58 protein-coding genes and 1 riboswitch (2 of these 59 running past the window's edge) are annotated in these 54986 nt (G+C 65.6%); of the genes, 38 read left to right on the top strand and 20 right to left on the bottom strand.

Features of this window, described 5'->3' with window-relative positions; genetic code table 11:
* Window positions 1-31, top strand: partial view of a metal-sensitive transcriptional regulator gene (locus XH93_RS07610; protein WP_139859315.1) — the 3' portion only. Its footprint begins 245 nt before the window's first position; the window shows 31 of its 276 coding nt (coding positions 246-276); its start codon lies off the left edge, out of view; the stop codon is at window positions 29-31.
* A 294-nt stretch (window positions 32-325) separates the two neighbouring features.
* On the opposite strand, the gene ychF is transcribed toward XH93_RS07610, so the two are convergent.
* The 4 genes from ychF to XH93_RS07590 form a co-directional block, all read right to left on the bottom strand.
* Window positions 326-1423, bottom strand: coding sequence for a redox-regulated ATPase YchF (gene ychF, locus XH93_RS07605; protein WP_194473028.1), 1098 nt, complete (start codon window positions 1421-1423; stop codon window positions 326-328).
* A 122-nt stretch (window positions 1424-1545) separates the two neighbouring features.
* Window positions 1546-2157 carry an aminoacyl-tRNA hydrolase gene (gene pth, locus XH93_RS07600; RefSeq protein WP_194473027.1) on the bottom strand — a complete coding sequence of 204 codons (612 nt, stop codon included), beginning with the start codon at window positions 2155-2157 and terminating at the stop codon, window positions 1546-1548.
* 55 nt (window positions 2158-2212) lie between these two features.
* Entirely contained in the window at window positions 2213-2938 is a 726-nt protein-coding gene (locus XH93_RS07595) for a 50S ribosomal protein L25/general stress protein Ctc (protein ID WP_194473026.1), read from the bottom strand.
* A gap of 270 nt (window positions 2939-3208) precedes the next feature.
* On the bottom strand, window positions 3209-3478 hold the full coding sequence (locus tag XH93_RS07590) for an accessory factor UbiK family protein (protein WP_139480907.1): 270 nt from the start codon (window positions 3476-3478) through the stop codon (window positions 3209-3211).
* 178 nt (window positions 3479-3656) lie between these two features.
* On the opposite strand from XH93_RS07590, the gene XH93_RS07585 reads away from it, so the two are divergent.
* The 8 genes from XH93_RS07585 (at window position 3657) to XH93_RS07550 (ending at window position 10599) form a co-directional block, all read left to right on the top strand.
* Window positions 3657-4388, top strand: coding sequence for a dienelactone hydrolase family protein (locus tag XH93_RS07585; RefSeq protein ID WP_194473025.1), 732 nt, complete (start codon window positions 3657-3659; stop codon window positions 4386-4388).
* Between the two features lie 59 nt (window positions 4389-4447).
* Window positions 4448-4888 (top strand): GNAT family N-acetyltransferase, encoded by a 441-nt coding sequence (locus XH93_RS07580; RefSeq protein WP_246799504.1) that lies wholly within the window; start codon window positions 4448-4450, stop codon window positions 4886-4888.
* A 5-nt stretch (window positions 4889-4893) separates the two neighbouring features.
* The gene (gene lgt / locus XH93_RS07575) at window positions 4894-5760 is read left to right on the top strand and encodes a prolipoprotein diacylglyceryl transferase (protein WP_139859222.1); all 867 of its coding nucleotides are present in this window, start codon (window positions 4894-4896) and stop codon (window positions 5758-5760) included.
* 56 nt (window positions 5761-5816) lie between these two features.
* Window positions 5817-6872, top strand: a complete 1056-nt coding sequence (locus XH93_RS07570) for a class I SAM-dependent methyltransferase (RefSeq protein WP_194475025.1) — start codon at window positions 5817-5819, stop codon at window positions 6870-6872.
* A gap of 2 nt (window positions 6873-6874) precedes the next feature.
* A complete protein-coding gene (gene pgeF, locus XH93_RS07565; RefSeq protein WP_194473023.1) occupies window positions 6875-7642 on the top strand; it encodes a peptidoglycan editing factor PgeF in 768 nt (255 codons plus the stop codon).
* 265 nt (window positions 7643-7907) lie between these two features.
* Complete coding sequence (locus XH93_RS07560) at window positions 7908-8522, top strand: hypothetical protein (RefSeq protein ID WP_194473022.1); 615 nt, start codon at window positions 7908-7910, stop codon at window positions 8520-8522.
* Window positions 8523-8701: 179 nt separating this feature from the next.
* Complete coding sequence (locus XH93_RS07555; protein ID WP_172626691.1) at window positions 8702-9655, top strand: ribose-phosphate pyrophosphokinase; 954 nt, start codon at window positions 8702-8704, stop codon at window positions 9653-9655.
* 416 nt (window positions 9656-10071) lie between these two features.
* Window positions 10072-10599, top strand: a complete 528-nt coding sequence (locus XH93_RS07550) for a ParB N-terminal domain-containing protein (RefSeq protein WP_194473021.1) — start codon at window positions 10072-10074, stop codon at window positions 10597-10599.
* Between the two features lie 24 nt (window positions 10600-10623).
* On the opposite strand, the gene XH93_RS07545 is transcribed toward XH93_RS07550, so the two are convergent.
* Entirely contained in the window at window positions 10624-11430 is an 807-nt protein-coding gene (locus XH93_RS07545; protein WP_194473020.1) for an SDR family NAD(P)-dependent oxidoreductase, read from the bottom strand.
* 100 nt (window positions 11431-11530) lie between these two features.
* On the bottom strand, window positions 11531-12112 hold the full coding sequence (locus XH93_RS07540; protein ID WP_194473019.1) for a 6,7-dimethyl-8-ribityllumazine synthase: 582 nt from the start codon (window positions 12110-12112) through the stop codon (window positions 11531-11533).
* Window positions 12113-12190: 78 nt separating this feature from the next.
* Window positions 12191-12344: riboswitch (FMN riboswitch) on the bottom strand.
* Between the two features lie 445 nt (window positions 12345-12789).
* Between XH93_RS07540 and XH93_RS07535 the strand changes: the two genes are divergently transcribed.
* Both XH93_RS07535 and proC read left to right on the top strand, forming a co-directional pair.
* Window positions 12790-13290 (top strand): YbjN domain-containing protein, encoded by a 501-nt coding sequence (locus tag XH93_RS07535; protein ID WP_139859236.1) that lies wholly within the window; start codon window positions 12790-12792, stop codon window positions 13288-13290.
* 264 nt (window positions 13291-13554) lie between these two features.
* Window positions 13555-14319: a pyrroline-5-carboxylate reductase gene (gene proC / locus XH93_RS07530; RefSeq protein WP_246799682.1), complete on the top strand. Its 765-nt coding sequence runs from the start codon at window positions 13555-13557 to the stop codon at window positions 14317-14319.
* 228 nt (window positions 14320-14547) lie between these two features.
* Here proC and XH93_RS07525 read toward each other — a convergent pair whose 3' ends face one another.
* The 5 genes from XH93_RS07525 to XH93_RS07505 form a co-directional block, all read right to left on the bottom strand.
* Entirely contained in the window at window positions 14548-14958 is a 411-nt protein-coding gene (locus XH93_RS07525; protein WP_194473017.1) for a thioesterase family protein, read from the bottom strand.
* Between the two features lie 113 nt (window positions 14959-15071).
* Window positions 15072-15275, bottom strand: coding sequence for a tautomerase family protein (locus XH93_RS07520; RefSeq protein WP_024581090.1), 204 nt, complete (start codon window positions 15273-15275; stop codon window positions 15072-15074).
* A 109-nt stretch (window positions 15276-15384) separates the two neighbouring features.
* Window positions 15385-16899 carry a histidine--tRNA ligase gene (gene hisS / locus XH93_RS07515; protein WP_194473016.1) on the bottom strand — a complete coding sequence of 505 codons (1515 nt, stop codon included), beginning with the start codon at window positions 16897-16899 and terminating at the stop codon, window positions 15385-15387.
* 153 nt (window positions 16900-17052) lie between these two features.
* On the bottom strand, window positions 17053-17556 hold the full coding sequence (locus XH93_RS07510; protein WP_194473015.1) for a YegJ family protein: 504 nt from the start codon (window positions 17554-17556) through the stop codon (window positions 17053-17055).
* A 302-nt stretch (window positions 17557-17858) separates the two neighbouring features.
* A complete protein-coding gene (locus tag XH93_RS07505; RefSeq protein WP_139859244.1) occupies window positions 17859-18938 on the bottom strand; it encodes a branched-chain amino acid aminotransferase in 1080 nt (359 codons plus the stop codon).
* Window positions 18939-19271: 333 nt separating this feature from the next.
* On the opposite strand from XH93_RS07505, the gene XH93_RS07500 reads away from it, so the two are divergent.
* From XH93_RS07500 to XH93_RS07490, 3 genes are read left to right on the top strand one after another with little or no spacing between them, the layout of a single operon-like run.
* Entirely contained in the window at window positions 19272-19823 is a 552-nt protein-coding gene (locus tag XH93_RS07500; RefSeq protein ID WP_139480936.1) for a MarR family winged helix-turn-helix transcriptional regulator, read from the top strand.
* Window positions 19824-19843: 20 nt separating this feature from the next.
* On the top strand, window positions 19844-20548 hold the full coding sequence (locus XH93_RS07495; protein WP_139480986.1) for a response regulator: 705 nt from the start codon (window positions 19844-19846) through the stop codon (window positions 20546-20548).
* Between the two features lie 21 nt (window positions 20549-20569).
* The gene (locus XH93_RS07490) at window positions 20570-21955 is read left to right on the top strand and encodes an ATP-binding protein (protein ID WP_139480939.1); all 1386 of its coding nucleotides are present in this window, start codon (window positions 20570-20572) and stop codon (window positions 21953-21955) included.
* A 528-nt stretch (window positions 21956-22483) separates the two neighbouring features.
* Here XH93_RS07490 and XH93_RS07485 read toward each other — a convergent pair.
* Together XH93_RS07485 and XH93_RS07480 are read right to left on the bottom strand one after the other, a co-directional pair.
* Entirely contained in the window at window positions 22484-23020 is a 537-nt protein-coding gene (locus XH93_RS07485; RefSeq protein WP_194473014.1) for a DUF3617 family protein, read from the bottom strand.
* Between the two features lie 57 nt (window positions 23021-23077).
* Window positions 23078-23377, bottom strand: a complete 300-nt coding sequence (locus XH93_RS07480) for a hypothetical protein (protein WP_139859250.1) — start codon at window positions 23375-23377, stop codon at window positions 23078-23080.
* Between the two features lie 165 nt (window positions 23378-23542).
* On the opposite strand from XH93_RS07480, the gene XH93_RS07475 reads away from it, so the two are divergent.
* The 4 genes from XH93_RS07475 to XH93_RS07460 all read left to right on the top strand — a co-directional run bounded on the left by XH93_RS07475 (window position 23543) and on the right by XH93_RS07460 (window position 26295).
* On the top strand, window positions 23543-24007 hold the full coding sequence (locus tag XH93_RS07475) for a hypothetical protein (RefSeq protein ID WP_139480943.1): 465 nt from the start codon (window positions 23543-23545) through the stop codon (window positions 24005-24007).
* Between the two features lie 126 nt (window positions 24008-24133).
* Window positions 24134-24820, top strand: coding sequence for a ribonuclease T2 (locus tag XH93_RS07470; RefSeq protein WP_194473013.1), 687 nt, complete (start codon window positions 24134-24136; stop codon window positions 24818-24820).
* A 143-nt stretch (window positions 24821-24963) separates the two neighbouring features.
* Window positions 24964-25824 carry a 23S rRNA (adenine(2030)-N(6))-methyltransferase RlmJ gene (locus XH93_RS07465; protein WP_194473012.1) on the top strand — a complete coding sequence of 287 codons (861 nt, stop codon included), beginning with the start codon at window positions 24964-24966 and terminating at the stop codon, window positions 25822-25824.
* Window positions 25825-26079: 255 nt separating this feature from the next.
* Entirely contained in the window at window positions 26080-26295 is a 216-nt protein-coding gene (locus XH93_RS07460; protein ID WP_066502379.1) for a cold-shock protein, read from the top strand.
* 229 nt (window positions 26296-26524) lie between these two features.
* Here the strand turns inward: XH93_RS07460 and XH93_RS07455 are convergent, their stop codons facing one another.
* Window positions 26525-27145 (bottom strand): outer membrane protein, encoded by a 621-nt coding sequence (locus XH93_RS07455; RefSeq protein WP_194473011.1) that lies wholly within the window; start codon window positions 27143-27145, stop codon window positions 26525-26527.
* Window positions 27146-27409: 264 nt separating this feature from the next.
* Here XH93_RS07455 and uvrC point away from each other — a divergent pair, with 264 nt between their 5' ends.
* The 7 genes from uvrC (at window position 27410) to XH93_RS07420 (ending at window position 34437) form a co-directional block, all read left to right on the top strand.
* A complete protein-coding gene (gene uvrC / locus XH93_RS07450) occupies window positions 27410-29491 on the top strand; it encodes an excinuclease ABC subunit UvrC (RefSeq protein ID WP_194473010.1) in 2082 nt (693 codons plus the stop codon).
* A gap of 194 nt (window positions 29492-29685) precedes the next feature.
* Complete coding sequence (gene pgsA, locus XH93_RS07445) at window positions 29686-30300, top strand: CDP-diacylglycerol--glycerol-3-phosphate 3-phosphatidyltransferase (protein ID WP_139480947.1); 615 nt, start codon at window positions 29686-29688, stop codon at window positions 30298-30300.
* A complete protein-coding gene (gene moaD, locus XH93_RS07440) occupies window positions 30297-30548 on the top strand; it encodes a molybdopterin converting factor subunit 1 (protein WP_194473009.1) in 252 nt (83 codons plus the stop codon). Before pgsA ends, moaD begins: the two co-directional genes overlap by 4 nt.
* Before the next feature lie 7 nt (window positions 30549-30555).
* Window positions 30556-31023 (top strand): molybdenum cofactor biosynthesis protein MoaE, encoded by a 468-nt coding sequence (locus XH93_RS07435; protein ID WP_194473008.1) that lies wholly within the window; start codon window positions 30556-30558, stop codon window positions 31021-31023.
* Entirely contained in the window at window positions 31023-31994 is a 972-nt protein-coding gene (gene prmB, locus XH93_RS07430) for a 50S ribosomal protein L3 N(5)-glutamine methyltransferase (protein WP_194473007.1), read from the top strand. The genes XH93_RS07435 and prmB overlap by 1 nt, the downstream gene beginning before the upstream one ends.
* Before the next feature lie 157 nt (window positions 31995-32151).
* Entirely contained in the window at window positions 32152-33567 is a 1416-nt protein-coding gene (locus XH93_RS07425; protein WP_194473006.1) for an EAL domain-containing protein, read from the top strand.
* A gap of 15 nt (window positions 33568-33582) precedes the next feature.
* Window positions 33583-34437 carry a TIGR01459 family HAD-type hydrolase gene (locus tag XH93_RS07420; RefSeq protein WP_194473005.1) on the top strand — a complete coding sequence of 285 codons (855 nt, stop codon included), beginning with the start codon at window positions 33583-33585 and terminating at the stop codon, window positions 34435-34437.
* An 889-nt stretch (window positions 34438-35326) separates the two neighbouring features.
* Here the strand turns inward: XH93_RS07420 and XH93_RS07415 are convergent.
* Window positions 35327-35722, bottom strand: a complete 396-nt coding sequence (locus XH93_RS07415; protein WP_016844467.1) for a response regulator — start codon at window positions 35720-35722, stop codon at window positions 35327-35329.
* 215 nt (window positions 35723-35937) lie between these two features.
* Between XH93_RS07415 and XH93_RS07410 the strand changes: the two genes are divergently transcribed.
* Together XH93_RS07410 and XH93_RS07405 are read left to right on the top strand one after the other, a co-directional pair.
* Window positions 35938-36909: a bifunctional riboflavin kinase/FAD synthetase gene (locus XH93_RS07410; RefSeq protein ID WP_194475023.1), complete on the top strand. Its 972-nt coding sequence runs from the start codon at window positions 35938-35940 to the stop codon at window positions 36907-36909.
* 17 nt (window positions 36910-36926) lie between these two features.
* Window positions 36927-37454, top strand: a complete 528-nt coding sequence (locus tag XH93_RS07405; RefSeq protein ID WP_194475024.1) for a sugar O-acetyltransferase — start codon at window positions 36927-36929, stop codon at window positions 37452-37454.
* An 809-nt stretch (window positions 37455-38263) separates the two neighbouring features.
* Here the strand turns inward: XH93_RS07405 and XH93_RS07400 are convergent.
* On the bottom strand, window positions 38264-38494 hold the full coding sequence (locus tag XH93_RS07400; protein ID WP_194473004.1) for a hypothetical protein: 231 nt from the start codon (window positions 38492-38494) through the stop codon (window positions 38264-38266).
* Between the two features lie 504 nt (window positions 38495-38998).
* Between XH93_RS07400 and ileS the strand changes: the two genes are divergently transcribed.
* The 6 genes from ileS (at window position 38999) to arfB (ending at window position 47052) form a co-directional block, all read left to right on the top strand.
* Window positions 38999-42013, top strand: coding sequence for an isoleucine--tRNA ligase (gene ileS, locus XH93_RS07395; RefSeq protein ID WP_194473003.1), 3015 nt, complete (start codon window positions 38999-39001; stop codon window positions 42011-42013).
* The gene (gene lspA, locus XH93_RS07390) at window positions 42010-42507 is read left to right on the top strand and encodes a signal peptidase II (protein WP_246799503.1); all 498 of its coding nucleotides are present in this window, start codon (window positions 42010-42012) and stop codon (window positions 42505-42507) included. The genes ileS and lspA overlap by 4 nt, the downstream gene beginning before the upstream one ends.
* 100 nt (window positions 42508-42607) lie before the next feature.
* The gene (locus tag XH93_RS07385; RefSeq protein WP_194473001.1) at window positions 42608-43330 is read left to right on the top strand and encodes a hypothetical protein; all 723 of its coding nucleotides are present in this window, start codon (window positions 42608-42610) and stop codon (window positions 43328-43330) included.
* Between the two features lie 218 nt (window positions 43331-43548).
* Window positions 43549-44937, top strand: coding sequence for a pitrilysin family protein (locus XH93_RS07380; protein ID WP_139480958.1), 1389 nt, complete (start codon window positions 43549-43551; stop codon window positions 44935-44937).
* Window positions 44938-44975: 38 nt separating this feature from the next.
* Window positions 44976-46313 (top strand): pitrilysin family protein, encoded by a 1338-nt coding sequence (locus tag XH93_RS07375; RefSeq protein WP_194475022.1) that lies wholly within the window; start codon window positions 44976-44978, stop codon window positions 46311-46313.
* 319 nt (window positions 46314-46632) lie between these two features.
* On the top strand, window positions 46633-47052 hold the full coding sequence (arfB, locus tag XH93_RS07370; protein ID WP_194473000.1) for an alternative ribosome rescue aminoacyl-tRNA hydrolase ArfB: 420 nt from the start codon (window positions 46633-46635) through the stop codon (window positions 47050-47052).
* A 49-nt stretch (window positions 47053-47101) separates the two neighbouring features.
* Here arfB and XH93_RS07365 read toward each other — a convergent pair whose 3' ends face one another.
* Complete coding sequence (locus XH93_RS07365; RefSeq protein ID WP_194472999.1) at window positions 47102-47401, bottom strand: hypothetical protein; 300 nt, start codon at window positions 47399-47401, stop codon at window positions 47102-47104.
* Window positions 47402-47897: 496 nt separating this feature from the next.
* Here XH93_RS07365 and XH93_RS07360 point away from each other — a divergent pair, with 496 nt between their 5' ends.
* From XH93_RS07360 to XH93_RS07345, 4 genes are all read left to right on the top strand, one after another.
* Window positions 47898-48218 (top strand): cytochrome c family protein, encoded by a 321-nt coding sequence (locus XH93_RS07360; RefSeq protein ID WP_371815098.1) that lies wholly within the window; start codon window positions 47898-47900, stop codon window positions 48216-48218.
* Window positions 48219-48614, top strand: a complete 396-nt coding sequence (locus tag XH93_RS07355; protein ID WP_194472998.1) for a VOC family protein — start codon at window positions 48219-48221, stop codon at window positions 48612-48614.
* Between the two features lie 91 nt (window positions 48615-48705).
* Complete coding sequence (locus XH93_RS07350) at window positions 48706-49254, top strand: gluconate 2-dehydrogenase subunit 3 family protein (protein WP_194472997.1); 549 nt, start codon at window positions 48706-48708, stop codon at window positions 49252-49254.
* A 24-nt stretch (window positions 49255-49278) separates the two neighbouring features.
* Window positions 49279-50847 carry a GMC family oxidoreductase gene (locus tag XH93_RS07345; RefSeq protein WP_194472996.1) on the top strand — a complete coding sequence of 523 codons (1569 nt, stop codon included), beginning with the start codon at window positions 49279-49281 and terminating at the stop codon, window positions 50845-50847.
* A gap of 165 nt (window positions 50848-51012) precedes the next feature.
* Here XH93_RS07345 and XH93_RS07340 read toward each other — a convergent pair whose 3' ends face one another.
* Window positions 51013-51336 carry a ribbon-helix-helix domain-containing protein gene (locus XH93_RS07340; RefSeq protein WP_194472995.1) on the bottom strand — a complete coding sequence of 108 codons (324 nt, stop codon included), beginning with the start codon at window positions 51334-51336 and terminating at the stop codon, window positions 51013-51015.
* 225 nt (window positions 51337-51561) lie between these two features.
* Between XH93_RS07340 and mutL the strand changes: the two genes are divergently transcribed.
* Entirely contained in the window at window positions 51562-53382 is a 1821-nt protein-coding gene (mutL, locus tag XH93_RS07335; RefSeq protein WP_194472994.1) for a DNA mismatch repair endonuclease MutL, read from the top strand.
* Between the two features lie 330 nt (window positions 53383-53712).
* On the opposite strand, the gene rsmD is transcribed toward mutL, so the two are convergent.
* Both rsmD and XH93_RS07325 read right to left on the bottom strand, forming a co-directional pair.
* Window positions 53713-54267: a 16S rRNA (guanine(966)-N(2))-methyltransferase RsmD gene (gene rsmD, locus XH93_RS07330; protein ID WP_194472993.1), complete on the bottom strand. Its 555-nt coding sequence runs from the start codon at window positions 54265-54267 to the stop codon at window positions 53713-53715.
* A gap of 6 nt (window positions 54268-54273) precedes the next feature.
* Window positions 54274-54986, bottom strand: partial view of a pseudouridine synthase gene (locus tag XH93_RS07325; RefSeq protein ID WP_194472992.1) — the 3' portion only. It continues 1363 nt past the right edge of the window; only the last 713 of its 2076 coding nucleotides appear in the window; its start codon lies beyond the right edge, outside the window; its stop codon occupies window positions 54274-54276.

Here is a 54986-nt window from a genome sequence, read left to right as displayed (position 1 = left end):
GATGGACGTGATCGGCCGCGCGGACAGGTGAAGGCGAGAAGGTGAAAGCAGCAGCGGAAGTTCACCTCTCCCCTTGTGGGAGAGGTCGGATCGCATCGCAGATGCGATCGGTGAGGGGTATCTCTCCGCATACTCCCACGTCCTGAGTCCGCGGAGGCATACCCCTCATCCGGCGCTTCGCGCCACCTTCTCCCACAAGGGGAGAAGCCCGTAGCCCGGATGGAGCGCAGCGCAATCCGGGGAAGCCTCACCGCGGCAAGACTTTCCCGGATTTCGCTTCGCTGCATCCGGGCTACGAATATGAGTTAGCCGAAACAGCCTGCAATTACGTATTGAAGCGGAAATGCATCACGTCGCCGTCGGCGACGACGTAGTCCTTGCCTTCGAGCCGCAGCTTGCCGGCATCGCGCGCGCCGGCTTCGCCGTTGCCGGCGATGTAGTCGTCATAGGCGATGGTCTCGGCGCGAATAAAGCCCTTCTCGAAATCGGTGTGGATCACGCCGGCCGCGGCGGGCGCCTTGGTGCCGCGATCGATAGTCCAGGCGCGGGCCTCCTTCGGGCCGACGGTGAAATAGGTGATGAGGTCGAGCAGCTGGTAGCCGGCGCGGATCAGGCGATCGAGCCCGGCCTCTTCGAGACCCAGCGTCTCCAGGAAGTCGGCGCGCTCGGCACGCGACAGCGTCGCGATCTCGGATTCGATCTTGGCCGAAATCACCACCGCGACCGCGCCCTCCTGTTTGGCGCGCTCGAACACGGCGTTCGAGAAATTGTTGCCGTCCTTGGCCGAGGCCTCCTCGACGTTGCAGACATAGAGCACGGGCTTGGAGGTCAACAGCCCGAGCATGCGGAACGCGCGCTCCTCTTCCGGCTTGCGCTCCAGCCCGCGGGCCGGCTTGCCGTCGCGCAGCAGCACCAGCGCCCGGTTGACCAGCTCGAGCTGCTCCCTGGCTTCCTTGTCGTTGCCCTTGGCCTTCTTGGTGAGGTTGTCGACGCGCTTTTCCAGGCTGTCGAGGTCGGCGAGCATCAGCTCGGTCTCGATGGTCTCGATGTCGGCGATCGGCGCGATCTTGCCTTCGACATGGGTGATGTCGGAGTCCTCGAAGCAGCGCACCACATGGGCGATGGCGTCGGTCTCGCGGATGTTGGCGAGGAACTGGTTGCCGAGGCCTTCGCCCTGCGAGGCGCCGCGGACCAGGCCCGCGATATCGACGAAGGTCAGCCGGGTCGGGATGATCTGCCCCGACTTCGCGACCGCGGCGAGCTTCTCCAGCCGCGGATCCGGCACCGCCACCTCGCCGACATTCGGCTCGATGGTGCAGAACGGATAGTTCGCCGCCTGCGCCGCCGCCGTCTCGGTCAGCGCATTGAATAGCGTCGACTTGCCGACGTTAGGCAGCCCGACGATCCCGCATTTGAATCCCATGTCATCCTCAACATTGTCTGCTTCGTCATGGCCGGGCTTGTCCCGGCCATCCACGTCTTGCGATGCATGCGGCACCAAAGACGTGGATGCCCGGCACAAGGCCGGGCATGACGACAAGGGGATCAGGCCGGCTCGCCGCCGTTCTCACCCTTGTCGAAAAATCCCTTGGCCTGCATCGTCAGATGCACCTTGTTGGCGAACGATGCGTCGTGCCCCTTCGCCAGCAGGCCGGCATTGTCGGCGATGGCCTCGCACAGGGCCTCCACCCACGCCCGGTCGCTCTTGGCGAAGTCCGACAGCACATGGCTGTGCACGAGCTCCTTGACGCCGGGATGACCGATCCCGAGCCTCACCCTTCGATACTCATTGCCGATATGCGCCGAGATCGAGCGCAGCCCGTTATGGCCGGCGATGCCGCCGCCGATCTTGACGCGCACCTTGCCCGGCGGCAGTTCGAGCTCGTCCTGGAACACGGTGATGTCGGCGGGCGCGAGCTTGAAGAAGTTCGCCGCCTCCTGCACCGCGCGGCCGGATTCGTTCATGTAGGTGGTCGGCTTCAGCAGCACGACCTTCTCATGGTCGAGCACGCCTTCGGAGGTCTCGCCCTGAAAGCGACGGCGCCATGGTGCGAAACCATGACGCCGCGCAATCTCGTCAACCGCCAGAAACCCGATATTGTGGCGGTTGCTGGCGTATCTGGCGCCGGGATTACCGAGACCGACAAAGAGGCGCATGGCGCGGCATCCCGTGCCGGCGCGTGATCAAGCGATCGCGCGCCGACCTGCCCCCTTACTTCTTCTTGTCGCCGCCGGCAGGCGCCTTGGCCGCCGCGGCCGGAGCCGCAGCACCCGCAGCCGGAGCCGCCGCAGCAGCCGGAGCCGCAGCACCCGCGGCCGGCGCAGCCGCGCCGCCAGCAGCCGCCGCAGCCGCGGCCCTCTGCTCTTCGGCGTAGCCGGACGGCGGCACGATGGTGACCAGCGTGGCGTCCTCACGGGTCAGCGACTTCACGCCCGTGGGCAGCTTGACGTCGGACAGATGCAGCGAATAGCTGATCTCGAGCGCGCCGACGTCGGCCTCGATGTATTGTGGAATGTTGTCGACGGAGCACTCGAGATCGAGTGTGTGAGTCACGATGTTGACGGTGCCGCCACGCTTGACGCCCGGGGCGGTTTCCGCGTTCACGATGTGCAGCGGAACGCTGACGCGGATGGTGGCGCCTTCGCCGAGCCGCATGAAGTCGACGTGGAGCGGGAAATCCTTCACCGGATCGAGGTGGAAGTCGCGCGGAATCACGCGGTGCTTCTTGCCCTCGAGATCGATCTCATAAATCGTGGTCAGGAACCGGCCGGCCAGGATGCGCTGGCGCAGTTCGCGGTCGTCGACCGAGATGGTCACCGGGGGCTGGTTGTTGCCGTAGATCACTCCGGGAACTCTCCCGGCGCGACGCTCTGCCCGGGCGGCCCCCTTGCCGCTCTTCGGACGCGCGGTCGCCTTCAATTCCTTGACGGTCGCCATAGCGTTAAGTCCTTGTATTTGAAAAGTTAAAGGCCGCAAAGCGGCCCATGCTCAAGTCCACAGCAAGCCTCCAGGGGTGCGGGGGCCGCGGACGTGGCGGGCTTTTAGCCCCAAAGGGGCGAAATGACAAGGAAATGAAGGAAATTTTCTTGCTCACCCTCCCCTGGAGGGGGCCGCGTAGCCCGGATGAGCGAAGCGATATCCGGGACCAGTGCCTCCGCGGGACCAATCCCGGATGTCGCTTCGCTCATCCGGGCTACGGGGACTGCGTCAGCCCGGCGTTCCCGGGGCGATGCCGAGCTTGGCCTCCAGCGCCGAGATCCGCGCCTTCAGCGTCTCGTTCTCCTCGCGCGCCAGGCGGGCCATGTCCTTGACCGCGTCGAACTCCTCGCGCTTGACCACGTCGAGCTCGCGCAGGATGCGTTCGGCCTGGTTGCGCATAACCTGATCGACCTCGCGCTTGACGCCCTGGGCGGCGCCCGCGGCGTCGTTCATCAGACGGCCGATCTCGTCGAAAAACCGGTTGCTGGTCTGGGTCATCTGGCAGGCTCTCCGCATTCACTAGGGGCGCGCAAGGACAATGGCGATCCGCGCCGACAGGTTCAAGTGCGGCGCGAATGGCAGGCCCCACCCGGCTCGCCTTGTCATAACAGCCTTTCCTTGCAATCGTATTGAACCCACAACAGAAATCGCACCTCTCAACGCGAGCAGAAACGCCATGATCGAGCACACCGTCGAGATCGAGACCAAGGACGGCAAGACCACCACCTTCATCACCCATCCCGAGCGCGGCGGCCCGTTTCCCGTCGTCATCTTCTACATGGATGCGCCGGCGATCCGCGAGGAGCTGCGCGACATGGCGCGGCGGCTCGGCACCTCGGGCTACTACGTGATGCTGCCCAACATGTACTACCGCGCCGGCGTGATGGAGCTCGGCCCGATCAATCCCGATCCGGAATCGCCGGAGCGCAAGCGGATGTTCGCGCTGATGAGCTCGCTCAACATCCCGCTGGTGATGGAAGACACCAAGGGCCTGCTCGCCTATGCCGAGACCCAGAAGGCAGCGAACACCAAAATCATCGGCACCGTCGGCTACTGCATGAGCGGCCGCTATGCAGTGAACGCGGCGACGCATTTCCCCGATCGGGTCAAGGCCGCCGCCTCGGTCTACGGCACCCATCTGGCGACCGACCAGCCCGACAGCCCGCATCTCGCCGCAGCCAAGACCAAGGCCGAGCTCTATTTCGCCTGCGCCGAGACCGACATCTACGCGCCGGCCGAGATCATCGAGAAGGTCAAGGACGGCATGAAGGGATCGAGCAACGAGGTCGAGGTCTATCCCGGCACGCATCACGGTTTTGCCTTCCCCAAGCGCCCGGTCTACGACCGCGACGCCGCCGAACGGCACTGGGAGCGGCTGCTGGCGCTCTATCGCCGCAACCTGGTCTAAGCACAGAGATGACGGAGCGCGCGCGCATCCGGGACTACCGGACGTCCGACGCCGGCGCAGTGAACCGGCTCGCGCTCGCCGCCTTCGACCAATTCCGCGAGCAGTACAGCGACTGGCCGGCGATGCGCGCCGGCCTGGCAAAAACCTCCGAGCTCAGTTCCAGCGGCGAGATCATCGTCGCCGAGATCGGCGACCGGGTGGCGGGCGCGGTCGCCTACTTCGGTCCCGGCATTAAAAAAGCCGCGTTCTTCGACCAGGAGTGGCCGATCATCCGCATGCTGGTCGTCGACCCCGTCGACAGGGGCAAGGGACTCGGGCATGCGTTGACCTCGGAATGCATTGCGCGAGCACAGCGCGACCTAAGTCCGGTGATCGCGCTGCACACGAGCCCCATCATGACGGTCGCACTGCCGATGTATCTGAAGATGGGTTTTGGCAAGCGCCACGATGCTCCGCCGATCCATGGCGTGCCCTACGCCGTCTATACGAAAGCGCTCTGATCCCGATGCCGTTCCTGCTGATCGACTTTCCGGTGTTCAACCCCGTCGCGGTCTCGCTCGGGCCGATCGTGATCCGCTGGTATGCGCTGGCCTACATCGTCGGCATCGTGCTCGGCTGGATCTACGCCCGCTCGCTGATCAAGAAGGAGCGGCTGTGGGGCGGACCAGCGCCGATCACGCTGCCGCAGCTCGACGACTTCATCCTCTGGGTCACCATCGGCATCATCGTCGGCGGCCGCACCGGCTATGTGCTGTTCTACAATCTGCCGTTCTTCATCGAGCACCCGGCGGAAATCCTCGAATTGTGGAAGGGCGGCATGTCGTTCCACGGCGGCTTCCTAGGCTGCGTCGCCGCCGTGATGTGGTTTGCCCGCCGCAACAACATCTCGATCCTGTCGCTCGGCGACATCACCACCGCGGTGGCGCCGATCGGGCTGTTCCTCGGCCGCCTCGCCAATTTCATCAACAGCGAGTTGTGGGGCCGCCCGGCCGAGGCCAGCCTGCCCTGGGCCATGATCTTTCCCAATGGCGGGCCGCTGCCGCGGCATCCGAGCCAGCTCTATGAGGCGGGGCTGGAGGGCATCGTGCTGTTTGCCATCCTCGCCATCATGATCCGGATGGGGGCCTTGCGGCGGCCCGGCCTGATCCTCGGCAGCTTCATCGCGATCTACGGCATTGCCCGAATCATCGGCGAGCATTTCAGAGAGCCCGACCCGCAGCTCGGATTCCTGTGGGGCGGGTTAACCATGGGTATGTTGCTGTCGGTGCCAATGATTATTGTCGGCGCTATCATCATCGTGGCCGCCGTCCGCCGCAAGGCGAACGGGCCGGCGCCCGACTCCGTTTCAAGCTCAGTTCAAGGACAGCCGTGAGCGACCCCTCTCCTCTGCTGGACGAGATCAGGAAGCTGATCAAGCTGTCCGGGCCGATGCCGGTCTGGCGCTACATGGAATTGTGCCTGATGCATCCGCAGTACGGCTACTATCTGTCGCGTGATCCGCTGGGCCGCGACGGCGATTTCACCACCGCGCCGGAAGTCAGCCAGATGTTCGGCGAACTGCTCGGGCTGTGGAGCGCCTCGATCTGGCGCGCGATCGGCTCGCCCGCGACGCTGCGCCTGATCGAGCTCGGGCCCGGCCGCGGCACCATGATGGCCGATGCGCTGCGCGCGCTCCGCGTGCTGCCGCCGCTGTACCAGTCGCTCAGCATCCACCTCGTCGAGGTCAACCCGGTGCTGCGCGAAAAACAGAGCGCGACACTGGCGGGGGTGCGCAACATCACCTGGCACGAAAGCATCGACGAGGTGCCGGAGGGACCCGCGGTCATTCTCGCCAACGAATATTTCGACGTGCTGCCGATCCACCAGATGGTCCGGCGCGAGACCGGCTGGCACGAGCGCACCGTCGGGATCGATGCCAATGGCCGGCTCTACTTCGCCGCCACCCCCGACCCGGTGCCGAACTTCGAGGTGCTGCTGCCGCCGCTGGTGCGCGCGGCGCCGATGGGCGCGATCTTCGAATGGCGGCCCGACACCGAGATCATGAAGCTTGCGACGCGGGTGCGCGACCAGGACGGCGCCGCGCTGATCATCGACTACGGGCATCTGCGCAGCGACGCCGGCGACACCTTCCAGGCGATCGCGCGCCACAGCTTCGCCGACCCGCTGAAGAACCCGGGCGAGGCCGACATCACCGCCCATGTCGATTTCCAGGCGCTGGCGCGGGCCGCCGAGGATGTCGGCGCCAACGTGCACGGGCCGGTGACGCAGGGCGACTTCCTCAAGCGCCTCGGCGTCGAGGCCCGCGCCGCCGGCCTGATGGCCAAGGCCAGCCCGGAAGTCTCCGCCGACATTGCCGGTGCGCTGAAGCGGCTGACCGATTCGGGCCGCGGCGGCATGGGCTCGATGTTCAAGGCGATGGCGATCTCCGATCCGCGCCTCACCTCGATCGCTGGCCTCAGCGATCAACCTGACGAGGCTGAATAGTCATGACACTGGGATCTCCGCTGCTGTCGGCCATTCCGGGCCTGCGCCACGCGTTCTTTTCGCGCGAGGGCGGCGTCTCCGACGGGGTCTACGCCAGCCTCAATGGCGGCCTCGGCTCCAACGACGATCCGGCCAAGGTCACCGAGAACCGGCGGCGGATGGCCGAGCAGCTCGGCGTGCCGCTCGCGCAGCTGATCAGCGTGCATCAGGTGCATTCGCCCGACGTCGCTGTCGTCACCGCGCCGTGGAACGGCGCCCCGCGTCCCAAGGCCGACGCGCTGGTGACGCGAACCGAGGGCCTCGCGATCTCGGTGACCACCGCCGACTGCGGCCCGATCCTGCTGGTCGATCCCAATGCGCGCGTGATCGGCGCGGCGCATGCCGGCTGGAAGGGCGCGCTGACCGGCATTCTGGAATCGACCATCGCCGCGATGGAGAAGCTCGGCGCCGACCGCAGCGGCATCGTCGCCGCGATCGGCCCGATGATCCGCCAGGAGTCCTACGAGGTCGGCAACGAGTTCGTCGCGCGCTTCATCGATGCCGATGCCGAGAACGGCATGTTCTTCATCCCCGGCGAACGCGACGGCCATGCGATGTTCGATCTCGCCGGCTTCATCCGGATGCGGCTGGAAAATGCCGGCGTGCTGATGATCGACGATCTCGGCATCGACACCTATGCCGACCAGCGCTGCTTCAGCTATCGCCGCTCGGTGCATCGCAAGGAAGCCGACTACGGCCGCCACGTTCACGCGATCGCGCTGGAAGGCTGATCGCGGCGTCATCGCCGGACGCCAGTCCGAACCGGGAATGGAGCTGGATCACCGACGCAATGCGGCATCATTTGGCCGATTGAACACAGAAATCCGATGCGGCGGCCTGGCTCTGGTCGGCCCAGAATCAGGCCGTAGATTCTTGTTTTGCCGTGGTTTCTTCAGGCGAGCCTGCCATCCATCCCCTTTGCGGGCGGTTTCGCTCACGGCGCTGTGCCCTCGCTGCCCTAGACGTTAAGCGGTTTTAACGATATCGCAGGACGCAATGAGGGAAGCGTCAAACAGCCAGTCTCGAACCGGGACGATCGTGCGCGTCGCGATCGCCGCCACTTGGCTTGCGATCGGCGGCACGCTCGGCGGCTGCGCCGCCGGCGGCGGTGCGGCCGATTCCTATGCGATGGCAACACCGGCGAGCGGCGCGACTGTTACGTTCGAATCGATCGACGGCCCGCCGCCGCAGGTGTTCGACCGCATGGTCGGCGTGCTCGACAGCGAATCGAAGCTGCGCAGTCTCTCGATCGTGTCGCGCGAAGGCGCCGCCGCTTTTCGCGTCCGCAGCTATTTGTCGGCGCAGGTGGTGCGCGGCCGCACCGTGATCGCGTGGGTGTGGGACGTCTACGACAATAACCAGCAGCGCGCGCTCCGCCTCTCCGGCGAGGAGCCCGCCGGCAAGGCCGGCCGCGACGCCTGGGCCGCCGCCGACGATCTGGTCTTGCGCAAGATCGCCCAGGCCGGCCTCAGCGGCCTCTCCAGCATGATCAATGGCGGCGCGGCGAGCCCTGCGCCCGGCCCGGCCCCGGAGCTGCGCGGCCCCGCGGTCGCCAACGCCCCACCGCCGGCCGCGGCCGAGACCGTCGCGCTCGGATATTCCGCTAACTAAACCCCGCGATACCCCGGAGAAGGGGTATTTTTGCCCAAGAAAACGCTGGCTGAGCCGGGCTAATGGGTTGCCAGCCGAGGCGCCATCCTGATATTCCCTCGCGCACCGAAAACCCGCCGGTTCTGTAAGGACTTGAGATGCTGCACGTCGTATCCAGCAAGGCGCGGGGGGAAGCATCGATGTCGGCAAAGAACGGATCAATCAAGCTCGTCGCCGGCAACTCCAATCCTGCGCTGGCGCAGGACATCGCCAAGGGGCTTGGCCTCGAACTGACCAAGGCCGTGGTCCGGCGGTTCGCCGACATGGAGATCTTCGTCGAGATCCAGGAGAACATCCGCGGCTCGGACATGTTCATCCTGCAGTCGACGTCGTATCCGGCGAACGACAATCTGATGGAGCTGCTGATCATCACCGACGCGCTGCGCCGCGCCTCGGCGCGCCGCATCACCGCGGTGGTGCCGTATTTCGGCTATGCCCGCCAGGACCGGAAATCCGGTTCGCGCACGCCGATCTCGGCCAAGCTCGTCGCCAACCTGATCTCGCGCGCTGGCGTCGACCGTGTCATGACGCTCGACCTGCATGCCGGCCAGATCCAGGGCTTCTTCGACATCCCGACCGACAATCTGTTCGCGGCGCCGCTGATGGTGCGCGACATCAGGGAAAAGTTCGACCTCGCCAAGGTGATGGTGGTGTCGCCCGACGTCGGCGGCGTGGCGCGGGCGCGCGGCCTCGCCAAGCGCATCAACACCCCGCTCGCGATCGTCGACAAGCGCCGCGAGCGCCCCGGTGAGTCCGAGGTGATGAACGTGATCGGCGACGTCGCCGGCTACAATTGCATCCTGGTCGACGACATCGTGGACTCCGGCGGCACGCTGGTGAACGCGGCTGAGGCGCTGATCGCGCACGGCGCCAAGGAGGTCTCGGCCTACATCACCCACGGCGTGCTGTCCGGCGGCGCCGCCGCGCGCATCGCCTCGTCGCGGCTGAAGGAGCTGGTCATCACCGACTCGATCCTGCCGACCGAGGCGGTCAACAAGTCGCCGAACATCCGCACCATCTCGATCGCCGGCCTGATCGCGGAGGCGATCGGCCGCACCGCGGCGGAAGAGTCGGTGTCGAGCCTGTTCGATTAAGTTCGGTATTAGCCGTCGTCCCGGCGGAAAGCCGGGACCATAACCACCGCACTCCATTGCAGCGCACGCTGTAGCCCGGCCTTCGCAACGACAGTGAGCGTGTGGCGCCACCGTCGGATCCGTCATCCTGAGGTGCGAGCTCTTGCGAGCCTCGAAGGATCGACGGCCCCGTCTGTGGCCGATTCATCCTTCGAGGCTCGCGCTGCGGCGCAAGTGCGCCGCAGAGCGAGCGCCTCAGGATGACGGGTTGGTCTGCTTCAACTGTTAATCGACCAACTCGATGTCATCACCCGCGCGTGCGGGTGGTCCAGTCGGCGCGAGGGAATTACCTTGGCGCTCGGGCGCTTCATCCTTAAAGTCCCGCTCCCGGCGCCTGGTGCTCTGGATGGGAACTCGATCCTTACGGAGGTGAAGCTATGCCCAAACCGGAAAGCTTCCCGATCGACAAGATTTACGTTCCGGTGAAGCGGAAGAAAGCTCTCAAACCCGAGCTGGTTCAGGAAATCGCCGAAAGCATTCTGGCCGTCGGCCAGCAGGATCCCATCCTCGTTCGATCCGACGAAGATCGCTTCGTTCTGGTCGAGGGACTGCACCGCTTCGAAGCCTGCAAGGCGCTTGGCGAAGAAACCATCATCGGGCTCCTCGTGCCCGCCGAGACCGCTCACCCGAAGACGCTGCTGTCCGACACCGCGGAAGCCGAAGCCGAGCGTGACAAGATGGCGCGCTTGAAGAAGCTGCGTCTCGAAAAGGAAGCCGCCGACCATCTCGCCGCAGCGTCAAAGCCCGCCACGGCGCCGGACGCGCGGGAGCTCCGGCAGCGCCCGCAGACGGCGGTCCGGAACAAGGCAATCCCGGGCCAATCAAATCGCGGCACAGCGGAAGCGCGACCCAAGACCTTGTCGGAATGGATCACGCAGCAAAAAGGGAGTGGCGGCCGTTATTGATTGCCGATCGGCCGCGCCGCCGCTTCAAAACCCCGGCCGCGGCACGTGGCTCATCAGGGTCCGCGCATAGCCGCCATCGACGATGATCTCCTCGCCGTTGACATAGGACGAGCGGTCGCTAGCCAGGAACAGCGTCGCATCCGCCATGTCCTGCGGCGCGCCGATCCGGCGCAGCGGCACCACCGCGGTGCGCCGCTCGGTCACCCCCGGCGTATCGTAGAACGCCTGGCTCATCGGCGTCACCACGAGGCCGGGACTGACCACGTTGCTCCGAATGCCGTGCGGCCCCCACTCCGCCGCGAGCTGCTGCGACAGCATCACGACGCCGGCCTTGCTGACGCTGTAGGCGCCGCTCTGGCCCTGCGCATTGCTGGCGGCGATCGAGGCGACGTGGATCAGGCTGCCGCGCCCGATCTTGCGCATCTGGCGGCCGAACGCCTGCGCGCAGATGAAGTAGCCGGTGAGATTGACCGCGAGCACCGCATTCCATTCGGCGAGCGACAGCGTGTCGAGCCCGCCGGGACGCAGCACCGCGGCGGTGTTGACGAGGATGTCGGATGGACCGAGCGCGCGCTCCACGGCGTCGGCGGCGGCAGCGATACTCTCGGCGCTGGTCGTGTCACACGCCTGGACGAGATGATGCTCGCCAATCCCGCGCAGCTTCTCGTTCGTCCCCGCAAGCCCGCGCTCGTCGCGATCGATCGCGGCCACCTTGACGCCGGCACGCGCAAAGCTGACGGCGGTGGCGCGGCCGATGCCGCCGCCTCCCCCGGTGACGACGGCAACGCGGCCCGACAGGCCGAGCCAGTCGGTGGAATGTTGTTCGGTCATGGATGCCTCCCACGCTTTTGTTTTATGCCGTCAAGCATAGCCGAAAGCGCAGCAGGCGAGCGATCCCGGCGCGCATGCCGGGATCGCATTTGCACCAGTGCTAGCCGACGATCCCCGCCGCGACCTGGCCGCGCAAACGTTCCAGGCTGAGCAGGGTGTTGGCGCAGGCTTCCGCGACCTCGACGCCCTTGATGGCAAAGTGCTTGCGGAAGAAGTCGTAATGCACCTCGGTCTCGTGGAATTGCTGCGGCGTCAGCACCGCCGAGAACACCGGCACCTCGGTGCGCAGCTGCACATCCATCAGCGCCTTGATCACGGTGTCGGCGACGAACTCGTGGCGGTAGATGCCGCCGTCGACGACGAGGCCGGCGGCGACGATCGCGGTGTAGCGCCGCGTCTTCGCCAGGATCTGCGCATGCAGCGGGATCTCGAACGAGCCCGGCACCTCGAACACATCGACATTGGTGATGTGGCGCTCTTCGATCTCCCGCAGGAATGCGATGCGGCACTCCTCGACCACGTCGCGATGCCAGGCCGATTGCACGAAGGCGACGCGCTGCGGTTTGGCGAAGCGTGGATGCTCCACCGCCGGCGGAAGCGCCGGCGTGTCGGGAGCATTTTCGGTTTCGGAGGCTTGGACTTGAGAAGTTTGGACTTCAGCGTCTTGCAACATCTGATTCATGGCTTTCCTCTTTCAGGACCAGAATCAGGGCACACGGACAACGACACGAGCCCCACACGAAACCGCGCGGGCTGCCGCAACCGTTCTCTTTCATCCGGACTGTAACCGTCGGCTTCGGAGTTGCACCGAATCTGCTGACCCTTCTCCCGGCTTCGCGGAGGAAGGCGCTCGCGGGCTTGGGCTCATCACCCTTACCGCCGGTGGGGATTTCCACCCCGCCCTGAGAACATCGGCACGCCCGGGATGGACGTGCCCGACAGCAAATATGACTAAACCGCGACAGGCGGGCAAGCACCTTGGCACGGAGAATCGGCATGTCCCCATGAGCGCCCCGCGAGGCTCGGCGGGAGCGATCGCGCGCTCCGCAGCTGATTCACGGCCGCTTTGAGGCGCCGAGAAATAGTTAACAAACCGTTACGGCACCACGCCGATTCCGATTTGTTCTCAAAATCAAAAGTGTGGCGGAGATCAGTTGTGGACGACGCGCGCTTTGGCTGTGGACGGACTCGGCGTGCGGTTGCGCGGATTCCGCAAATCACATCACTTCATCCGCGTCAGGTCCAGGGGCATCCGGAAGCCCGCTCAAAGGAACTGCACTCGGCCACGACGCTGTTTGTCGCATGCCGGCTTCCGTGTGCGTATCAACCGATCATCATAAGAACAAGGGTCGAGTCGGCATGTCCCTCCTCGAAAGCGTAATCGAATCCCGGAATAACCCGCTTGCGGTGGTCGAGGATATCGCCACCGACAACAACTGGGCGTTCGAGCGTTCCGGCGAAGACGAGGTGACCATCGTCTCCAAGGGCGATTGGACCGACTATCAGCTCTCCTTCACCTGGATGGGCGAGATCGACGCGCTGCATCTCGCCTGCGCGTTCGACATGAAGATTCCGCCGGCGCGGCGCGCCGAGGTGCAGCGGCTGGTCGCCGCGATCAACGAGCAATTGTGGGTCGGCCATTTCGATCTGTGGACCCACACCGGCATGATCATGCATCGCCAGGCGCTGGTGCTGCCCGGCGGTCTCACCGCCTCCACCGCGCAATGCGAGACCATGGTGGTCAACGCCATCCACGCCTGCGAGCGCTACTACCCGGCGTTCCAGTTCGTGGTGTGGGCCGGCAAGTCCGCGGCCGAGGCGATGTCCGCCGCGATGTTCGACACCGAGGGCGAGGCGTAGGCAGCGTCGCTCGGGCCCATCCACACATTCGGCGTCGTCCCGGCGAAAGCCGGGAGCCATACTCCGCAGCAGCAGTGCTTGAGCAAACTGCTTGTGGCTCGCTCCTCGCTTTACTAGAACCGCCTGTGGCTACGGGTCCCGGCCCCCGTGCGCAATTGCGCACTAGGCCGGGACGACGGCGAGTTTGTGGAGCGGCCCGTGAACACGACAAGCAGCGCATTGAAAAGCACCACCGGCACCATCGCGCTTGCGGGCGCGGGCAAGATGGGCGGCGCGATGCTGACCGGCTGGCTGGCGCAGGGACTTGCGCCCGAGCGGGTCGTGGTGATCGATCCCTACCTTTCGCCGGAGATTTCCGCGCTCGCCGCAAAGGGCGTCCGGCTCAATCCGAAAGCCCAGGACATCGGCGCGGTGGACACGCTCGTCGTCGCGGTGAAGCCGCAATCGTTCCGCGAGGCCGGGGCCGCGCTGAAGGCGTTCGTCGGCCCCGCCTCGCTGGTGGTCTCGATCATGGCCGGCACCACGATTGCGGCGCTGGAGGAGGTCGTCGGCGGCGCGGTGGTGCGCGCGATGCCGAACACGCCGGCGGCGATCGGCCGCGGCATCACGGTCGCGGTGCCGGCAAAGACAGTCACCGCCGCGCAGCGCGCCACCACGGATGCGCTGCTGCAGGCGACCGGGCTCGTCGAATGGGTCGACGATGAAGGTCTGATGGACGCGGTGACCGCGGTCTCCGGCTCCGGCCCCGCCTATGTGTTCCTGCTCGCCGAAGAGCTGGCGCGCGCCGGCGTCGCGGCCGGCCTGCCCGAGCAGCTCGCGACCACGCTGGCGCGCGCGACCGTCGCCGGCTCCGGCGAGTTGCTGCATCGTTCGGATCTGCCGTCGGCGACCTTGCGCCAGAACGTCACCTCGCCCGGCGGCACCACCGCCGCGGCGCTCGAGGTGCTGATGGCTGATGACGGCATGCAGCCGCTGATGACCCGCGCCATCGCCGCCGCGACGAAGCGCTCGAAGGAATTGGCGAAGTGAATAGGGTGGGCAAAGCGCAAGCGTGCCCACCGCCGCGAGCATTTCTGTAAGCCCGTCATCCCCGCGCAAAGGCTCCGCCTTTGTCGCTGGAGGTGCGAGCTCTTGCGAGCCTCGAAGGATGCACGGCCCGCGGCCCATCCTTCGAGGCTCGCCCAGCAGCGCAATAGCGCTGCAAGGCTCGCACCTCAGGATGACGTTGGAGTATGTGGCCAGCGCAGACGCACCGGTCTACGGCGCCTGCCCCGACGTCCCGGCGAGCCGCTTGTTGAAGCTCGCGACATTGATCAGGCCGCGGGCGTGGCGGCCTTCGCCGAGCTTGCGCGTGCCTTCAAAAGCTTCGACCTCGAAGCGGATCACGCGGCGCTCGACCGCGATGACCTTCGAGGTGGTGCGCACCGCGGCGCCGACCAGCGCTGCGGCGAGATGGCGGATGTCGACCTCGGTGCCGACGGTGACCCAGCCGGGCTGCAGCGCCGCGCGGATGGCGTCGCCCGACGCCATCTCCATTTCGAGGATCATCATCGGCGTCGCATAGACCATCGGCATGCCGGGCACGAAATGCCCGACCGTGCGCTCCGGCGGCACCACGAGTGTGCGCTCGGCGCTCATGCCGATTGTGATGAAGTCGCGTGCGTCCATGCTGCCTCAGACGTCATTCCGGGGCACGCGAAGCGTGGACCCGGAATCCAGAAGTGGCGGATCGAGATTCCGGGTTCAGCCCTGACGGGCCGCCCCGGAATGACGCTAACGCGTCACTTCTTCGCGGCCGCAGCGCGTTCGACGAAGCTCTTGCCGCCCTTCATCTTGTGATGCAGCGGCGCCTCGTTGATCTGGATCACGACCGCGTCCGCATCGACGCCGAGGTTCTTCACCAGCGCCTGGGTGATGTCGCGCATCATGCCGAGCTTCTGTTCCTCGGTGCGGCCGGCGGCCATGCTGACGGTGATCTCGGGCATCGGAAAAACTCCCTTGTTATCGTTGACATGCGAACCGGTCATTGCCGGGTTCGGCGCGCCATCCTTTTGAAGATGGCTGCGCGGGTCAAGCCCGCGCAGGGCAATCCAGCTATCCCCACTTCACGTCATGCCGCGCCAGCACTTCGCGCACCTTGGCGACCAGATCGGCCTCGGCGCAGGAGAACTGCGCCGGCCGCATCTCGCGCCATTCCTGGTTGGAGGCGATGGCGGCCGCGGCCTTGGCGCCCTCGATCAAATCCTTGATCTGCACCTCGCTGCGCGCTTTTTCATCGGAGCCCTGAATGATGACGCAGGGCGAGTTGCGCCGATCGGCGTATTTGAGCTGGTTACCCATGTTCTTCGGATTGCCGAGATAGAGCTCGGCGCGGATGCCGGCCTGACGCAGCTCTGCGACCATCTTCTGGTAGTCGGCGACGCGGTCGCGGTCGAACACGGTGACGACGACGGGGCCGAACGCGGCCTGCGTATCGAGCTGGCCGAGCATCGTGAGCGCAGCCTGCAGGCGCGACACGCCGATCGAGAAACCGGTCGCCGGCACCGGCTCACCGCGGAAGCGCGAGACCAGGCCGTCATAGCGTCCGCCGCCGCCGACCGAGCCGAACCGCACCGGACGGCCCTTCTCGTCCTTGGTGTCGAGCAGCAGCTCAACCTCGTAGACCGGGCCGGTGTAGTATTCGAGGCCGCGCACCACCGAAGGATCGATACGAATGCGATCTATGCCATAGCCCGACGCCGCGACCAGCTTGGCGATCTCTTCGAGCTCGCCCACACCGGCCTGACCGACTTCGCTCCTGGCAAGATAGGTCTCGGCCGCCGCGATTGCCTCTTTCCAGTCGTCGCGCTTTTCGGTGACCGCGAGGACGATGTCGGCATCGGCTGCGCTGAGATCGGCGCCCTTGGTGAAATCGCCCTTGCCCTCTTCGCCGCCATCCCAGCGTCCGGGACCAAGCAGCTTGCGCACCTCGTCGGCGGGAAACTTGTCCAGCTTGTCGATCGCGCGCAGCACCGTGAGGCGGCGCCCCGCATTCTCCTCGCCGCTCAGCCCGATCGCCTCGAGCACGCCGTCGAGCACCTTGCGGTTGTTCACCTTGACGACATAGGCGCCGCGCGGAATGCCGAGCGCTTCCATCGTATCGGCCGCCATCATGCAGATTTCCGCATCCGCCGCCGGCGAAGCCGAGCCGACCGTGTCGGCGTCGAATTGCATGAACTGGCGGAAGCGGCCGGGGCCGGGCTTTTCGTTGCGGAACACATAGCCGAAGCGATAGGAGCGATACGGCTTCGGCAGCGCGTCGAAGTTTTCGGCGACGTAGCGCGCGAGCGGCGCGGTGAGATCGTAGCGCAGCGAGATCCACTGCTCGTCGTCGTCCTGGAACGAGAACACGCCCTCGTTGGGGCGGTCCTGGTCGGGCAGGAATTTGCCGAGCGCGTCGGTGTATTCCATCGCCGGCGTCTCCACCGGCTCGAAGCCGTAGAGCTCGTAGACGGCGCGGATCTTCTCGACCATCTGGCGCGTGGCGTTGATCGCGGCCGGGCCACGATCCTCCAGCCCGCGCGGCAGGCGCGCCTTCAGTTTCTGCGGTTTTTTGGGTTTGTCGGCCATGCGCGGCGTTTACCAGCCGGCGCGAATGGCGGCAACCCGGGCCTGTCGCCTAAAGCGCGATCATCGCGCTTTAGCTCTTTGTTCGAGCATGATCTTTTCGGAAAACCGCTTCACACTTTGCGCTAACGCGGCCCTCCGGGTCCGGATCATGCTCTACGGCTGCTCCATCCGCGCGCGGAGGGCGTCGGCCTCGGCCTTCGGCATCGACTTCAGCAGCGGCTTGATGGTCTCGCCGCCGACGATCTTGCCGTTGCGCATGAACATCCAGTCCGAAATGTCGGCCTGCTTGAATTCGACCAGATCGCCCACCCGCTTGCCCGGCAGATCGCGCGGCTGGTTGGCGAAGCGTGCGGAATAGCCGCCGTTCGGCAGTTTTTTGACGTCGGCCATCCAGATGTGCTCGCCGCGGCTGCCGCCGGTCGGGAAGCGGACCTTGAGCGAATGTCCGGTCTCCGACGGCTTCGGCGCCTCGTAGGAGGCCCAGAAGGTCGGCAGCGTCTCGCGGGCATGGGCGATGGCGGCATTCATCTCCGCGTCGGCGGTGCGAACGTCGATGATGGTCTCGGCCCGGGCCGGCGAACCGGGTGCCGTGAACGAGAACGCCGCAGCCAGGATCAGCGCGGCGCAGTTCAGGCGTGGTGTGAGTGTTTTGGCCATATGTCACGCGAGAAGCTTGGGTGATCGGAGCAGCAACCGAGGCCTTTGTCGCGCGTCCGCGCCGGGCCGTTCACCAAACCACGGCCGATCGCACAGGAAAGTGACGGCGTTTCCTAAACCTCTCCCCGCCCTTTGCGGGGAGAGGTCGAAATTCGCGCAAGCGAATTTCGGGTGAGGGGCATGGCATGGTGTCTATTGCGAAGGCGGTGTCCGCGGACGGAAGAGCCCCTCACCCCACCCTCTCCCCGCAAGAGCGGGGCGAGGGAGTCAGAGAGCGTGCGTGCCTTACGCCGTGCCGCCAGTCACGCGACGTTGCGGATCCAGTTGTGCGGATCGTTGGTGCGGCCGTACTGGATGTCGACCAGCTTCTTGCGCAGCCCCATCGCGACCGGGCCGGCGACGCCGCCGCTGATCTCGAAATTGCCGCTCGCCGAACACACCTTGCCGATCGGCGAGATCACCGCCGCGGTGCCGCAGGCAAAGGCTTCTTTCAGCCTGCCGCTGGCGGCGTCAGCGCGCCATTGCTGGATCGTGTAGGGCTCCTCGCGCACCTTGGTGCCGGCGTCCTTGGCGAGCGCGATGATGGAATCGCGGGTGATGCCGGGCAAGATGGTGCCGAGCGGCGGCGTCGCGAGCGAGCCGTCGTCGAACACGAAGAACACGTTCATGCCGCCGAGCTCCTCGATGTAGCGGCGCTCGACCGCGTCGAGGAACACCACCTGATCGCAGCCGTGCTGGATCGCCTCGGCCTGCGCGCGCAGGCTCGCGGCGTAATTGCCGCCGCACTTGACCGCGCCGGTGCCGCCGATCGCCGCGCGCGTGTAATTCTCCGACACCCAGATCGACACCGGCGCGGGGCCGCCCTTGAAATAGGAGCCGACCGGCGAGGCAATCACCGAGAAGATGTATTCCGCCGACGGCTTGACGCCGAGGAAGATCTCGCTCGCGATCATGAACGGACGCAGATAGAGGCTGCCCTCGCCGCCCGGGATCCAGGCGCGGTCGATCCGCACCAGCTGGTCGACCGCATCGATGAACACGTCCTCGGGCAGCGGCGCCATCGCCATGCGCTCGGCCGAATCGCGGAAGCGCCGTGCGTTGGCGTCCGGGCGGAACAGGTTCACGCCGCCGTCGTCCCGCTTGTAGGCCTTGAGGCCTTCGAAAATTTCCTGTGCGTAATGCAGGACGGCGCCGGCCGGATCGAGCGGAAAATTCGCCCGCGCCTCGATGCGCGCGTCGTGCCAGCCCTTGGCCTGATTGTAGCGGACGATCGCCATGTGATCGGTGAAGATCCGGCCGAAGCCGGGGTCCACGAGCTTCGCCACGCGCTCCTTCTCGGGCGTCGGGCTGGGCGCAGGCTGGATATCGAATTTCAAGCTCATCTTCTTGTTGCTTTCCGCTGTCGGAACCGGCGCGATGTCTCGGCGCCGGCCCGTTTCTCCCGGGCCTAATGACTTGGTCGGCCTGAACTTCACCACTTCCGGCCGACCGGGCCGGTTCCGTTGCCAACATGCCGGTTAGACATGCTTTTGCGGATTGCTGAAGTCCAGTATGTTTGCCGAAATGCCGCTCGACAATCGCACGGTAGTCCAATTTGCGGCCCAAACCGCCATCACTGGCTCTTTCAGGCCGCCTCAAACGCTGTCGAGGGCGAAACGACCTAATGTTTCGTCGCGACGGGCAGTTTTGTAACATTGAACCCAAGATACGTCAATATGACTGACATAAATTACTCAGGCATGGCAGCCAAGCCCGATTCGCAGGGGAGCGAGGCCGCGTCCGCCGCTCCGGCGGGTGCGCGCGAACTGCGCTGGGACATTATCGAGCTGCTGTTCTTCGCTTATCGGGACTTTGTCGGTGACGCCGACCAGGAGCTGGAGGCGTTCGGCTTCGGCCGCGCCCACCACCGGGTCATCCACTTCGTCACCCGCTATCCCGGGCTGAAGGTCGCCGACCTGCTCGATGTACTCCGAATCACCAAGCAGTCGCTCGGGCGGGTGCTCAAGCAGCTGCTGGACGAGGGCTACATCGTGCAGAAGACCGGCAACAATGACCGCCGGCAGCGCCTGCTCTACGCGACGCCCAAGGGCGAAGCGCTGGTCGCACGGCTCGCCGGGCTGCAGACCGATCGCATCAACCGCGCAATCGCCGGAATCGATGCCGAGGGTGTCGAGACGGTTCGCCAGTTCCTGCGCGCCATGATCGACCGCGACGATCCCGACAAGGTGCTGGAGGCGATCTTCGGCGGCAGAAAAGCGAGGGAGTGACCGTGGTGCAGGCTACAGCCATGCTGCGCACGCCGGCGGAGCCGGCCGACGATGCGCCGCATCTTCTGCTGGTCGACGACGACCGCCGCATCCGCGACCTGTTGTCGCGCTTCCTGTCCGGCGAAGGCTATCGCGTCACCACGGCGATGAGCGCCACCGACGCCCGCGCCAAGCTGCTGGGGCTGCATTTCGACCTGCTCATCCTCGACGTGATGATGCCCGGCGAAAACGGCTTCGACCTCGCCCGCTTCATTCGCAGCTCCTCGACCGTGCCGATCATCATGCTGACCGCGCGCCACGAGGCGGAAGCCCGCATCGAGGGCCTGCAGATCGGCGCCGACGACTATGTCGCCAAACCGTTCGAGCCGCGCGAGCTGGTGCTGCGCATCGGCAACATCCTCAAGCGCACCGCGCCGCCGCAGGTCGCCGCGGTCGAGCAGATCGCGTTCGGTCCCTACCTGTTCCACATCGAGCGCAGCGAGCTGCGCCAGGGCGAGGAGATCATCCACCTCACTGACCGCGAGCGCGAGATGCTGCGCATCCTCGCCAGCGCGCCGGGCGAGACCGTGCCGCGTGCCGCGCTGACCAGCGGCGGCACCGTCAACGAGCGCGCGGTCGACGTGCAGATCAACCGCCTGCGCCGCAAGATCGAGCATGATCCCGCCAATCCGCTGTTCCTGCAGGCGGTGCGCGGCATCGGCTATCGCCTGGTGGCCTCGCCGTAAGCTTCTCGCGAAGAATTTGCCATGAGCACGCTCGACACCGGCCTGACCCTGATCAAGAACGCGTCGCAGCGCGTCTCGAAGGCCAATGGTGCTGTTGGCAATGCGTTCAAGAGCTGGATGCCGACCGGCCTCTATGCCCGCGCGCTGCTGATCATGATCGTGCCGATGGTGATCCTGCAGACCGTGGTCGCGTTCGTGTTCATGGAGCGGCACTGGAACACGGTGACGCGGCGGCTGTCGGCCGCGGTGGTGTCGGATATCGCGGCGCTGATCGACGTCTACAAGAACTACCCGCAGGACAAGGACCGCGCGCAGCTGCGCCGCATCGCCCAGAAGCTGCAGCTTGTGGTCGATTTCCTCCCTGCAGGCGACATGCCGCCGCCGGGGCCAAAACCGTTCTTCTCGCTGCTCGACCAGACGCTGTCGGTGCAGCTCGGCCGGCAGATCAACCGGCCGTTCTGGATCGACACCGTCGGCAAATCCAATCTGGTCGAGATCCGCGTCCAGCTCGACGATTCCGTGATGCGGATCTTCGCGCAGCGCAGCGCCGCCTACGCCTCCAATTCGGAGATCTTCATCTTCTGGATGCTCGGCACCTCGACGATCCTGTTGATCGTCGCCGTGCTGTTCCTGCGCAACCAGATCAAGCCGATCCTAAGGCTCGCCGATGCCGCCGAGAGTTTCGGCAAGGGCCGCGAGGCGCCGAACTTCCGGCCGCGCGGCGCCCGCGAGGTGCGGCGCGCGGCGCAGGCGTTCATCGAGATGAAGGCGCGCGTCGAGCGCTCGATCGAGCAGCGCACCGCGATGCTGGCCGGCGTGTCGCACGATCTGCGCACCATCCTGACCCGCTTCAAGCTCGAGCTCGCGCTGCTCGGCGAAGGTCCGGAGATCGACGCGATGCGCAAGGACGTCGACGAGATGTCGATGATGCTGGAGGACTATCTTGCCTTCGCGCGCGGCGATTCCGGCGAGGTCGCGCAGCCGACCGACATGGCGATGGCGCTGGAGGAATTGCGCAGCGACGCCGAGCGCCACGGCCACACCACGACCGTCGCGTTCCACGGCCTGCCTGTGGTGACGGTGAAGCCGGCCTCGTTCAAGCGCTGCCTCGCCAACCTCGTCTCCAACGCGGCGCGCCACGCCGATACGATCTCGATCACCGGCCACAGAGACCACCGCTACCTCACCATCACCGTCGACGACGACGGCCCCGGCATTCCCGCTAATATGCGCGAAGAAGTGTTCAAGCCGTTCCTGCGGCTCGACGACGCCCGCAACCAGGACGAAGGCGGCAGCGGATTGGGCCTTGCGATCGCCCGCGACATCGCCCGCTCGCATGGCGGCGACATCATGCTGAGCGAGAGCCCGATGGGCGGCCTGCGCGCCGCAGTCCGGGTGCCGGTGTAGGAACGATCGCGTAGCCCGGATGAAGCGCAGCGCAATCCGGGAGCTCGCGACGCGGACCACGGCTCTCAATCCGTGTCCCGAAAGGCCGTAAATTTCTGGGGCGCGTCATTGCGAGGAGCGATAGCGACGAAGCAATCCATGCCTCCGCACATGCGGCACGATGGATTGCTTCGCTTCGCTCGCAATGACGAAGGATAGAATTGCTGCAATCTCTCAACCTGTCATCCTGACAGGATGCGAGGCTTTGTCTGCATCCACTGCTGTCGTCGCCCGGCTCGACCGGGCGACCCAGTACGCCGCGGCCTATCGGCTCAAGCACTATCGTCTCTGGAATACTGGATCACCCGCATGCGCGGGTGATGACACCGAGCAAGCTGATCAAATCGACCCGTCATCCTGAGGCGCGAGCTCTTGCAAGCCTCGAAGGATGAATCGGCCACCAGCCGGGCCGATTCATCCTTCGAGGCTCGCCGAAGAGGCTCGCACTTCAGGATGACGGGGAAAGTTTGGCAATGCGTAAGCGGCGCGCTACTTCGGTTGCTGCTTCGGCAGCAGCCCCTTCAGCTTTTCCATGTCCTTGATGTTCATCTTCATGCCGCCGGGCATGATCATGTCGCCGGGCTTCTGGTCGGCCTTGCAGGCGCCGAGCCATTTCGCCTCGATGGTCATGGTGGTGTCGTGCGCGCCCGCCTTGCCGCCTTCGGCGTGCGAGGTGCTCTTCACCGTGTAGGCCGAATTGAAGTCGCCGGTGATCTCGGCATGCCCCTGCACGGTGACGCCGGCGACGCTGCAGACGGAATCGGTGACATAGCCGGTCGCGGTTTTCTGGACGTCCTGCTTGGAGCAGATCTCCTTCGCCATCGGCGAGGCCGCCGTGCTCATCTCCTTGTCGGTGGTCTCGTCGGTGCAGTGCTGCATGGTCATTTCCGGCATCGGACCGCCGCTGCGCACCATCTTCATTTCCCAGAGGCCCGCCTTGCGGGTCGGCAGCTCGACGGCGCCGGCGGTGCCGGCCGACAGGGCAAGGCAGATGGCCGAACCAAGCAAAGCAAGCTGTCGCGTCATGCGAATGGCTCCCGGCGAAACGTGGCGATGGCGGTCAGGCGCTTGGCCGTCAGGCGCTCAGTAGAGCGTGCGCAGCGGCCGGCTCTCAGAACCGTAGGGCACCCAGCGGCAGGCAAACGAGAGATAGCCGCCCGGATGGGCCTGCACCGAGAGAAACTTCACCACCTTGCCGTAGCGCGCGCAGTGGTCGACGGCGAGCTGCCGGGCATCGGTCTGGGCTGCCAGGGTATAGGCGACAATCCCGCCGGTATCATTGCCCTTGAACGGCGGTACCGTCTGCAGCCAATCGGCCTGCGCCGGCAGCGCGGCCAGCATCCCGCAAACGGCAACCAGGCACGCGGCCACTTTCCTTCGCATCGCAGACTCCATTTCGCTCAACGCAACATAGAGTGCGCCGGGGGCCGTGAAAAGCACGAGCCGCCGGCCACCGGTGGACTTCTCCGCAGGTGTTGCCGCGCTGCACTTGACCTTGCCGGGGCTTCACGGCACCGTCCGCCGCATCGGACAATCGGGTGGATTCCCATGCGCAACCTGCTCATCTCCCTCAAAAAGCTCAGCCTCGGCGCCGCGCTCGTGTTCGGCGTGCTGGCCCCCGGGAGCACCGCGCAGGCCGCCAATCCGCTCGAGCTGAACTTCTGGCTGTCCGGCCCGCGCTATGACGGCAGGGTCGCACCGTGCGAAGCGGCCATCCCGGTCATCACCGAGCGCTTCCAGGAGAAGGAATCGACGTTCTGGAATTCGCCGCTGGTGATCACCGGCTTCACCCGCGTCCACGAAACCGCGTTCCGCCCCTGGCAATCCGACAATATTCCGCGCCGCTATTGCTCCGGCACGGTGATGCTGAGCGACGGCAAGGCCCGCGCCGTGCATTACTCGATCATCGAGGACGGCGGGTATGCCGGCTTCAACCAGGGCGTCGAGTGGTGCGTCACCGGGCTCGACCGCGACTGGACCTACAACCCGGCCTGCAGGGCCGCGCGGCCCTGACCTTCCGCTAGATCAGCCGAGACATCGCGCGCAGACGGGCCCGCCTGCGGGCGGCGCGACGCTTTTGTTCTTGAAATGTTCCTGTGGCCTGCTAGGTTTCGGCCCGGTCGTGTTAGGGAGCGTTTGATGCCTCGGTTGGTCACAATTTCCCGATTTCTGATTTCGATTGCCGTTCTGGTCCTCTGCAGCACGGGCGCGCCGGGCCAGGACCGCCGGCAAAACGCTCCGGGCGAGTTCGATTTCTACGTGCTCTCGCTGTCGTGGTCGCCCTCGTTCTGCGAGGCGGCGAGCGAGCGCGGCAACAACGGCCGCGGCACCCAGGCCCAGTGCGGCGGACGGCCCTATTCATTCGTCGTGCACGGCCTGTGGCCGCAATATGAGCGCGGCTTCCCGGAATATTGCCAGCGGCCCTCGCCGCGGCTGGCCCGCGGCATCATGAGCTCGATGCTCGACCTGATGCCGGCGCCCGGGCTGATCTACAACGAGTGGGACAAGCACGGCACCTGCTCGGGTCTCGGCGAGCGCGCCTATTTCGAGGCGATCCGCAAGGCCCGCGCGGCGGTGAAGATCCCTGAGGAATTCCTGCAACTGGCGGAGCCGAAGACGATCGCGCCCGATGCGCTGGAGGCCGCCTTCATCAAGGTCAACCCGGGGCTGAGCAGCTCGGCGATCGCGATCACCTGCGACAGCAAGCGGCTCAGCGAGGTGCGGATCTGCCTCAGCAAGGACCTCCAGTTCCGATCCTGCGAGGAGATCGACCGCCGCGCCTGCCGCCGCGACCAGGTGGTGATGCCGCCGGTGCGTGGCGGTTGAGATTCGGCTATTACGGAGTAACCCGAAGGGAGCCCCGCCGCCCCTGAATTCTGCAATGCGGGATTGCGCGCCCGATTTGCTGCCGCGCATCGCGCCGAGCAACAAGGGTTGCATTGCCGGCCCGATGTCGGCATCGCTAGGCCATGAACTATCGCCACGCATTTCATGCCGGCAACTTCGCCGACGTCATCAAGCACATCGTTCTGGTGCGCATGCTGACCTATCTGCAGGAGAAGCCCGCGCCGTTCCGCGTCATCGACACCCATGCCGGCGCCGGACTCTACGACCTGACATCGAGCGAAGCGCAGCGCGGCGGCGAATGGCTCACCGGCATCGCGCGATTGATGCAGGCGCGGCTCACCGACAGGGCGTTGCCGCTGATCGCGCCCTATCTCGACATCGTCAGGTCGTTCAATCCGGCTGCCGAACTGAAGGCGTATCCCGGCTCGCCGTTGATAGCGCGAGCATTGCTGCGGCCGCAGGATCGTCTCACCGCCTGCGAAATCCAGCCTGAAGCGCGCAAACAGCTGATCGACGCATTGCGGCGCGACACCCAGGCGCGTGTCGTCGATCTCGATGGCTGGATGGCACTGCCTGCTTTCGTGCCACCGAACGAGCGGCGCGGACTGGTGTTGATCGATCCGCCGTTCGAAGCAAAGGACGAGTTCGAACGACTGACTCGCGGCTTCGTCGAAGCCTTCGCAAAATGGTCGACCGGCTCTTACCTGATCTGGTATCCCGTAAAATCACGGAGAGCCACCGACGACCTCGCGCGCAGCGTCGCCGCAGCAGCTGCAACGAGCCGGCCGGCCGGCAAATGTCTGCGTTTGGAATTCAGTGTGGCACCGCAAGAATACGGTGGTGGCCTCGTGTCGACCGGGCTCTTGATCGTGAATCCGCCATGGACACTGGTGAGTGAGTTAAAACTCATCTTGCCCGAACTCGAAAAGCCGCTTGGCCAGGGCGGCGCTGGGCGCTTCCGAATAGAGACGCCTCATCCGTAATCGCACCATTTGAAAAGTGCATTTGATCGTAGGCAATCGGCGCGGAACCGTATTATGCTCATCCTGTTACGACTGGCTTTACGTTCCGCTTCCGCGAATGGTTGCGGCGGAGTGACAAGGCCGAAATAAAATCCAGGCAGACCGGCGGCGTGACGCCGGCCTGTTCAGGTGGCCAGGCTTCCGACAAGCGAATGTCGGTCAACCGCTACGCGGCGTGCGCGTAGCGGGGGAGCAATACGGGGGAGGAGTTTCCCGATGGCCATGACTGGGACAGTCAAGTTCTTCAACGGAGAGAGAGGCTACGGCTTCATCAAGCCTGATGACGGCGGACGCGATGTGTTCGTTCACATCACAGCCGTCGAGCGGGCGGGGCTAAAGGACCTGACTGAAGGACAGCGCATTACATTCGAGGTCGAACCGGACAAGAAGGGTAAAGGCCCCAAGGCGGTCAACCTGGTCGTGTCATCATGAGCGCGGCTCGTGATGCAAGCCGAATGAAGCGTTGCATGTGAATGGTTGCCGGGCGCACGGCGTGCGCTCGCTGCGTGACTTAGCTGCATGATGCGGATGCCAGCGGCGGCGTTCGTGTAGCGAAAACATGCGGCCGCGCTGTCGCGCGCGTGACATCCAAACCATCAGCACAAAAAATCCCGGCCGCGCCAGGCGCGGCCGGGAGGTGATAGTCGACGTCTTCTTGTTCTCAGAAGTGATAGTTGATGCCGGCGCGGACCAGGCCGAAGCTGTAGCCGTTCGACGTGCCCGTGATCGCGAAGCGGCTGTTGGCGAGATCGACATAGAGATATTCGATCTTGGCGCTCCAGTTCGGAGCAAAGCCCATTTCGGCGCCGGCGCCGACGGTCCAGCCCACATTGGTGTGGGTCTCCGACAGACCGAAAGTCTCGCCGCGCAGTTCGCCAAAGGCGAGACCGCCGGTCGCGTAGAACAGCACGTTGTTGATGGCGTAGCCGGCGCGGCCGCGCACGGTGCCGAACCAGGGATTGGAGAACTTCCAGGGCGCGAAGCGGTCGTCCGCCGAGGAGCCCTGGATGTCGGCCTCCAAGCCGAACACAAACGGCGTGCCGTTCTGGAAATTGTAGCCGGCCTGGACGCCGCCGGCGAAGCCCGCCGGCTTGGTCGGGTTGTTGGCGACCGAGCCCCAATTGTAGCCGATGTTGCCGCCGAGATAGGGGCCGGCCCAGCTGTAGGCGTTGAGCGGCTGGGTGACGGTGTAGGGCGAGCCGTAGCTGAGGTCGGCCGACGCCGCCGCGGTCGTCCAACCTGCGACGAGCAGCGCCAGCGCACGCGCAACCAACCGGGTCATCGGTACTCTCCACCACGCAACTGCCGCAGCCCGCCGGCAACCGACCGGCGTGGTTACGGATTTCCACTTTTTTCGCTAAGGTTTATCGAGAGTTTTAAGTTAAAGGGTTGTTAAGGGCCCTTACCGCCTGCCGAGCAGTCTTAACGATCCGTTACAGACCCGCCCCGGTGGCCGTACGGGTCCGATAACCCCCTGCAATCAGACCGCTTTTTCCAACATCGCGGGGCGCTGGCGACCGCCCGCTCAAGCGCTTAATTTACGGCCATGGTTCACGATTCTTCCGAGCGTCCGGCGCCAGCCCCCCGCAAGGCGCGGCGCGGCGCCAAATCCGATCTGCCGCAGGACGATCTGACGCTCGATACGGGCGACGTCGATCCCGCCACCTCCGCCGCGGACGAGGACGACGAGGTGCGCCTGCCGGATGCGCCGGAGGATGCCGCCGAGACCATCGCCGAAGCCACGCTCTCGATCGGACATGCCGCGATCGAGAATGCGGTCCGCCTCGCCCCGACCTCGCCCGGCGTCTACCGCATGCTCAACGCCGCCAATGACGTGCTCTATGTCGGCAAGGCCAAGAACGTCAAAAAGCGGCTGTCGTCCTATGCGCGGGCCAGCTCGCCGCTGCCGGCACGCATCCTGCGCATGATCGCGGCGACCACCCAGGTCGAGATCGTCTCGACCACGACCGAGACCGAGGCGCTGCTGCTCGAGGCCAATCTGATCAAGCAGCTGCGGCCGCGCTTCAACGTGCAACTGCGCGACGACAAGTCGTTCCCGTATATCCTGATCTCCGGCGACCACTGGGCGCCGCAGATCCTCAAGCATCGCGGCGCGCAGTCGCGGCCCGGACGCTATTTCGGCCCGTTCGCCAATGCCGGCGCGGTGAACCGCACCATCACGGCGCTGCAGCGCGCGTTCCTGATCCGCTCCTGCACCGACGGCTTCTTCGAAAGCCGCACGCGGCCGTGTCTGCTGTACCAGATCAAGCGCTGCGCCGGGCCCTGCACCCGCGAGATCGATTTTCCCGGCTACAGCGAGCTGGTGCGCGAGGCGACCGAGTTCCTGTCGGGACGCAGCCACGCCGTGAAGGAACTGCTCGCGGCGGAGATGGAGAAGGCCTCCGGCGAGCTCGAATTCGAGACCGCGGCGCTCTATCGCGACCGCCTCGCGGCGCTGTCGGCGATCCAGTCGCAGCAGGGCATCAACCCGCGCACCGTCGAAGAAGCCGACGTGTTCGCGATCCACCAGGAGGGCGGCTATTCCTGCGTCGAGGTGTTCTTCTTCCGCACCGGCCAGAACTGGGGCAACCGCGCCTATTTCCCGAAGGCCGAGAAAACCTTCACGCCGGAAGAGGTGCTGTCGTCGTTCCTCGCGCAATTCTACGACGACAAGCCGCCGCCGAAGCTGATCCTGCTCTCGCATGAGATCGAGGAAAGCGCGCTGCTTGCCGACGCGCTGTCGGTCAAGGCCGGATACAAGGTCGAGGTCTCGGTGCCGAAGCGCGGCGAGAAGAAGGAGCTGATCAGCCACGCGCTGACCAATGCGCGCGAGGCGCTCGGCCGCAAGCTCGCCGATACCGCAACCCAGAGCCGGCTGCTCGAGGCGATGGTGTCAACGCTCGGCCTGCCGCATGCCCCAAAGCGCATCGAGGTCTACGACAACAGCCATATCATGGGCACCAACGCGGTCGGTGCGATGATCGTGGCCGGGCCCGACGGCTTCATCAAGAACCAGTACCGCAAGTTCAACATCAAGTCCGAGGGGCTGACGCCCGGCGACGACTACGGGATGATGCGCGAGGTGCTGGAGCGGCGCTTCAAGCGGCTGCTGAAGCCGCCGGAGGACGGCGCCGCCAAAGTTCAGGACAAGGCGGACGACGATGCGTTCCCGCAATGGCCCGACCTCGTGATCATCGACGGCGGCCGTGGCCAGCTCAATGCGGTCAGGGAGATTTTCCAGACTCTCGGGCTGACCCAGGTCGCGCTGATGGCGGTCGCCAAGGGTCCGGACCGCGATGCGGGCCGCGAAACCCTGTTCATGCCCGACCGCGAGGCCATCAAGCTGGAGCCGCGGGACCCGGTGCTGTATTTCATCCAGCGGCTGCGCGACGAGGCCCATCGCTTCGTGATCGGCTCGCACCGCAAGCTGCGCAAGAAGGACATCCGCGAGGCCGGCCTGCAGGAGATCCCGGGCATCGGCCCGTCGCGCAAACGTGCCTTGCTGCACCACTTCGGAACGCTCAAGGAGATCGAGCGGGCCTCGATCGCCGACCTCGGCAAGGTTCCCGGCGTCAGCGCCGAGAGTGCCCGCAAGATTTTCGAGTTTTTCCACGCCCAGCCGGGGTAAAGGAGGCGCGAGTCATCAGGGCGTCGCCTGCGGCTGGCCATCTAGGAACACGATCCGGAAAGGTATCAAGCGGGTTTCCGAAAAGACCGTGCTTAAACAAGGAGCTAAAGCGCGATGACGATTTAGTCTAATCTTCGTCGCAGTTGAGTGTCCGCACGGTTGACCTTCTCGTTTCAGCGGTATTGGTAGGACGAATGAACATCGCCACGACCCGGGGACAGCCCAAGACCATGTCCCTTCCGAATATCCTGACCTACGCCCGGATCGCCGCGATCCCGGTAGTGATCGGGTGCGTCTACTGGCAGTCGATCCTGGACGGCCCATTATGGCTGCGCTGGGTCGCGCTGACCGTGTTCATCGCGGCGGGGATCACCGACTATCTCGACGGCTATTACGCCCGCATGTGGGACCAGCAATCGGCCTTCGGGCGGATGCTCGACCCGATCGCCGACAAGCTCCTGGTCGCCTCCAGCCTGCTGATGCTGGCGGCCGACAACTCGATCCATGGCTGGACGCTGTGGGCGGCGATCGTGATCCTGTGCCGCGAGATCCTGGTCTCGGGCCTGCGCGAATATCTGGCCGGCCTGCGGGTCAGCGTTCCCGTCACCAAGCTCGCGAAATGGAAGACGACGATCCAGCTGGTCGCGATCGGCTTTCTGATCGCTGGCGAAGCCGGCGAGCAGATCCTTCCGGCGACCACGCTGATCGGCATCGTGCTGCTGTGGATGTCGGCGATCTTCACGATCTACACCGGCTGGGACTATTTCCGCGCCGGCATCCATCACCTCATCAAGGAGGATGAGGGATGAAGGTGAAGTATTTTGCCTGGGTGCGCGAGCGCGTCGGCAAGGCGGAAGAAACCATCGAGCCGCCGGCCGAGGTGCGCACCGTCGGCGACCTGATCGGCTGGCTGTCCGCGCGCGGCGAGGCCTATGCCTACGCGTTCGAGAAACCCAAGGTAATCCGCGCCGCGATCGACCAGGCCCATGTCAAATTGGACGCGGCCATCGCCGGCGCCCGCGAGATCGCGTTTTTTCCGCCGATGACCGGCGGCTAACCTTCCGATGTCCGTAGTAGCGACCATCCGCATCCAGCAAGCCGACTTCGACGTCGCGCAGGAGATCGCTGCGCTGAGCCGTGGCCGCACCGATGTCGGCGCGGTGGTCAGCTTCAGCGGCATCTGCCGCGGCAGCGAGCAGGGCGAGCCGATCGCGGCGCTCACGCTCGAGCACTATCCGGGCATGGCCGAAGCCGAAATCCAGCGCCACGCCGACGAGGCGCTGGCGCGCTGGCCGCTGCAGGGCCTCACCGTCATCCACCGCTTCGGCCGCATCGAGCCCGGGGAGAACATCGTGCTTGTGGTGACCGCCTCGGCGCACCGGCAGGCCGCGTTCGAGGCCGCCGAATTTTTGATGGATTATCTCAAGACCAGCGCGCCATTCTGGAAGCGCGAGGAGAGCGCGCGCGGCACCAACTGGGTCGAGGCGCGCGACCACGACGACGCGGCTGCCGCGCGCTGGACCAAATCCTGATGGCCAAGCGCAGCAAGGCGCCGGCCAAGGTGCCGGCAAGGCGCGGCCCTGCCGCGCCGAAGCCGCCCAAGGTCGGCGCCGGCGAACTTTTGACGCTGTTCGATTTCCTGCGCTATGCGGTCAGCCGCTTCAACGCGGCAAAGCTCGTGTTCGCGCACGGCACCACCGATCCCGTCGCGGAGGCCGCCTTCCTGATCTCTGAGACGCTGCATCTGCATCCCGACCAGTTCGAGAGCTTTGCGACGGCGCGCGTCACCGCAGCCGAGGGCAAGCAGATCCTCGACCTGATCGAGCGCCGCATCACGACGCGCAAGCCGGCCGCCTATCTCGTCAACAAGGTCTATATGCGCGGCGTGCCGTTCTACGTCGACGAGCGCACCATCGTGCCGCGCTCCTTCATCGGCGAGCTCTTGGATTCGCATTTCGGCGGCGACGAGGACGGTACCTCGCTGATCGGCGATCCCGCCGAGGTCGAAAGCGTGCTCGACCTCTGCACCGGCTCGGGCTGCCTTGCGATCCTCGCTGCCCAAAACTTTCCCAATGCCACGGTCGACGCGGTGGACATTTCCAAGGATGCGCTCGCGGTCGCGGCGCGCAATGTCGCCGACCACGGGCTTGCCGATCGCCTGACGCTGCACCGCGGCGACCTGTTCAAGCCGCTCGGCGACAACAGCTACGACCTCATCATCACCAACCCGCCCTATGTCGACGCCGAGGGCATGGCATCGCTGCCGCGCGAGTGCCGCGCCGAACCGAAACTCGCCTTCGACGGCGGTGCGGACGGGCTCGACATCGTGCGCCGCATTCTCGATGAAGCCGGCCGCCATCTGAACCCGCGCGGTGGGCTGCTCTGCGAGATCGGCCGCGGCCGCGACGACCTCGAGGAGGCCTATCCGAACCTGCCGCTGCTCTGGCTCGACACCGAGGACTCCGAGGGCGAGGTGTTCTGGATTGCGGCGGCCGATCTCTGATCCCCGAAGGGTTCGGGCGAGCAGCGGGGCCGGGAATCGGCGAAGCGAAAATCGTGTGCAGTTCCAGCCCCTTCCAAAGATCGCTGGCCCGTCGAATCAACAATGGTGCTAGATTGAGCCGCTGGGGATATCCGGACCGGGGCCGCGGACGCGCGACATGATTCGCATTTCGACGATCTTCATCGCCATCTGCATGGTGCTGGTCGCAGCCTCGCTCGGCTTCGTCCTGTATTCGGTGGCGGGCATCAGCGGCCCGGAATCGGCGATCGTGGCGCTGACCGCCCTCACCTTCCTGATCCTCTACAACGCGGTCTCGATGCGGCTGCGCGACCGCAGCGACGTCGGCAACCAGATCGCGGATCTGTCGCGCGGCACCGCCGACCTCGCTCGCCAGGTCGCCGAATTCGGCCGCCGGCTTGCCGCGGTCGAGGGCCGCGTCACCTCGGCCAATTCCACCAGCGCCGACCGGATGCAGGGCCTCGCCGGTGAGATCAACGAGCTTGGCGGGCTGGTGAAGCAGCTCGCGGCGTCGGTCGCCCACCATGAGGACCTGTTCGCGTCAGCGCCGCCGGCGCAAACCCAGTCCTCGCCGCCGCGCGATGATGTGCAGCAACCGGCTGCAGCGGCCCCGGCGGTCGCCGCGGCACCCGAGCCGCCCCCTGCGCCGGCCGCGCCGACGCCGCGCAGCCAGGGCCAGCTGCTTGCTGCAATCAAGAGCGCGATCGAGGAGAACCGGCTCGACATCTATTTGCAGCCGATGGTGACGCTGCCGCAGCGCAAGGTGCGCTACTACGAGGCGATGGCGCGGCTGCGCGACGAGAGCGACCAGATCCTGGCCGCCGACGACTTCATCGCGGTCGCCGAGGCCGGCGGCCTGATCGGCCGCATCGACCACATGGTGATGCTCCGCTGCGTCCAGGTGCTGCGCCGCCTGATGGTCCGCAGCAAGGATGTCGGCGTGTTCTGCAACGTCTCGGCGGCGACGCTGGCCAATCCGGCCACCTTCACGCAATGCCTCGACTTCCTCGAGGCCAACCGCGCGCTGGCGCCGTCCTTCGTGCTCGAGTTCAAGCAGGCCACCTTCCGCAATCTCGGCCCGGTCGAGAGCGAGAACCTCGCCGCGCTGGCGCAGCGCGGCTATCGCTTCTCGATCGACCATGTCACCGACCTCCGGCTCGAGCCGCGCGAGCTCGCCGACCGCGGCGTCCGCTTCATCAAGGTTCCGGCGGCGCTGTTGCTCGACACCAGGCAGAGCGCGACCAGCGACATCCATCCCTCCGATCTCTCCGACCTGCTCGGCCGCTTTGGCATCGACTTGATCGCGGAGCGGATCGAGGGCGAGCGTTCGGTGGTCGACCTGCTCGACTACGACGTCCGGTTCGGCCAGGGCTTCCTGTTCGCGCCACCGCGGCCGTTGCGGCCCGAAGGGGCATCTGCTACCGCCGAGCCTCCACAGACCAAGCCGCAGGAACTCAATGGCACCGGCACTCCAGCCCCTGTCTCAAGCCCCGCCGCGCCGCCGCGCGCAACCGGCAATGCCGCGCTGGTGCGCCGCGCCGTCGGCCCGAATTAGCCGGTATTCCCAGCCATGACCTCGCTGCGCTTCGTGGAACGGCTGCGCGACCTCGTGGGCGGCGTCGACGTCGTGCTGTCGGACATCTGGGGCGTCGTGCACAACGGGCTCGAATCCTTTCCCGAGGCCTGCGCGGCGCTGCATGCGTTTCGAAAGCAGGGCGGCACCGTCATCCTGATCACCAACGCGCCGCGGCCGGCCGATTCCGTGCAGCGACAGCTGCGCAAGCTCGGCGTCGCCGACGAGACCTATGATGCGATCGTCTCCTCCGGCGATCTGACGCGGCATTTCGTTTCTGATCATCCCGGCCAGAAGATTTTCTGGGTCGGCCCGGAGCGCGACAGCTCGATCCATCGCGGCCTCGACGCCACCTTGGTGCCGCTGGAGCAGGCCGACTACATCATCTGCACCGGCCTGTTCGACGACGAGGTCGAGACTGCGGAAGACTACCGTGAGATGCTGCTGAAGGCGCGCGAGCGCAAGCTCACGCTGGTGTGTGCCAATCCGGACATCGTGGTCGAACGCGGCGACCGCCTGATCTACTGCGCCGGCGCGATTGCCGAGCTCTATCGCGAGCTCGGCGGCGAGGTGATCTTCTACGGCAAGCCGCACCGGCCGATCTATGAACGCGCCATGGCGCTGGCCACCGAACGGCGCGGCCGTCCGGCCGAGCTCGCACGGGTGCTGGCGATCGGCGATTCCGTGCGCACCGACCTCGCCGGCGCCCACGGCTTCGGCATCGATCTGCTGTTCATCACCCGCGGCATTCATTCCGAGCAGTTCGAAGGCATCGAGCAGCTCGACCCCGCCTCGGTGAAGGAACTGTTCGGCCATCCGCCCCGCGCGCTGATGCGCGAGCTGAAGTGGTAGCGGCGAATGCTCTCTAACCCCTTCGCCCCGCGCTTTGCGGGGAGAGGGTTGGGGTGAGGGGCTGTTTTCACGAGTTCAGAACGCGGATAGACCTGTACCCCCTCACCCGGATCGCATTCCGCTCTGCTGCATACGATCCGATCTCTCCCCGCATCCGCCTTCGCCCGAAGGCGGGCTTCGGCGGACAAGAGCGGGGCGAGGTGAAGGGGGCGGCGTTGCCAAAATGCCGAAAAACAACCCCATGCAAAGTAGCCGGCGGCCGACGGTCGACCAGGCCGCTTGACACGTCGGGCAAGTCAGGGGTACTCTTCCAATATTCCGAAATCGCGCCGGCGCCCTCGCCGCGGGGCTTTCGAAGTTGGCATTTGCCAGCTTCTGCAACTGACGTTTCCGGTATTATGGCGCAAGCGCCGCAAGGGCATGCACGCTCAAAACAAGGCTCACTTATTCGCCTGGCGTCTCTGGTAAATGCGTGCCGACAGGTGATTGATCAGGACTTCTGCGATCGCGAAGAAACCAAAGATCGCTCCATAGAGCCATCCTCCGAAGGCTAGGCCGACAAGCAATCCAAACACTCCGAACCCAAGGAGGAGCGGAGCGAGCCTTCGAATGAAAACGGTATCGTCGCTAGTCGACAGCCTCGGTCTCATGGGCGGAGATTGTAGCGAAGGAGGCAGCTCCCTCCCAGACACGCCTAGGTGAGTTTGCTACCTAATGCCGGAGAAGTCCGTCAAATCTCCACCAACACCACCCGTTCAAACTCTGGCGCCGCAACGCACGCAAGAAAGTAGGCCGCCGGAAACAATCATCGTTTCAGGTTCATAAGACGCGAATGCCCGGGACGAACCCGGGCATGACGAGAATTCAGTCGATGCGATGGACGGGCGTCTTACGCCGTCGCCATGTCCGGGAACACCGCCTCGATCTTGGTCTTCAGCGTGGCGGCGTTGAACGGCTTGACGATGTAATTGTTGACGCCGGCCTTCTTGGCCGCGATCACGTTCTCGGTCTTGGATTCCGCCGTGATCATGATGAAGGGCGTGGTGGCGAGGTTGGGATCGGCGCGGACTTCCTTGAGCAGGTCGTAGCCGGTCATCGGCTCCATGTTCCAGTCGGAAATCACCAGGCCGTACTTCTTGCCGCGCATCTTGTTGAGCGCAGCCGAACCGTCGGAGGCGTCGTCGATATTCTCGAATCCAAGCTGCTTGAGAAGATTCCGGATGATGCGGATCATGGTGCTGTAGTCATCAACCACCAGAACCGGCATGGACAAATCAACCGCCATCTTTTCCCCCAAACCACACTTGCAATTACGCTTCTGCGCGAGCCGCAGCTTTCCCGCAGACCACTAACAGCTGGCGTTAAACAGCGCGTTAACCGGCAAGAGCCGGATTGTTACGGATTTGACGCGATATTCGCCGCGCTTGACTTATCATCCGCCGCCGCGTCACCGTCCGGCGCGCGACAATCATGCTTAAGAATCCTTGAACAATGCCTGAAATGAGCACCGGCTTTACCGTTATCCGCGACAACACCCCCGCAAGCGTCATCCCGAAGGGCGCCGTGGTCGCGATGGGCAATTTCGACGGCGTCCATCTCGGTCACCGCGCCGTGATCGGGGCGGCGCTGGCGATGGGCAAGGCGCACGGCGTGCCGGCGCTGGCGGTGACGTTCGAGCCGCATCCGCGCAAATTCTTCAGCCCGAACACCCCGCAATTCCGCCTCACGGACGAGACCAACAAGTTGCGTCTTCTCGCGGCCACCGGGCTCGCCGGCGCCGTGGTCATGACCTTCGACAAGGCGCGCGCCGGCACCACGGCGCAGGACTTCATTCACCATGACCTGATCGGCCGGCTCGGCATCAGCGGCATCGCGGTCGGCTACGATTTCCATTTCGGCAAGGGCCGGGTCGGCTCGCCGAGCCTTCTGGTCAGCGAGGCGCCGCGGCTCGGCATCGAGGTCGACGTGCAGGCCCATGTCGACATCGAGGAGCGCCCGGTGTCCTCGAGCGCGATCCGCATGGCGCTCGCCGAGGGCGAGATCGGCGACGCCACCACGATGCTCGGCGGCCCCTGGTTCGTCACCGGCGCGGTGATCCATGGCGAGAAGCGCGGCCGCGATCTCGGCTATCCCACCGCCAATCTCCGCCTCGACAAGCATTGCGGGCTGAAGCACGGCATCTATGCGGTACGGGTCGGCCTTGGTTCCGAGCGGTTCGACGGCGTCGCAAGCTTCGGCCGCCGCCCCACCTTCGACAATGGCGCGCCGCTGCTCGAAGTGTTCCTGTTCGACTTCAAGGGCGACCTCTACGGCAAGGTGCTCGACGTCGCCTTCATCGGTTTCATTCGTGACGAGCTGAAATTCGACACCATCGAGGCGTTGATACGCCAGATGGATGACGACAGCGCACGCGCGCGCGCGGCCCTTGCCGCGGCGCCGGGTGCGTTCCCAAGGCTCGGAGCGATTGATTGAAAACTGAAAAGCAAAAAATGCTGGCGGGCGAGCTCTACTACACCGATGATGAGCTCGCCGCCGATCAGGCCGCGGCCAAGGCGTGGATGGCGCGCTACAACGCGGCGCTGGCATCGCCGATCGCCGAACGGCACGCCCTGCTCCGCGAACGTCTCAAGCAGGTCGGCAAGGGTGCGGTGATCCGCCCGCCGTTCTTCTGCGACTACGGCACCAACATCAGCCTCGGCGACGGCGTGTTCCTCAACTTCAATTGCGTGATCCTCGACGTCGTCGAGGTCACGATCGGCGACCGCACCCAGATCGGGCCCGCGGTGCAGATCTATACCGCCGACCATCCGCGCGACGCCGAGACAAGGCGCACCGGCCTCGAATTCGGCCGCCCGATCCGGATCGGCAGCGACGTCTGGATCGGCGGCGGTGCGATCATCCTGCCCGGCGTCAGCATCGGCGATGGCGCCCTGGTCGGGGCCGGCAGCGTGGTCACAAGGGACGTCGCGCCCGGCGCGACCGTGGCGGGAAACCCGGCCCGGCCGCGGGCTGCCTAGCGCGTGATGAAGTGAGGTTGAATCGGTTGGGCCGCGGGCTCGGTCCACCTCTCCCCGACGGGGAGAGGTCGATTTGCGCGGCAAATCGGGTGAGGGGCCGCAGCCCCAACGAGAGACCGTAACCCCTCACCCGCGCCTTCGGCGCGACCTCTCCCAAGGGAGAGGTGAACTTCCGCTGCCGCGTCAGCTCAACCTAATCCCATCCTGCTCTAGCGCGCATCGGCAAGCCATCGACATGAAAGAGGCCGCCAACTGAGCGGCTTCCATCGTAGCCGTCGTCGCAATTCAGGAGAAGAAATCAGGCAGATGGTTCACGCCCAGCGTATTTATGTGCTCGACCGCATCTAGCGCGTGCTGGGGCAGGGTTACGTCGGGACTGGTCGGTGATGGAGGAAGCTCAGTCGGAAGATGGGCCAGCGCCTGGTCGGGCGCATGATCAAAGACTTGAGGTGGAAGTGTCGATGGTCTTGCCATTGCAAACTCCCTGTCTCTCGGAACGTCGGGACTGGCCGACCGCTAAACCTAGCTCTGATCATTATTGCCTACCAGCCGCCCGTCAGCGGCGCAGCAACCATTGCGCCGGCCGGGCGTTCATCCAGCGTTCATCAACCTCCTCAACAGCCGGCGGGCCGCCGGTGGAATCCGGCGGCCCCTCAATGAATCATAAGAGCTGCCGCGATTGCGAACGCAGACAGGCAGGCTGCGGCCAAACTCATGAGCGTAATGGCAATAGGTCTAGGCATAACGATGGCTCTAGGCATAGCGATTCAACACCATGTTCCAGCAAAAGTTGCCGGGAGAGCGGGCGCTTAGTTCGCTGGCCGCAGCCAGCTCTTGATCCAGCCAGCGGCGCTGCTGGTCTTGATCGGATCGGGATGAATCGTCGCAATCAAGCGATCGGATTGCCATAACTCAATGGAATTGCGGTCTACTAAGGATTTGGCCCGTTCCTTGGCAGCGTTTTCGTCAGCGCAGCAAAGATCAATCCGCTGTTTGATATGGCCATCATCGCCGATGATGTAGGCCTGATAATCGCGCATTTGGCGACCTCCTGTCGCCCAAACCGACTAAGCTCCCTAATTTGGCTGCGAGCAAGAAGTCCTTCGGAAATCCATCACCCTTTCCAGAAACACCCGGGATTACTCCGGTAGTTGCGAACACGTTGCGACGCCGAAGCGAAGTTTCAGCTATGCGCCCGGCGCAGGGGTTATGGTCCTTGTTGGAGCTGCGGCGCTCGCCCGACTTGCTGCGCAGGTCGACTTCTCCCCGTCGGGGCGAGGTGGACCGAACCCGCGGTCAAACCGCTTCAAGCTGGCTTAATCGCGCTCCAGGGGACGGTCCCCCGGGCCGTTCCGCGGGCAATCGGGGCTTTGCGATTTCGCCGCCCGGCTGCTATGGGAAACCCCATGTTTTCGCGGCGCATCATACGGATTAGCGGCCCGGCTTCCGCCTGAGCTCAAGGCTCGGCGCAAGACCGGGACCTTGCCGTTTCACCCGCGATTGATCGCGTATCCGCGCCCGCACCTGCCAAAATCAGAGCCTTCATGTCCGACAAGCCGCAAAAGACCGACGCCCAAAAGACTGACCTTAGGGACTATTCCAAGACCCTTTACCTGCCGCAGACGGATTTCCCGATGCGCGCCGGCCTGCCCCAGCGCGAGCCGGAAATCCTGAAATACTGGAACGAGATCGGCCTCTACGACCGGCTGCGCCAGAGCGCCGAGGGCCGCGCCAAGTTCGTGCTGCATGATGGCCCGCCCTATGCCAACGGCAACATCCATATCGGGCATGCGCTGAACAAGATCCTCAAGGACGTCGTGACCAAGAGCCAGCAGATGCTCGGCTTCGACTCCAACTACGTGCCGGGCTGGGACTGCCACGGCCTGCCGATCGAATGGAAGATCGAGGAGGAGAACTACCGCTCCAAGGGCAAGCAGAAGCCCGACTTCCGCGACTCCGCCGCGATGGTGGCGTTCCGCAAGGAATGCCGCGCCTATGCGACGCACTGGATCAACGTGCAGCGCGAGGAGTTCAAGCGGCTCGGCATCATCGGCGACTGGGACCATCCCTACGAGACGATGACCTATCCGGCAGAAGCTGCGATCGCCCGCGAACTGATGAAGTTCGCCGCCAACGGCACGCTGTATCGCGGCTCCAAGCCGGTGATGTGGAGCGTGGTCGAGAAGACCGCGCTGGCCGAGGCCGAGGTCGAGTACGAGGACTACACCTCGGACATGGTGTGGGTGAAATTCCCGGTCACCTCGCCGGCGCATGGCGCGCTCGCCAATGCCTCGGTCGTGATCTGGACCACCACCCCGTGGACGTTGCCCGGCAACCGCGCCATCTCGTTCTCGCCGAAGATCGCGTATGGTCTCTACAAGGTGACGGACGCGCCGGCGGACAATTGGGCCAAGACCGGCGATCTGCTGATCCTGGCCGATGCGCTCGCCGCCGAGGTGTTCAAGCAGGCCCGCGTCACGGCCTACGAGAAGGTGCGCGACATCCCCGGCGACACGCTGGACGCCGTCGAATGCGCCCACCCGCTGCGCGGCCTCAGTGGCGGCTACGAATTCACCGTGCCGCTGCTGTCGGGCGACCACGTCACCGACGACACCGGCACCGGCTTCGTGCACACCGCGCCCGGCCACGGCCGCGAGGACTTCGACGTCTGGATGGCCAATGCGCGCGAGCTTGACGCGCGCGGCATCCCGACCGCGATCCCCTACACGGTGGACGAAAACGGAGCCTTCACAATCCACGCCCCCGGCTTCACCGGCAGGCGCGTGATCACCGACAAGGGCGAGAAGGGCGACGCCAACGAGGCCGTGATCAAGGCGCTGATCGAGAAAGGCATGCTGCTGGCGCGCGGCCGGCTCAAGCACCAGTACCCGCATTCCTGGCGCTCCAAGAAGCCGGTGATCTTCCGCAACACGCCGCAATGGTTCATCGCGATGGACAAGCCCATCGACGAGAACGGTCATGCCAAGAAGGGCGACACGCTGCGCGCCCGCGCGCTGCACGCGATCTCGGTGACGCGATGGGTGCCGCCGGCCGGCGAAAACCGCATCAACGGCATGATCGCCAATCGTCCCGACTGGGTGATCTCGCGCCAGCGCGCCTGGGGCGTGCCGATCGCCGTGTTCGTGCGCGAGAAGGGCGACGGCTCGGCCGAGATCCTGCAGGACGAGGTGGTCAACCAGCGCATCACCGAAGCCTTCATGGAGGAAGGCGCCGACGCCTGGTACATGGACGGCGCCCGCGAGCGCTTCCTCGGCTCCCGCGCATCCGAGGACTGGAAAAAGGTCGACGACATCTGCGACGTCTGGTTCGATTCCGGCTCCACGCACGCCTTCGTGCTGGAGGACCGCCAGAACTTCCCGCAGCTCGGCAACATCGTCCGCAAGATCGACGGCGGCGACGACACCGTGATGTATCTGGAAGGCTCGGACCAGCATCGCGGCTGGTTCCACTCCTCGCTGCTGGAGAGCGCCGGCACGCGCGGCCGCGCGCCCTACGACATCGTGCTGACCCACGGCTTCACGCTCGACGAGAACGGCCGCAAGATGTCGAAGTCGCTCGGCAACACAGTCGAGCCGCAGAAGGTGATCAAGGATTCCGGCGCCGATATCCTGCGCCTGTGGGTCTGCGCCACCGACTATGCCGACGACCAGCGCATCGGGCCCGAGATCCTCAAAAACACCATTGAGACCTATCGCAAGCTGCGCAACTCGATCCGCTGGATGCTCGGCACGCTGCATCACTTCAAGCAAGCCGAGAAGGTCGCCGTTGCCGAGATGCCCGAGCTCGAGCGGCTGATGCTGCACGAACTGGCCGGCCATGCCGAGACCATCCGCAAGGCCTATGCCGATTTCGACTACAAGACCGTGGTCGCGAGCCTTGCGGCATTCATGAATTCCGAGCTGTCGGCGTTCTATTTCGACATCCGCAAGGACACGCTGTATTGCGATCCGCCATCCTCGGTGGCGCGCAAGGCGGCGCTGACCACGATCGACCTCTTGTGCGACTCGATCCTGAAATGGCTGGCGCCGATCCTGAGCTTCACGTCGGACGAAGCCTGGCGGATGTACCGGCCGGGCGCCGAGCCCTCGGTGCATCTGACCCTGTTCCCCGAGGATCTCGCGCAGTTCCGCGATGATGCGCTCGCCGCGAAGTGGGAGAGGATCCGCGATGTCCGCCGCGTCGTCACCGGCGCGCTGGAGCCCGAACGCGCCGCCAAGAATATCGGCTCGTCGCTGGAGGCCTCGCCGGTGATCTACGTCGCCGACCGGGCCCTGCTGGCGACCTTGTTCGACGTCGACCTCGCCGAGATCTGCATCACCTCGAGCTACGAAGTGCGCGAGGGCGAGGCACCGGCGGGCGCCTTCCGTCTCGACGGCGTGCCCGGCGTTGCCGTGGTGGTCGAGAAGGCGGTCGGCACCAAATGCGCGCGGTCGTGGAAGATCCTGCCCACGGTCGGCGAAGACCCCGAGTATCCCGATGTCTCGCCGCGCGACGCGCAGGCGCTGCGGGAGTGGAAGGCGCTGGGGGTCACGGCTTGAGCCCTCCCGTTCGCGCCGGCGTGCTGGCGGCGGTCATCACCCTGATCGCCGACCAGGCCTCAAAGCTCTGGCTGCTCTACGTGCTGGAAATCGCTCGCCACGCCCCCGTGCGGGTGACGCCGTTCTTCGACCTGGTGCTGGCCTGGAACCCCGGAATCAGCTTCGGCTGGTTCCAGAGCGAGAGCCCGGCGGCCCAGATCGCCCTGATGGTGATCAAGGCGGCGGCGGTGATCGCGCTGGCGATCTGGATGGCGCGGTCGCGGACCTGGCTCGCCACGGTGTCGCTCGGCCTGATCATCGGCGGCGCCATCGGCAACGGGATCGACCGCTTCGCCTATGGCGCGGTGGTCGATTTCGCCCTGTTTCATATCGAGATCGGCGAAAAAACCTTCAGCTGGTACGTGTTTAACTTCGCCGACGTGGCCATCGTTGCCGGTGTGGCGGCGCTCCTGTATGATTCCCTCTTGGGGGCACCCGCCGCAAAAGCGCCCTGATCCCGGCCGATAGGAGCCGGTCGGCGGTCGACCTGCGTCCGGCGGAACTGTGCCTAAGCCAGTGACCGCCTTGCGGAATTTCTGAAATGGGGATGGCGCGATGCGCACTACCAAAGCCCGCTTTTACCTGATCGAGACGTCCCGACCGGCGCTGCTGCGCGGCCTGCGCCTGGCGTTTGTCGCGGCCGGTATCGGCCTCGTCATGACGGCGGGCCCGGTGCGTGCCGGCGACGACGATGACGACGACGGCCTGACCTTCGAAGAGCGGATCGTCGACAATTTGATGACCGGCCTCGGCGCCAAGAGCGCGGCCAGCAAGGGCATCGATTACCGCGAGCGCTCGCCGCTGGTGGTGCCGCCGAAGCTCGACCTGCCGCCGCCGGCTTCCGCCGCCAAGGCCGACGCACCGAACTGGCCGAAGGATCCCGATGTCGCCAAGCGCAAGGCTGCAATCGAGGCGCGCAAGAAGGAAGTCAAGAAGGAGCACTGGCAGCAGGCCATGCCGCTGACCCCGGCCGAGATCGAGGCCGGCCGCAAGCAGCAGACCGCGACCAACAGCAAGGACCCGATCGAGCCGGGCGTCACCACCAATCCCTCGCTGATGCCGAACCAGCTCGGCTACAGCGGCGGCCTGCTCGGCATGTTCAAGGGCAACAGCAGCGAGTCCTCGCCGTTCAAGGGTGAGCCGCCGCGTGCAACCCTGACCGAGCCGCCCCCCGGCTACCAGACGCCGTCGTCGAACTTTGCCTATGGCACGGGCCCGATGAAGCCGCTGGTCAGGGAAGGCGAATACGACATCCAGACCGGCAAGCCGGTGCAGTAGGGTCGGCCGCCGCGCATGGTCCGGAACCCGGAGGGCCGCGTTGACGCCAAGCGCGACGCGGTGTTCCGAAAGATCATGCTCGAACAAAGAGCTACATGAGCAAAGCTTAATGCGGAGCGGCTCACGTCTCTCCGCTTCGTGACCTCCGGCACGGGAACGACCGTGTACGATGCCGCGTCTCCTGCCCCGGCCATGTCCGGGCTTTCATAAGGATAGTGATGTCCGCACGCCGATCGATCGCACTTTTCATTGCCGCATTTGTTTCCACGATCCCGCTGTCGGCCGGCAGCCTCCGCGCCCAGACCACCGTCACCTCGGAACGCCCCGCCAGCTTCACGCTCGATAACGGCCTGCAGGTCGTGGTGATCCCCGATCACCGCACGCCCGTCGTCACCCAGATGATCTGGTACAAGGTCGGCTCCGCCGACGAGACGCCCGGCAAGTCCGGGCTGGCGCATTTCCTCGAGCACCTGATGTTCAAGGGCACCGCCAGGCACCCGGCCGGCGAATTCTCGCAGACCGTGCTGCGGGTCGGCGGCAACGAGAACGCGTTCACCTCGGTCGACTACACCGGCTACTTCCAGCGCGTGCCGCGCGAGCAGCTCGCCACCATGATGGAGTTCGAGGCCGACCGCATGACCGGCCTGATCCTCAAGGACGAGAACGTGCTGCCCGAGCGCGACGTCGTGCTCGAAGAGTTCAACATGCGGGTTGCCAACAATCCGGACGCCCGGCTGACCGAGCAGATCATGGCCGCGCTCTATCTCAACCACCCCTACGGGCGCCCGGTGATTGGCTGGCATCAGGAGATCGAGAAGCTCGACCGCGAGGACGCGCTGGCCTTCTACAAGCGCTTCTACGCCCCGAACAACGCGATCCTGGTGATCGCCGGCGACGTCGAGCTCAAGGATGTCCAGCCGCTGGTGGAGAAGAATTTCGGCCCGATCCCGGCACAGCGCGCGATCCCCGAGAAGCGCGTGCGGCCGCAGGAGCCGACGCCGGCCGCGCCGCGCACCGTGACGCTGTCGGATCCGCGGGTCGAGCAGCCCGGGCTGCGCCGCTATTATCTGGTGCCCTCGGCGACCACGGCGGCGGCCGGCGAGAGCCAGGCGCTCGACGTGCTCGCGCAATTGATGGGCGGCGGCGCCAATTCCTACCTCTACCGCTCGCTGGTGATCGACAAGGGTCTCGCGATCTCGGCCGGCGCCGGCTATCAGGGCACCGCGCTCGATCCGTCGCAATTCTCGATCTCGGTGACGCCGAAGCCCGGCGTCGAGTTCGCGCAGATCGAGGATGCGATCGACAAGGTGATCGCCGACCTCGCGCAGAACACCGCGCGCGCCGAGGACCTCGAACGGGTCAAGACCCAGCTGATTGCGGAAGCGATCTACGCCCAGGACAACCAGGCGACGCTGGCGCGCTGGTATGGCGGCGCGCTGACCACCGGGCTCAGCATCGAGGACATCAGGAGCTGGCCCGATCGCATCCGTGCCGTCACCGCCGAGCAGGTGCGAGCAGCCGCGGCGACCTGGCTGGACAAGAAGCGGTCGGTGACCGGCTATTTGATCAAGGATACTGCGCCGAAACGCGAGGAGAAGCGCTCGTGATTTATTCCCTCACCCGCCGCACTCTCACGCGTCGCACAATGCTGATCGGCGGCGCCTGCGCCGCGATGCTGGCGCTGTCCTCCGCTCCCTCGCAGGCCGCGGCCAAGATCCAGCGGCTGGTGTCGCCCGGCGGCATCGAGGCCTGGTTCGTGCAGGACGCGACCGTGCCATTGATCGCGATGGAATATGCCTTCGGCGGCGGCGCCAGCCAGGATCCGCCCGGCAAGCCCGGCGTCGGCAATCTGGTCGCCGACCTGCTCGACGAAGGCTCCGGCGATCTCGATTCCAAATCCTACCATGAGCGGTTGGAGCGCCGCGCCATCGAGCTCTCGTTCCAGTCGACCCGCGATCAATTCCGCGGCTCGCTGCGCATGCTCAAGGACAACAAGGACGAAGCCTACGACCTGCTGCGGATGGCGCTGACCTCGGCGCGGTTCGAGCCCAAGGACGTCGAGCGCATCCGCGCCCAGGTGATCGCGAATCTGCGCCGCGAATCGACCAATCCGTCGTCGCTGGCCGGCCGCAAGTTCCTCGAGCTCGCGTTCGGCGATCATCCCTATGGCCGCCCGGCGACCGGAACGCTCGACAGCGTGCCGAAGATCGAGATCGCGGACCTCAAGGACTATGCCCGCCGCAATCTCGCCAGGGACACGCTGCGGATCGCTGTTGTCGGCGACGTCGACCCCGACACGCTCGGCAAGCTCCTGGACAAGACTTTTGGCGACCTGCCGGCCAAGGCCGAGCTGACGCCGGTGCCCGATATCGTCGCGGCCAAGCCGCCGCAGCGCGCCTTCATCCCGCTCGACGTGCCGCAGACCGTCGTCACCTTCGGCGGCCCCGGCATTCGCCGGCATGATCCCGACTTCATGGCGGCCTATGTGGTGAACCACATCGTCGGCGGCGGCGGGCTGTCGTCGCGGCTCTACAAGGAAGTGCGCGAGAAGCGCGGGCTCGCCTACTCGATCTATGAGGCGCTGCTCTGGATGGATCACTCCGCGCTGTTCATCGGCAACACCGGCACCCGCGCCGACCGCGCCGGCGAGACCGTCGATGCGATCAACGCGGAAATCCGCCGCATCGCCGACGAAGGCCCGACCCAGAAGGAGCTCGACGAGGCAAAATCGTATCTGAAGGGCTCGCAGATGCTGGCGCTCGATACCTCCTCGAAGCTGGCGCAGGCAATGCTGCAGTACCAGCTTGACAGGCTGCCGATCGACTACATCGAAAAGCGCAACGCCCTCGTCGACGCGGTGACGCTCGACGATGCCAAGCGGGTCGCCAGGAAGCTGTGGGGCGACGGCCTGCTCACCGCCATCGTCGGCCGCACCCCGCAAGCCGCCGCGCAGCCGGTCTCGGCCCCGCCGAAGGCGAACTGAGGCGGGTCGCTGCGCGGCTCGTTTGCTGCGCTTCCTACTGGCGCTTCCGTTGCGGCCACCCCTCTCCCCACCCTCCCCCGCAAGGGGGGAGGAAGCCTGAGAGGCGTGCTCACCTCACATCGTGTTGAAACTCCGATGTCCATTGGGTGGGATCAGTAAGGGACGCACCGGCGGATGGGCTCCCTCCCCCCTTGCGGGGGAGGGTTGGGGAGAGGGGTGGCCGCGCACACCGGCCGCAGACGCGACGTAGCATCAACGCAGCACCCGCCACGCAAACCCGCTACATTGGTCCCGCCGATTCCTCCTCCCTGGTGCTGCCATGCTGCGGGTGTCCCGCGACCTCATGATCGACGAGAACGACATCGAGATCGTCTTTGTGCGCGCCTCGGGTCCGGGCGGGCAGAATGTCAACAAGGTCTCGACCGCGGCGCAGTTGCGCTTCGACACGCGCAAGATCGCGCTGCCGCCGGATGCCGCCGAGCGGCTGGTCCGCCTCGCCGGCAGCCGCATGACCAAGGACGGCGTGATCGTGATCCAGGCGTTTCGCTTCCGCACCCAGGAACGCAACAAGGCGGACGGGATCGAGCGCTTGCTCGAATTGCTGCGAGCCTCGCTGGTGCGGCCGACGCCGCGGCGGCCGACCAAGCCGACCTTCGGCTCCAAGCAGCGCCGCCTCGAGGGCAAGAAGCGCCGCAGCGACATCAAGGCCGGGCGCGGCGCCCGCCGCTTCGACGATTGAATCCGGGAAACGGATGCAGCGCGCGATGCGCTGCATCCGGCTATCGCGATCAGTACTTCTTCATGCCGGGCGCCGACTCGGACCCGGTCGATTTGCGCGTGCTGCCGCCGGCACCGACCGTGCCCTTGGCACCGCTCTTGGCGGCGACGCCGCCCTTGCCGGTCGCCGCGCCGCCCTGCGCGTTGAGTTCCTCGTCGGCGCCGCCCGCCGGCGCGCCCTGTTGCATCGTGCCGCGGCCTTGCATGCCGGCGCCGGTCTGGCTCTGGGTCGACGTGCCCTGTGCCAGCACCGGGCCGGCGAGCAGTGCCGACGCAGCAAACGCGATCGCGAAAGTCTTCGCTAATTTCATCCATTGCTCCTGGATATGATTTGCGCGGGACGGTTCGGGGTTCCCGGCGCCGCCTGCTCCGGACCTGCCCCGTGCGCGGATTGATGATGTCGCAAACGGCGCCTGCGTCATGCAAGCTGCGTCGTGTGGAGATCGTGCAGGGTTTTCGCGGCCATTTCGCGGAATTGCGTTGCACATATGCGGCACGATCGCGCGCATGACCCGCACAGGCGCGAGCAGGTTTTCCGGAAAGCTCACATGCAAACAACGAGATGAGATCACGACGCGATCCTGAGCGATCGCGTCATGATGTCCGGCTGCCATCTTCTTGTCGTCCCATCGACAACGCGGCTTGCGGTTTGTTCTCGTGAAACAGCCGGCTACTACCACCGCCTGATAGCCGCGCCCTACAGTCCATTCACGACGGGGAGCGAGCATGGCGATGCGGCGCGCAGGATGGAGCATCGGGCTGGGATGTTGCAGCGCGATGCTCGCGGTGCACATGACGGCGGCGCAGATGCCCTTGCCCGCCGCCAAGCCGCCCGACGGCGCGACGCTGTTCAAGCAGCAATGCGGAACCTGCCACACCACCAACACATCCGATCCGGTCCGGCAGGGACCGTCGCTCTATCAAATCGCCGGCCGCCACGCCGGCAAGGCCAGCGGCTTCAAATATTCCGCGGGCTTCGCCTCAGCCGATTTCGTCTGGGACGACGCGCATCTCGATGCGTGGCTGGCCGATCCGCAAGCGGTGATCCCCGGCGCCGTGATGGCCTACCGGCAGGGCAAGGCTGAAACCCGCGCCCTGATCATCGCCTATCTGAAGGAGCTGAACTGAATGGCGAAACCCGTGCATTCGATGATCCGCGTGCTCGACGAGGCCAAGGCGCTCGATTTCTATCACCGCGCGTTCGGGCTCGAGATCGCGGACAATCTGCGATTTGGCGATTTCGCGCTGATCTATCTGCGCCATCCGTCCTCGCCGTTCGAGGTCGAGCTGACGGTCAATTTCGATCGCAAGGAGCCCTATGCGCTCGGCGACGGCTACGGCCATCTCGCCGTCGTCGTCGACGATGTCGATGCCGAGCACGCGCGCTTCGATGCGGAGAAGCTGTCGCCCGGACCGCTGCGCGACTTCAAGCATGACGGCAAGACGCTGGCGCGCTTCTTCTTCGTCTCCGATCCCGACGGCTACAAGATCGAGGTGATCCAGCGCGGCGGGCGCTTCGGCTAACAGCATGATCCGGAAAAGTGGGCACCGGTTTTCCGGCAAGATCATGCTCAAACAACAAATTCAATCCAAATAATAATCTACGGAGGAACCCATGAGAGAAATCGATCGACGCAGCAAATATGACCGGCGCGTGTTTCTCAAAGGCGCGGCCGCGACCGCACCGGCGGTCGCGATTGCGACCTCGACCGGGCTCGGCATCAGCGACGCCTGGGCCGATGACGCCAAGACGCTGACGCCGGCGACGATGAAGACGCTGCTCAAGATGGCGCGCGACATCTATCCGCACGATTTCCTCGGCGACAGCTACTACATCACGGCGGTCAAGCCGTGGGACGGCAAGGCGGCGAAGGACCCGGCGGTCAAGGCGTTGCTCAGCGACGGCGTCGCCCGGCTCGACCAGGAGGCCAACGACCGCCACAAGGTGCCCTACGTCCAGGTCGCCTGGGAGAACGACCGCGTCGCGCTGCTGCAGCGGATCGAGCCGAGCGCGTTCTTCCAGCAGGTCCGCGGCGACCTCATCGTCTCGCTCTACAACAACAAGGAGGTCTGGCCGCGGTTCGGCTACGAGGGCTCCTCCGCCGAGCATGGCGGCTACATCAAGCGCGGCTTTGCCGACATCGACTGGCTGTCGAAGGTCTGAAGCGGACAACGTCGGGAGAACACAATGGCAAAATTCGATCTGAATGACAGCGGCGTTGTCGTGATCGTCGGCTCCGGCGCCGGCGGCGGAACGCTCGGCAACGAGCTGGCACAGAAGGGCGTCAAGGTCGTGATCCTGGAAGCCGGCCCGCGCATCGAGAACCAGGATTTCATCAACGACGAATGGGACAGCTTTAGCCAGCTCGCCTGGTCGGACATGCGCACCACCTCGGGAAGCTGGCGCGTCGCCCATGACTTTCCGAGCATTCCGGCCTGGATCGTCAAGGCGGTCGGCGGCTCCACCGTGCACTGGGCCGGCGCCTCGCTGCGCTTCGACGAGCACGAGTTCAAGATCAAGTCGGTCTATGGCGGCATCCCCGGTGCCAATCTGATCGACTGGCCGATCACGCTCGCCGAGATGGAGCCGTGGTACGCCAAGGCCGAGGACAAGATGGGCGTCACCCGCACCAACGGCATCCCGGGGCTGCCCGGCAACAACAACTTCAAGGTCATGGAGGCCGGCGCCAAGAAGCTCGGCTACAAGGAAGTCCACACCGGACGGATGGCGATCAACAGCGAGCCGCGCGATGGCCGCGGCTCCTGCCAGCAGATCGGCTTCTGCTTCCAGGGCTGCAAGTCCGGCGCCAAATGGTCGACGCTCTACAGCGAGATCCCGAAGGGCGAGGCCACCGGCAATCTCGAAGTGCGCCCGGGCAGCATGGTGATCAAGATCGAGCATGATCCATCCGGCAAGGTCACCGGCGTGGTCTATGCCGACGCGACCGGCGCGATGCAGCGCCAGAAGGCCCGCGTGGTCGCGGTCGCCGGCAATTCGATCGAGAGCCCGCGGCTGTTGCTCAACAGCGCCTCCAGCATGTTCCCGGACGGGCTTGCCAACTCGTCCGGCCAGGTCGGCCGCAACTACATGCGGCACATGACCGGCAGCGTGTATGCGACCTTCGAGAAGTCGGTGCACATGTATCGCGGCACCACCATGGCCGGCATCATCCGCGACGAGGCGCGGAACGATCCGAAGCGCGGCTTCGTCGGCGGCTACGAGATGGAGACGCTGTCGCTCGGCCTGCCGTTCATGGCGGCGTTTCTCAATCCCGGCGCCTGGGGCCGCTCATTCACCAGCGCGATGGAAGGCTATCCGCGAATGGCCGGCATGTGGCTGGTCGGCGAGGACATGCCGCAGGAGACCAACCGGATCACGCTCGACCCGAAGATCAAGGACAAGTTCGGCATGGCGGTCGCCAGCGTGCATTTCGACGATCATCCGAACGACGTCGCGATGCGCGATCACGCCTACAAGCAGGGCGCCGCGGTGTACGAGGCGGTCGGCGCCACCGTCACCTATCCGACGCCGCCCTATCCGAGCACGCACAACATGGGCACCAACCGGATGAGCGAGAAGCCGCGCGACGGCGTCTGCAACAAGTTCGGCCAGACCCACGACATCAAGAACCTGTTCATCTCGGACGGCAGCCAGTTCACCTCGGGCGCGGCCTGCAATCCGACCTTGACCATCGTGTCGCTGGCGATCCGCCAGGCCGACCACATCGCCGGCGCGATGCAGAGGAAGGAGATCTGATCTTTCGGTGTGGCAGGGCCGCCGAACCTGGCTCCGTCATTGCGAGGAGCGATAGCGACGAAGCAATCCATCGGTCCGCATAGGCGGTGAGATGGATTGCTTCGCTTCGCTCGCAATGACGGGAATTCCGCTTGAGACAGCTATTCCTTGCGGGATTGACCGATCCTACTCGGCCGCGTCCATGATCGCGGTTGCGTTCACGCGATACTCCGGCACGCTCGCCGGCGCGTTCACCTTGGCGCGATAGATCAAACAGGAGCAGCGCAGCAGCGAGGCGAAATTGTTGACCTCGCCATGATGGTCGAGCACCTCGTTGTGCAGAGTGGTGAGGAACTTGGCCAGGCTCATGCCTTCCTTGGCCGCGATCTCCTCCAGCGTATCCCAGAACGACATTTCCAGCCGGATCGAGGTGCAATGGCCGTCGATCCGCAGCGATCTGGTTTGCGATTCATAGTCGCGTTGCGGCTGATGCGCGAACAAATGGCACATGGGGTTCCTCCGGCGAGAACTTATAATTTTTCTAAACGATATACCGCCGCGTGCAGCCCCACAATAGCACGGCGCCGGTGGCCCACCGCCGAAGCCCCAGCATCTTCAAGGCGATAGGCCCGCAATCCCCAGCCGGGCGCGGACCCACGCCCGAGCCCATGCATTTGCCCGCATGGCCCTCTAGAATGGCGTTCCGTTCCGAATCATCGTTCTGATACCCGCTCCATGCCCGTCCGTCAGCTTCCCGAACAGGTCGTCAACCGCATCGCCGCCGGCGAGGTGGTCGAACGTCCTGCCAGCGTGGTCAAGGAGCTGGTCGAGAACGCGATCGACGCGGGCGCGAGCCGGATCGACATCTTCACCGACGGCGGCGGCCGGCGCCGGATCGGCATCACCGATGACGGCAGCGGCATGACGCGCGCCGACCTCGCGCTCGCGGTCGACCGCCATGCCACCTCGAAACTCGACGACGAGGATCTGCTGCGCATCAGGACGCTCGGTTTCCGTGGCGAGGCGCTGCCCTCGATCGGCGCGGTGGCCAAGCTCGGCATCACCACGCGCCACGCCAGCGAGCCGCATGCCTGGTCGCTGTCGGTCGAAGGCGGCACCAAATCGGACATCATGCCGGCCGCGCTCGGCCAGGGCACCCGCGTCGAGGTCAACGACCTCTTCTACGCCACGCCGGCGCGGCTGAAATTTCTGAAGACCGACCGCACCGAGGCCGAGGCGATCCGCGAGGTGGTGCGGCGGCTGGCGATGGCGCGGCCCGACGTCGCCTTCACCCTGGCCGGCGAGGAGCGCGCGCCGGTGACCTGGGCCGCGGCGCTGCCCGGCGCCGCCGGCCGGCTGACCCGGCTCGGCGATATCCTCGGCGCCGATTTCCGCGGCTCGGCCATCGAGGTGCGTTCGGAGCGCGAAGGCGTCGTCGTCGAGGGCTTTGCCGCCGCGCCGTCGCTGACCCGCGCCAACGCGCTCGGGCAATATCTGTTCGTCAACGGCCGCCCGGTGCGCGACAAGCTGATCCTCGGGGCGGTGCGCGCGGCCTATTCCGACTATCTGCCGCGCGACCGCCATCCGGTGGTGGCGCTGTTCGTGAGCTGCGATCCGCAGGAGGTCGACGCCAATGTGCATCCGGCCAAGACCGAGGTGCGCTTCCGCAACGCCGGCCTGGTGCGCGCGCTGATCGTGCATGCGTTGAAGGAGGGCCTCGCGCGCGAAGGCCGGCGCACCGCGGCCAACACCGCCGACGGCGCGACGCTGTCGGCCTTCCGCCCTGCCTTCACGCCGCCGCCGCGCCCGGGCAATTGGGACTGGCCCAGCTCGCCGACCTTCCCGGTCAATCCGGCGCGCGCGTTCGACGGTGCGGCGGCCACCGCATTCGCCGAGCCCGGCCAGGCCGCGTTCGATGTCGGCACGCCGACCGCCGACGTGCGCTTCGAGGCGGCGCCTCACCCCGACCTGCTCGACCGTCCGCTCGGCGCCGCGCGCACGCAGATTCACGAGACCTACATCGTCGCGCAGACCCGCGACGGGCTGATCGTGGTGGACCAGCACGCCGCGCATGAGCGCATCGTCTACGAGAAGCTGAAGGCCTCGCTGGCGAAGAACGGCGTGCAGCGGCAGATCCTCTTGATCCCCGAGATCGTCGAACTCGACGAAGCCACCGTGGAAAAACTGCACGATCGCGCCGAGGAGCTGGCGTCGTTCGGGCTCGCGATCGATTCCTTCGGCCCCGGCGCGATCGCGGTGCGCGAGACGCCGTCGCTGCTCGGCAAGGCCAATGCCGCCGGCCTGCTGCGCGACCTCGCCGAGCACATGGAAGAGTGGGACGAGGCGCTGCCGCTGGAGCGCCGCCTGATGCACGTCGCCGCCACCATGGCCTGCCACGGCTCGGTCCGCGCCGGCCGCCGCCTCAAGCCGGAAGAGATGAACGCGCTGCTGCGCGAGATGGAAGACACCCCGAACTCCGGCCAGTGCAACCACGGCCGCCCGACCTATGTCGAGTTGAAGCTCAGCGATATCGAGAAGCTGTTCGGGCGAAGGTAGCTCCACAAATACAGGCGTCATCGCCCGGCTCGACCGGGCGATCCAGTACGCCACGGCTTCTTGGCTCAATGACTACTGCCTCTGGAATACTGGATCACCCGCCTGCGCGGGTGATGACAGCGAATAAGCTGTTTGGCACTTGAATCAGACCAACCCGTCATCCTGAGGTGCGAGCCTCTTCGGCGAGCCTCGAAGGATGCACGGCCCGGCTGGTGGCCGTCGATCCTTCGAGGCTCGCAAGAGCTCGCACCTCAGGATGACGGGACTTATCGCAGCGCGCGTATGCACATCCACCCGTCATCGCCCGGCTCGACCGGGCGAGCGGCGACGTCACGCGCTCCGCAGAAACACGAACTCGGTGTCGTCATAGGCGCGGCGCTCGAGCTCCTCGAAACCTTCGGGCGGCGCGAACGCGGCGGCCTTCGCCTCCTCCACCACCAGCAATGCGCCCGGCGTCAGCCAGCCGCCGTCGCGCAGCGAGGCGAGGGCCTTGTCCGCGAGACCCTTGCCATAGGGCGGATCGAGAAACACCAGCGCGAACGGCTCGACCGGATGCGCCGGACCGAGATCGGTGGCATCGCGGCGATAGACTTTTGTCACGCCGCCAAGCCCGAGCGACTCGACATTGTTGCGCAACAATGCCCGCGCCTCGGCGCCATTGTCGACGAACAGCGTGAACTTTGCGCCGCGCGAGACCGCCTCGATGCCGAGCGCGCCGGTGCCGGCAAACAGGTCGAGCACCCGCGCGCCCTCAATCGGATTGTCGTAGGCATGAATCAGGATGTTGAACACGGACTCGCGCAAGCGGTCCGCGGTCGGCCGGATCTCGCGCCCCGACGGCGAGGCGAGATTGCGGCCCTTCAGCCTGCCCCCGACGACACGCATCGATCGTTACTCGTCCCGCGGCTTGAGATCGCGCTTGCCGTGATAGCCGCGCTTGGGGCGGCGCGGCGGGCCGTAGCCGCTGGCTTCGTCCTCGTTGCGCTCGCGCGCCTCCTCGCTGCCGGTGCGCTGCACCAGCACGCGGCGGCCCTTGCGGTCGTTGATGGTTTCGCGCTTGGCCTTGAACGGCTTCTTGCTGGGCGCACCGTCGCCGTCGCCGGCGTCGCGCTGTTCCGGCGGCGCGAAATCGGCGCCGGCGAGCTTGGCGACCTTCTCGCCAAGCTGCTCGCGCAGCACCCGCGTCTTGACCTCCTCGACCTTGCCCTCCTCGAGCTCGCGGAGCTGGAACGGGCCGTAGGAAATCCGGATCAGCCGGTTCACCTCGAGGCCGAGATGCGCCATCACGTTGCGCACCTCGCGGTTCTTGCCCTCGCGGATCGCGAACTCGACCCAGACGTTGGCGCCCTGATCGCGCTCCAAGGTCGCATCGATCGGGCCGTATTTGACGCCGTCGACCTCGACGCCCTTCTTCAATTCGTCGAGCTGCCCCTGCGTCACCTCGCCATGCGCGCGCACGCGGTAGCGACGCAGCCAGCCGGTGTCGGGCAATTCCAAGGTGCGGGCGAGCCCGCCGTCGTTGGTCAGCAGCAGCAGGCCCTCGGTGTTGAAGTCGAGCCGGCCGATCGAGATCAGCCGCGGCAGGCCCTCGGGCAGATTGTCGA

Source organism: Bradyrhizobium sp. CCBAU 51753, assembly GCF_015291565.1.
Classification (GTDB): domain Bacteria; phylum Pseudomonadota; class Alphaproteobacteria; order Rhizobiales; family Xanthobacteraceae; genus Bradyrhizobium; species Bradyrhizobium ivorense.
The sequence above is the reverse complement of the archived record's forward strand: the minus strand, read 5'-3'. Positions and strand labels throughout refer to the sequence as shown.

Bases quoted from the DNA above. Each gene is read 5' to 3' on its own strand.
- XH93_RS07380 (WP_139480958.1), top strand. From the start codon at position 43,549: ATGTCCGCACGCCGATCGATCGCACTTTTCATTGCCGCATTTGTTTCC.
- XH93_RS07425 (WP_194473006.1), top strand. From the start codon at position 32,152: ATGATTCGCATTTCGACGATCTTCATCGCCATCTGCATGGTGCTGGTC.
- XH93_RS07520 (WP_024581090.1), bottom strand. From the start codon at position 15,275: ATGCCCGAGATCACCGTCAGCATGGCCGCCGGCCGCACCGAGGAACAG.
- hisS (WP_194473016.1), bottom strand. From the start codon at position 16,899: ATGGCCGACAAACCCAAAAAACCGCAGAAACTGAAGGCGCGCCTGCCG.
- XH93_RS07460 (WP_066502379.1), top strand. From the start codon at position 26,080: ATGGCCATGACTGGGACAGTCAAGTTCTTCAACGGAGAGAGAGGCTAC.
- moaD (WP_194473009.1), top strand. From the start codon at position 30,297: ATGAAGGTGAAGTATTTTGCCTGGGTGCGCGAGCGCGTCGGCAAGGCG.
- XH93_RS07495 (WP_139480986.1), top strand. From the start codon at position 19,844: ATGCTGCGCACGCCGGCGGAGCCGGCCGACGATGCGCCGCATCTTCTG.
- ileS (WP_194473003.1), top strand. From the start codon at position 38,999: ATGTCCGACAAGCCGCAAAAGACCGACGCCCAAAAGACTGACCTTAGG.
- XH93_RS07455 (WP_194473011.1), bottom strand. From the start codon at position 27,145: ATGACCCGGTTGGTTGCGCGTGCGCTGGCGCTGCTCGTCGCAGGTTGG.
- XH93_RS07415 (WP_016844467.1), bottom strand. From the start codon at position 35,722: ATGGCGGTTGATTTGTCCATGCCGGTTCTGGTGGTTGATGACTACAGC.
- XH93_RS07360 (WP_371815098.1), top strand. From the start codon at position 47,898: ATGCCCTTGCCCGCCGCCAAGCCGCCCGACGGCGCGACGCTGTTCAAG.
- XH93_RS07350 (WP_194472997.1), top strand. From the start codon at position 48,706: ATGAGAGAAATCGATCGACGCAGCAAATATGACCGGCGCGTGTTTCTC.
- XH93_RS07570 (WP_194475025.1), top strand. From the start codon at position 5,817: ATGCCGGTCTGGCGCTACATGGAATTGTGCCTGATGCATCCGCAGTAC.
- XH93_RS07400 (WP_194473004.1), bottom strand. From the start codon at position 38,494: ATGCGCGATTATCAGGCCTACATCATCGGCGATGATGGCCATATCAAA.
- pgsA (WP_139480947.1), top strand. From the start codon at position 29,686: ATGAACATCGCCACGACCCGGGGACAGCCCAAGACCATGTCCCTTCCG.
- XH93_RS07365 (WP_194472999.1), bottom strand. From the start codon at position 47,401: ATGAAATTAGCGAAGACTTTCGCGATCGCGTTTGCTGCGTCGGCACTG.
- XH93_RS07595 (WP_194473026.1), bottom strand. From the start codon at position 2,938: ATGGCGACCGTCAAGGAATTGAAGGCGACCGCGCGTCCGAAGAGCGGC.
- XH93_RS07585 (WP_194473025.1), top strand. From the start codon at position 3,657: ATGATCGAGCACACCGTCGAGATCGAGACCAAGGACGGCAAGACCACC.
- XH93_RS07545 (WP_194473020.1), bottom strand. From the start codon at position 11,430: ATGACCGAACAACATTCCACCGACTGGCTCGGCCTGTCGGGCCGCGTT.
- mutL (WP_194472994.1), top strand. From the start codon at position 51,562: ATGCCCGTCCGTCAGCTTCCCGAACAGGTCGTCAACCGCATCGCCGCC.
- XH93_RS07485 (WP_194473014.1), bottom strand. From the start codon at position 23,020: ATGACGCGACAGCTTGCTTTGCTTGGTTCGGCCATCTGCCTTGCCCTG.
- XH93_RS07490 (WP_139480939.1), top strand. From the start codon at position 20,570: ATGAGCACGCTCGACACCGGCCTGACCCTGATCAAGAACGCGTCGCAG.
- XH93_RS07550 (WP_194473021.1), top strand. From the start codon at position 10,072: ATGCCCAAACCGGAAAGCTTCCCGATCGACAAGATTTACGTTCCGGTG.
- uvrC (WP_194473010.1), top strand. From the start codon at position 27,410: ATGGTTCACGATTCTTCCGAGCGTCCGGCGCCAGCCCCCCGCAAGGCG.
- XH93_RS07410 (WP_194475023.1), top strand. From the start codon at position 35,938: ATGAGCACCGGCTTTACCGTTATCCGCGACAACACCCCCGCAAGCGTC.
- lgt (WP_139859222.1), top strand. From the start codon at position 4,894: ATGCCGTTCCTGCTGATCGACTTTCCGGTGTTCAACCCCGTCGCGGTC.
- XH93_RS07470 (WP_194473013.1), top strand. From the start codon at position 24,134: ATGCCTCGGTTGGTCACAATTTCCCGATTTCTGATTTCGATTGCCGTT.
- XH93_RS07375 (WP_194475022.1), top strand. From the start codon at position 44,976: ATGCTGATCGGCGGCGCCTGCGCCGCGATGCTGGCGCTGTCCTCCGCT.
- XH93_RS07385 (WP_194473001.1), top strand. From the start codon at position 42,608: ATGCGCACTACCAAAGCCCGCTTTTACCTGATCGAGACGTCCCGACCG.
- XH93_RS07560 (WP_194473022.1), top strand. From the start codon at position 7,908: ATGAGGGAAGCGTCAAACAGCCAGTCTCGAACCGGGACGATCGTGCGC.
- XH93_RS07540 (WP_194473019.1), bottom strand. From the start codon at position 12,112: ATGAATCAGATGTTGCAAGACGCTGAAGTCCAAACTTCTCAAGTCCAA.
- XH93_RS07510 (WP_194473015.1), bottom strand. From the start codon at position 17,556: ATGGCCAAAACACTCACACCACGCCTGAACTGCGCCGCGCTGATCCTG.
- XH93_RS07525 (WP_194473017.1), bottom strand. From the start codon at position 14,958: ATGGACGCACGCGACTTCATCACAATCGGCATGAGCGCCGAGCGCACA.
- XH93_RS07420 (WP_194473005.1), top strand. From the start codon at position 33,583: ATGACCTCGCTGCGCTTCGTGGAACGGCTGCGCGACCTCGTGGGCGGC.
- XH93_RS07555 (WP_172626691.1), top strand. From the start codon at position 8,702: ATGTCGGCAAAGAACGGATCAATCAAGCTCGTCGCCGGCAACTCCAAT.
- rsmD (WP_194472993.1), bottom strand. From the start codon at position 54,267: ATGCGTGTCGTCGGGGGCAGGCTGAAGGGCCGCAATCTCGCCTCGCCG.
- XH93_RS07465 (WP_194473012.1), top strand. From the start codon at position 24,964: ATGAACTATCGCCACGCATTTCATGCCGGCAACTTCGCCGACGTCATC.
- XH93_RS07505 (WP_139859244.1), bottom strand. From the start codon at position 18,938: ATGAGCTTGAAATTCGATATCCAGCCTGCGCCCAGCCCGACGCCCGAG.
- pth (WP_194473027.1), bottom strand. From the start codon at position 2,157: ATGCGCCTCTTTGTCGGTCTCGGTAATCCCGGCGCCAGATACGCCAGC.
- XH93_RS07405 (WP_194475024.1), top strand. From the start codon at position 36,927: ATGCTGGCGGGCGAGCTCTACTACACCGATGATGAGCTCGCCGCCGAT.
- arfB (WP_194473000.1), top strand. From the start codon at position 46,633: ATGCTGCGGGTGTCCCGCGACCTCATGATCGACGAGAACGACATCGAG.
- proC (WP_246799682.1), top strand. From the start codon at position 13,555: ATGGGCGGCGCGATGCTGACCGGCTGGCTGGCGCAGGGACTTGCGCCC.
- XH93_RS07590 (WP_139480907.1), bottom strand. From the start codon at position 3,478: ATGACCCAGACCAGCAACCGGTTTTTCGACGAGATCGGCCGTCTGATG.
- XH93_RS07345 (WP_194472996.1), top strand. From the start codon at position 49,279: ATGGCAAAATTCGATCTGAATGACAGCGGCGTTGTCGTGATCGTCGGC.
- prmB (WP_194473007.1), top strand. From the start codon at position 31,023: ATGGCCAAGCGCAGCAAGGCGCCGGCCAAGGTGCCGGCAAGGCGCGGC.
- XH93_RS07340 (WP_194472995.1), bottom strand. From the start codon at position 51,336: ATGTGCCATTTGTTCGCGCATCAGCCGCAACGCGACTATGAATCGCAA.
- ychF (WP_194473028.1), bottom strand. From the start codon at position 1,423: ATGGGATTCAAATGCGGGATCGTCGGGCTGCCTAACGTCGGCAAGTCG.
- pgeF (WP_194473023.1), top strand. From the start codon at position 6,875: ATGACACTGGGATCTCCGCTGCTGTCGGCCATTCCGGGCCTGCGCCAC.
- XH93_RS07480 (WP_139859250.1), bottom strand. From the start codon at position 23,377: ATGCGAAGGAAAGTGGCCGCGTGCCTGGTTGCCGTTTGCGGGATGCTG.
- XH93_RS07475 (WP_139480943.1), top strand. From the start codon at position 23,543: ATGCGCAACCTGCTCATCTCCCTCAAAAAGCTCAGCCTCGGCGCCGCG.
- XH93_RS07500 (WP_139480936.1), top strand. From the start codon at position 19,272: ATGACTGACATAAATTACTCAGGCATGGCAGCCAAGCCCGATTCGCAG.
- XH93_RS07355 (WP_194472998.1), top strand. From the start codon at position 48,219: ATGGCGAAACCCGTGCATTCGATGATCCGCGTGCTCGACGAGGCCAAG.
- XH93_RS07435 (WP_194473008.1), top strand. From the start codon at position 30,556: ATGTCCGTAGTAGCGACCATCCGCATCCAGCAAGCCGACTTCGACGTC.
- XH93_RS07535 (WP_139859236.1), top strand. From the start codon at position 12,790: ATGTCCCTCCTCGAAAGCGTAATCGAATCCCGGAATAACCCGCTTGCG.